Origin of the sequence: Streptomyces sp. Root1310, from assembly GCF_001426425.1 — a bacterium.
In the GTDB taxonomy this organism is placed as follows: domain Bacteria; phylum Actinomycetota; class Actinomycetes; order Streptomycetales; family Streptomycetaceae; genus Streptomyces.
In genome coordinates this window covers 56,198-112,430 of record NZ_LMEQ01000012.1, presented here as the reverse complement: position 1 = coordinate 112,430, position 56,233 = coordinate 56,198, and the positions used below count along the sequence as shown (strand labels likewise).

The 56,233-nt window shown below is 71.6% G+C and carries 53 protein-coding genes (2 of these 53 cut by a window edge); 20 read left to right on the top strand and 33 right to left on the bottom strand.

Annotated elements, in window-relative coordinates; genetic code table 11:
• The 5 genes from mqnC to ASD48_RS18630 form a co-directional block, all read right to left on the bottom strand.
• Positions 1-1,034, bottom strand: partial view of a cyclic dehypoxanthinyl futalosine synthase gene (gene mqnC, locus ASD48_RS18650; RefSeq protein WP_020130127.1) — the 5' portion only. Its footprint begins 166 nt before the window's first position; the window shows 1,034 of its 1,200 coding nt (coding positions 1-1,034); the start codon lies at positions 1,032-1,034; the stop codon falls past the left edge of the window.
• A gap of 72 nt (positions 1,035-1,106) precedes the next feature.
• Positions 1,107-1,853, bottom strand: a complete 747-nt coding sequence (locus tag ASD48_RS18645; protein ID WP_057602788.1) for a prepilin peptidase — start codon at positions 1,851-1,853, stop codon at positions 1,107-1,109.
• 38 nt (positions 1,854-1,891) lie between these two features.
• Positions 1,892-2,449: a hypothetical protein gene (locus ASD48_RS18640; protein WP_057602787.1), complete on the bottom strand. Its 558-nt coding sequence runs from the start codon at positions 2,447-2,449 to the stop codon at positions 1,892-1,894.
• Positions 2,446-4,176: a serine/threonine-protein kinase gene (locus tag ASD48_RS18635; RefSeq protein ID WP_057602786.1), complete on the bottom strand. Its 1,731-nt coding sequence runs from the start codon at positions 4,174-4,176 to the stop codon at positions 2,446-2,448. Before ASD48_RS18635 ends, ASD48_RS18640 begins: the two co-directional genes overlap by 4 nt.
• A gap of 73 nt (positions 4,177-4,249) precedes the next feature.
• Complete coding sequence (locus tag ASD48_RS18630) at positions 4,250-5,098, bottom strand: menaquinone biosynthesis protein (RefSeq protein WP_057602785.1); 849 nt, start codon at positions 5,096-5,098, stop codon at positions 4,250-4,252.
• 288 nt (positions 5,099-5,386) lie between these two features.
• Here ASD48_RS18630 and ASD48_RS18625 point away from each other — a divergent pair, with 288 nt between their 5' ends.
• The 7 genes from ASD48_RS18625 (at position 5,387) to ASD48_RS18595 (ending at position 10,957) form a co-directional block, all read left to right on the top strand.
• Positions 5,387-5,590, top strand: coding sequence for a cold-shock protein (locus ASD48_RS18625; protein ID WP_003974443.1), 204 nt, complete (start codon positions 5,387-5,389; stop codon positions 5,588-5,590).
• A gap of 213 nt (positions 5,591-5,803) precedes the next feature.
• Positions 5,804-6,565: a class I SAM-dependent methyltransferase gene (locus ASD48_RS18620; RefSeq protein WP_079073841.1), complete on the top strand. Its 762-nt coding sequence runs from the start codon at positions 5,804-5,806 to the stop codon at positions 6,563-6,565.
• Between the two features lie 158 nt (positions 6,566-6,723).
• Positions 6,724-7,527: an alpha/beta hydrolase gene (locus ASD48_RS18615; RefSeq protein ID WP_057602784.1), complete on the top strand. Its 804-nt coding sequence runs from the start codon at positions 6,724-6,726 to the stop codon at positions 7,525-7,527.
• A complete protein-coding gene (locus ASD48_RS18610) occupies positions 7,527-8,990 on the top strand; it encodes a SpoIIE family protein phosphatase (RefSeq protein ID WP_057602783.1) in 1,464 nt (487 codons plus the stop codon). The genes ASD48_RS18615 and ASD48_RS18610 overlap by 1 nt, the downstream gene beginning before the upstream one ends.
• Positions 8,987-9,340 carry an STAS domain-containing protein gene (locus tag ASD48_RS18605; protein ID WP_057602782.1) on the top strand — a complete coding sequence of 118 codons (354 nt, stop codon included), beginning with the start codon at positions 8,987-8,989 and terminating at the stop codon, positions 9,338-9,340. The genes ASD48_RS18610 and ASD48_RS18605 overlap by 4 nt, the downstream gene beginning before the upstream one ends.
• Positions 9,341-9,420: 80 nt before the next feature.
• Complete coding sequence (locus ASD48_RS18600) at positions 9,421-9,927, top strand: hypothetical protein (protein ID WP_057602781.1); 507 nt, start codon at positions 9,421-9,423, stop codon at positions 9,925-9,927.
• Between the two features lie 61 nt (positions 9,928-9,988).
• Positions 9,989-10,957, top strand: coding sequence for an aminoglycoside phosphotransferase family protein (locus tag ASD48_RS18595; RefSeq protein ID WP_057602780.1), 969 nt, complete (start codon positions 9,989-9,991; stop codon positions 10,955-10,957).
• Here ASD48_RS18595 and kstD read toward each other — a convergent pair.
• Together kstD and ASD48_RS18585 are read right to left on the bottom strand one after the other, a co-directional pair.
• Positions 10,954-12,738 (bottom strand): 3-oxosteroid 1-dehydrogenase, encoded by a 1,785-nt coding sequence (gene kstD, locus ASD48_RS18590; RefSeq protein WP_057602779.1) that lies wholly within the window; start codon positions 12,736-12,738, stop codon positions 10,954-10,956. The two genes, ASD48_RS18595 and kstD, sit on opposite strands and share 4 nt — an antisense overlap.
• A 184-nt stretch (positions 12,739-12,922) precedes the next feature.
• The gene (locus ASD48_RS18585) at positions 12,923-13,369 is read right to left on the bottom strand and encodes an ATP-binding protein (protein WP_057603514.1); all 447 of its coding nucleotides are present in this window, start codon (positions 13,367-13,369) and stop codon (positions 12,923-12,925) included.
• Positions 13,370-13,526: 157 nt separating this feature from the next.
• Between ASD48_RS18585 and ASD48_RS18580 the strand changes: the two genes are divergently transcribed.
• Positions 13,527-14,396: a helix-turn-helix transcriptional regulator gene (locus tag ASD48_RS18580; RefSeq protein ID WP_057602778.1), complete on the top strand. Its 870-nt coding sequence runs from the start codon at positions 13,527-13,529 to the stop codon at positions 14,394-14,396.
• Positions 14,393-14,635 carry a DUF397 domain-containing protein gene (locus ASD48_RS18575; protein WP_057602777.1) on the top strand — a complete coding sequence of 81 codons (243 nt, stop codon included), beginning with the start codon at positions 14,393-14,395 and terminating at the stop codon, positions 14,633-14,635. Before ASD48_RS18580 ends, ASD48_RS18575 begins: the two co-directional genes overlap by 4 nt.
• Positions 14,636-14,640: 5 nt before the next feature.
• Here ASD48_RS18575 and ASD48_RS18570 read toward each other — a convergent pair whose 3' ends face one another.
• Positions 14,641-15,726: a helix-turn-helix domain-containing protein gene (locus ASD48_RS18570; RefSeq protein ID WP_057602776.1), complete on the bottom strand. Its 1,086-nt coding sequence runs from the start codon at positions 15,724-15,726 to the stop codon at positions 14,641-14,643.
• Positions 15,727-15,824: 98 nt separating this feature from the next.
• On the opposite strand from ASD48_RS18570, the gene ASD48_RS18565 reads away from it, so the two are divergent.
• Positions 15,825-17,147, top strand: a complete 1,323-nt coding sequence (locus ASD48_RS18565; protein WP_057603513.1) for an MFS transporter — start codon at positions 15,825-15,827, stop codon at positions 17,145-17,147.
• On the opposite strand, the gene ASD48_RS18560 is transcribed toward ASD48_RS18565, so the two are convergent.
• The 3 genes from ASD48_RS18560 to ASD48_RS18550 form a co-directional block, all read right to left on the bottom strand.
• Positions 17,063-17,557, bottom strand: a complete 495-nt coding sequence (locus ASD48_RS18560; protein ID WP_057602775.1) for a hypothetical protein — start codon at positions 17,555-17,557, stop codon at positions 17,063-17,065. The genes ASD48_RS18565 and ASD48_RS18560 overlap by 85 nt on opposite strands.
• A 43-nt stretch (positions 17,558-17,600) precedes the next feature.
• Positions 17,601-19,523, bottom strand: a complete 1,923-nt coding sequence (locus ASD48_RS18555) for an AMP-dependent synthetase/ligase (protein WP_057602774.1) — start codon at positions 19,521-19,523, stop codon at positions 17,601-17,603.
• Between the two features lie 210 nt (positions 19,524-19,733).
• The gene (locus ASD48_RS18550) at positions 19,734-21,092 is read right to left on the bottom strand and encodes an acetyl-CoA C-acetyltransferase (protein WP_348983221.1); all 1,359 of its coding nucleotides are present in this window, start codon (positions 21,090-21,092) and stop codon (positions 19,734-19,736) included.
• Positions 21,093-21,193: 101 nt separating this feature from the next.
• Between ASD48_RS18550 and ASD48_RS18545 the strand changes: the two genes are divergently transcribed.
• The 3 genes from ASD48_RS18545 (at position 21,194) to ASD48_RS44775 (ending at position 25,390) form a co-directional block, all read left to right on the top strand.
• Positions 21,194-22,564, top strand: coding sequence for a 3-oxoacyl-ACP reductase (locus ASD48_RS18545; RefSeq protein WP_057602773.1), 1,371 nt, complete (start codon positions 21,194-21,196; stop codon positions 22,562-22,564).
• A gap of 11 nt (positions 22,565-22,575) precedes the next feature.
• Positions 22,576-23,433, top strand: coding sequence for a MaoC/PaaZ C-terminal domain-containing protein (locus ASD48_RS18540; protein WP_242432646.1), 858 nt, complete (start codon positions 22,576-22,578; stop codon positions 23,431-23,433).
• A gap of 202 nt (positions 23,434-23,635) precedes the next feature.
• On the top strand, positions 23,636-25,390 hold the full coding sequence (locus ASD48_RS44775; RefSeq protein WP_057602771.1) for a DUF4157 domain-containing protein: 1,755 nt from the start codon (positions 23,636-23,638) through the stop codon (positions 25,388-25,390).
• A gap of 177 nt (positions 25,391-25,567) precedes the next feature.
• Here the strand turns inward: ASD48_RS44775 and ASD48_RS18530 are convergent, their stop codons facing one another.
• The 8 genes from ASD48_RS18530 to ASD48_RS18495 all read right to left on the bottom strand — a co-directional run bounded on the left by ASD48_RS18530 (position 25,568) and on the right by ASD48_RS18495 (position 32,305).
• A complete protein-coding gene (locus ASD48_RS18530; protein WP_057602770.1) occupies positions 25,568-26,212 on the bottom strand; it encodes a TetR/AcrR family transcriptional regulator in 645 nt (214 codons plus the stop codon).
• Between the two features lie 60 nt (positions 26,213-26,272).
• The gene (locus tag ASD48_RS18525; RefSeq protein WP_054238671.1) at positions 26,273-26,581 is read right to left on the bottom strand and encodes a DUF4229 domain-containing protein; all 309 of its coding nucleotides are present in this window, start codon (positions 26,579-26,581) and stop codon (positions 26,273-26,275) included.
• A 104-nt stretch (positions 26,582-26,685) separates the two neighbouring features.
• Positions 26,686-27,210: a GNAT family N-acetyltransferase gene (locus tag ASD48_RS18520; RefSeq protein ID WP_057602769.1), complete on the bottom strand. Its 525-nt coding sequence runs from the start codon at positions 27,208-27,210 to the stop codon at positions 26,686-26,688.
• A gap of 55 nt (positions 27,211-27,265) precedes the next feature.
• The gene (mqnE, locus tag ASD48_RS18515) at positions 27,266-28,429 is read right to left on the bottom strand and encodes an aminofutalosine synthase MqnE (protein ID WP_057602768.1); all 1,164 of its coding nucleotides are present in this window, start codon (positions 28,427-28,429) and stop codon (positions 27,266-27,268) included.
• Positions 28,430-28,493: 64 nt separating this feature from the next.
• Positions 28,494-28,949: an Lrp/AsnC family transcriptional regulator gene (locus tag ASD48_RS18510; protein WP_054238669.1), complete on the bottom strand. Its 456-nt coding sequence runs from the start codon at positions 28,947-28,949 to the stop codon at positions 28,494-28,496.
• A gap of 170 nt (positions 28,950-29,119) precedes the next feature.
• Positions 29,120-29,791 carry a UbiX family flavin prenyltransferase gene (locus ASD48_RS18505; protein WP_057602767.1) on the bottom strand — a complete coding sequence of 224 codons (672 nt, stop codon included), beginning with the start codon at positions 29,789-29,791 and terminating at the stop codon, positions 29,120-29,122.
• 157 nt (positions 29,792-29,948) lie between these two features.
• Positions 29,949-30,851, bottom strand: coding sequence for a menaquinone biosynthesis prenyltransferase MqnP (mqnP, locus tag ASD48_RS18500; protein WP_057602766.1), 903 nt, complete (start codon positions 30,849-30,851; stop codon positions 29,949-29,951).
• Complete coding sequence (locus ASD48_RS18495; protein WP_054238666.1) at positions 30,848-32,305, bottom strand: menaquinone biosynthesis decarboxylase; 1,458 nt, start codon at positions 32,303-32,305, stop codon at positions 30,848-30,850. Before ASD48_RS18495 ends, mqnP begins: the two co-directional genes overlap by 4 nt.
• A gap of 256 nt (positions 32,306-32,561) precedes the next feature.
• Between ASD48_RS18495 and ASD48_RS18490 the strand changes: the two genes are divergently transcribed.
• Positions 32,562-32,975, top strand: a complete 414-nt coding sequence (locus ASD48_RS18490; RefSeq protein ID WP_057602765.1) for a PLD nuclease N-terminal domain-containing protein — start codon at positions 32,562-32,564, stop codon at positions 32,973-32,975.
• 99 nt (positions 32,976-33,074) lie between these two features.
• Here the strand turns inward: ASD48_RS18490 and ASD48_RS18485 are convergent, their stop codons facing one another.
• Together ASD48_RS18485 and ASD48_RS18480 are read right to left on the bottom strand one after the other, a co-directional pair.
• Positions 33,075-34,433: a S8 family peptidase gene (locus ASD48_RS18485; protein ID WP_157880653.1), complete on the bottom strand. Its 1,359-nt coding sequence runs from the start codon at positions 34,431-34,433 to the stop codon at positions 33,075-33,077.
• Between the two features lie 277 nt (positions 34,434-34,710).
• Complete coding sequence (locus ASD48_RS18480) at positions 34,711-35,496, bottom strand: CDP-alcohol phosphatidyltransferase family protein (RefSeq protein WP_020130090.1); 786 nt, start codon at positions 35,494-35,496, stop codon at positions 34,711-34,713.
• Between the two features lie 216 nt (positions 35,497-35,712).
• On the opposite strand from ASD48_RS18480, the gene ASD48_RS18475 reads away from it, so the two are divergent.
• The 4 genes from ASD48_RS18475 to ASD48_RS18460 all read left to right on the top strand — a co-directional run bounded on the left by ASD48_RS18475 (position 35,713) and on the right by ASD48_RS18460 (position 41,084).
• Positions 35,713-36,207, top strand: a complete 495-nt coding sequence (locus ASD48_RS18475) for a nucleoside deaminase (protein WP_057602763.1) — start codon at positions 35,713-35,715, stop codon at positions 36,205-36,207.
• Positions 36,200-37,201 (top strand): 2-oxoglutarate and iron-dependent oxygenase domain-containing protein, encoded by a 1,002-nt coding sequence (locus ASD48_RS18470; RefSeq protein ID WP_057602762.1) that lies wholly within the window; start codon positions 36,200-36,202, stop codon positions 37,199-37,201. Before ASD48_RS18475 ends, ASD48_RS18470 begins: the two co-directional genes overlap by 8 nt.
• A gap of 120 nt (positions 37,202-37,321) precedes the next feature.
• Positions 37,322-39,502 (top strand): hypothetical protein, encoded by a 2,181-nt coding sequence (locus ASD48_RS18465; RefSeq protein WP_057602761.1) that lies wholly within the window; start codon positions 37,322-37,324, stop codon positions 39,500-39,502.
• Positions 39,503-39,527: 25 nt separating this feature from the next.
• The gene (locus tag ASD48_RS18460; protein ID WP_057602760.1) at positions 39,528-41,084 is read left to right on the top strand and encodes a hypothetical protein; all 1,557 of its coding nucleotides are present in this window, start codon (positions 39,528-39,530) and stop codon (positions 41,082-41,084) included.
• A gap of 4 nt (positions 41,085-41,088) precedes the next feature.
• Here the strand turns inward: ASD48_RS18460 and ASD48_RS18455 are convergent, their stop codons facing one another.
• The 8 genes from ASD48_RS18455 to hemL form a co-directional block, all read right to left on the bottom strand.
• Positions 41,089-41,499 carry an SRPBCC domain-containing protein gene (locus tag ASD48_RS18455; RefSeq protein ID WP_057602759.1) on the bottom strand — a complete coding sequence of 137 codons (411 nt, stop codon included), beginning with the start codon at positions 41,497-41,499 and terminating at the stop codon, positions 41,089-41,091.
• 152 nt (positions 41,500-41,651) lie between these two features.
• Positions 41,652-42,746: a c-type cytochrome biogenesis protein CcsB gene (gene ccsB / locus ASD48_RS18450; protein WP_057602758.1), complete on the bottom strand. Its 1,095-nt coding sequence runs from the start codon at positions 42,744-42,746 to the stop codon at positions 41,652-41,654.
• On the bottom strand, positions 42,743-44,479 hold the full coding sequence (locus ASD48_RS18445) for a cytochrome c biogenesis protein ResB (RefSeq protein WP_057602757.1): 1,737 nt from the start codon (positions 44,477-44,479) through the stop codon (positions 42,743-42,745). The genes ccsB and ASD48_RS18445 overlap by 4 nt, the downstream gene beginning before the upstream one ends.
• Positions 44,480-44,482: 3 nt before the next feature.
• The gene (locus ASD48_RS18440) at positions 44,483-45,253 is read right to left on the bottom strand and encodes a cytochrome c biogenesis protein CcdA (RefSeq protein ID WP_057602756.1); all 771 of its coding nucleotides are present in this window, start codon (positions 45,251-45,253) and stop codon (positions 44,483-44,485) included.
• A 1-nt stretch (position 45,254) separates the two neighbouring features.
• A complete protein-coding gene (locus ASD48_RS18435) occupies positions 45,255-45,887 on the bottom strand; it encodes a TlpA disulfide reductase family protein (protein WP_057602755.1) in 633 nt (210 codons plus the stop codon).
• A gap of 66 nt (positions 45,888-45,953) precedes the next feature.
• Positions 45,954-47,303: a hypothetical protein gene (locus ASD48_RS18430; RefSeq protein WP_057602754.1), complete on the bottom strand. Its 1,350-nt coding sequence runs from the start codon at positions 47,301-47,303 to the stop codon at positions 45,954-45,956.
• Between the two features lie 198 nt (positions 47,304-47,501).
• Entirely contained in the window at positions 47,502-48,149 is a 648-nt protein-coding gene (locus ASD48_RS18425) for a histidine phosphatase family protein (protein ID WP_057603511.1), read from the bottom strand.
• Positions 48,150-48,259: 110 nt separating this feature from the next.
• Positions 48,260-49,579: a glutamate-1-semialdehyde 2,1-aminomutase gene (gene hemL, locus ASD48_RS18420; protein WP_057602753.1), complete on the bottom strand. Its 1,320-nt coding sequence runs from the start codon at positions 49,577-49,579 to the stop codon at positions 48,260-48,262.
• 596 nt (positions 49,580-50,175) lie between these two features.
• Here hemL and ASD48_RS18415 point away from each other — a divergent pair.
• Entirely contained in the window at positions 50,176-50,613 is a 438-nt protein-coding gene (locus tag ASD48_RS18415; RefSeq protein ID WP_020130078.1) for a hypothetical protein, read from the top strand.
• A gap of 126 nt (positions 50,614-50,739) precedes the next feature.
• Here the strand turns inward: ASD48_RS18415 and ASD48_RS18410 are convergent, their stop codons facing one another.
• Positions 50,740-51,606 (bottom strand): aldo/keto reductase, encoded by an 867-nt coding sequence (locus ASD48_RS18410; RefSeq protein WP_057602752.1) that lies wholly within the window; start codon positions 51,604-51,606, stop codon positions 50,740-50,742.
• A gap of 730 nt (positions 51,607-52,336) precedes the next feature.
• Here ASD48_RS18410 and ASD48_RS18405 point away from each other — a divergent pair.
• Complete coding sequence (locus tag ASD48_RS18405; RefSeq protein WP_057602751.1) at positions 52,337-53,200, top strand: SAM-dependent methyltransferase; 864 nt, start codon at positions 52,337-52,339, stop codon at positions 53,198-53,200.
• A 54-nt stretch (positions 53,201-53,254) separates the two neighbouring features.
• Here the strand turns inward: ASD48_RS18405 and ASD48_RS18400 are convergent, their stop codons facing one another.
• The 3 genes from ASD48_RS18400 to ASD48_RS18390 form a co-directional block, all read right to left on the bottom strand.
• Positions 53,255-54,124: a PaaX family transcriptional regulator C-terminal domain-containing protein gene (locus tag ASD48_RS18400; RefSeq protein ID WP_057603510.1), complete on the bottom strand. Its 870-nt coding sequence runs from the start codon at positions 54,122-54,124 to the stop codon at positions 53,255-53,257.
• A 79-nt stretch (positions 54,125-54,203) separates the two neighbouring features.
• Entirely contained in the window at positions 54,204-55,661 is a 1,458-nt protein-coding gene (locus tag ASD48_RS18395; RefSeq protein ID WP_242432645.1) for an alpha/beta fold hydrolase, read from the bottom strand.
• Positions 55,658-56,233, bottom strand: the 3' end of a protein-coding gene (locus tag ASD48_RS18390) for an MFS transporter (protein WP_057602750.1). 816 nt of this gene lie beyond the right edge of the window; only the last 576 of its 1,392 coding nucleotides appear in the window; the start codon falls outside the window, past its right edge; it ends in the stop codon at positions 55,658-55,660. The genes ASD48_RS18395 and ASD48_RS18390 overlap by 4 nt, the downstream gene beginning before the upstream one ends.

Sequence of the window (56,233 nt, the reverse complement as noted above, 5' to 3'; positions counted from 1 at the left end):
TTCCGGATCAGGTCGATGATCTCGAGGCGGTTGGAGCGGTGCTTGGCGCCGGCCGAGGAGACGACGTTCTCCTCCAGCATGATCGAGCCGAGGTCGTCCGCGCCGTAGTGCAGGGAGAGTTGGCCGACCTCCTTGCCCGTCGTCAGCCACGAGCCCTGGATGTGCCGGACGTTGTCGAAGAACAGCCGGGCGATCGCGATCATCCGCAGGTACTCGAAGAGGGTCGTTTGGGTACGGCCCTTCAGGTGGTTGTTCTCGGGCTGGTACGTGTACGGGATGAAGGCCCGGAAGCCGCCCGTCCGGTCCTGCACGTCACGGATCATCCGCAGGTGCTCGATGCGCTCGGCGTTGGTCTCACCGGTGCCCATCAGCATGGTGGACGTCGACTCGACGCCCAGCCCGTGCGCGGTCTCCATGATCTCCAGCCAGCGCTCGCCGGACTCCTTGAGCGGGGCGATGGCCTTGCGGGGACGGGCGGGGAGCAGCTCGGCGCCGGCGCCGGCGAAGGAGTCGAGGCCGGCGGCGTGGATACGGGTGATGGCCTCCTCGACCGACACCTTCGAGATCCGCGCCATGTGCTCGACCTCGGACGCTCCCAGCGAGTGGATCACCAGCTGCGGGAACGCCTCCTTGATGGCGGCGAAGTGCTTCTCGTAGTACTCCACCCCGAAGTCCGGGTGGTGCCCGCCCTGGAACATGATCTGCGTGCCGCCGAGCTCCACGGTCTCGGCGCACCGCCGCAGGATGTCGTCGAGGTCGCGCGTCCAGCCCTTGGCGGTGTCCTTGGGGGCCGCGTAGAAGGCGCAGAACTTGCACGCCGTGACGCACACGTTCGTGTAGTTGATGTTCCGCTCGATGATGTACGTGGCGATGTGCTCGGTGCCCGCGTACATCCGGCGGCGTACGGCGTCGGCGGCGGCGCCGAGCGCGTGCAGCGGGGCGTCACGGTAGAGGTCGAGGGCCTCTTCCGGGGTGATCCGCCCGCCGTCCGCGGCACGGTCGAGCACAGACTGGAGGTCGGCCTTCTCGGGCACCGGAGCGTCCCTTTCGTCAAGGGTTGTGGACAGACCGAACCAGCCTACGCCAGCGGTCCCGGCAGCCGGACGTCAGGCCGCGTACGCACCGATCAGCAGCCCGGCGAAGGTCCCGGCGAGCATGAACGGCCCGAAGGCGATCACCGTCTTGCGGCCGGCCCGTCCCACGACGGCCAGGGCGCCCCCGTACAGCGCCCCGAGCAGGAACGCGGCGAACGTGCCCAGCATGACCGTCGCCCAGCCGTACCAGCCGAGGACGGCGCCCATCGACAGCGCCAGCTTCACGTCGCCGTACGCCATGCCGCCGGGGTTGACGAGGTGCAGCACGAGAAATCCGGCGCCGAGGGCGAGCGCGCCGAGCAGGGCCGTGGTCCAGTCGCCGGCGTGCTCGGGCAGCAGGGCGGCCGGGCCCAGCAGGACTAGGGCGGCGGCCGCGAGCGGGAGGGTGAGCGGATCGGGCAGCCGGCGCACGCGCAGGTCGACGGCGGCCAGCAGCACCCCGACCGGCGCGAGCAGCAGCCAGACGACGAGTTCGGGCCGCGGACCGGTCGCGGCGGCGAGCGCGGCACAGACGGCGGCGGCGAGCGGAGGAAGGCCGACGGCACCGGGCGCGTAGGCGGCGGCGCACCGCTCGCACCAGGCCCGTCCGAGCCACCCCCGGATCGGGTGTCCGCCCGGGCAGGTCGTACGCCAGCCGCCGTCCCGCTCCTCCCACGGTACGGAGAACCGGTGGACGGCCCGTGGCAGCAGCGCACCCGCCAGGACGCCCCAGAGCGCGGCGACGGTGATCAGCACCAGGTCGCCGGGAGGTGTGGTCATCGGCAGAGATCCGAGGTCCCACGGATTCGGAGGCGGCGTCATGACGAGCGTGCCGCCCTGCTCCTGCCCTTGCCCTTCTTGCGCAGTCTCCTCATCCGGGCCCGCTCCTCGGCGCGGCGCGCCGCGGTCACCGTGCCGCGCCGGCGGTACAGGAGCAGGCCGAGCACCGCGGCCGTGACCGCGTAGGAGAGGAACGCGCTGCCCGTACCCGGGATGTACGCGCACCTCGTGTCGCCCGATCTGCAGTTGCGGCCGGGCAGCGCGCCGAGGACGTACATCAGCGCGCCGAAGGCCACCGTCCAGGAGACCGCTCCCCCGGTCGCGAGCCCGATCCGCGCCGGGCCGGAAAGACCGCGGTCCGGGTTCCGTTCAGGGGAGGAGAACCAGGTGCCACCGACCCATCCGGCCACCGAGAGCAGCCCGAGCACCGCGCCGGCCGTCCATCCGCCACCGGGGAGGTCCACCAGCGCCGGTGCCGTCACGCGTACGAACCACCTCCACACACCCATGGCGAACAGCAGGACGGCGAGGAGGGCCGCGAGGAAGAGGACACCGCCGACGACGCCCCAGCCGGCCCGGCCCCGGAACCGGTTCACTGTGCGACCTTCGACATGCGGGCCACCGGATTGCCCTCCGCCGCGCTGTCCGAGGCGTACGTCAGGTCGTCGCCGGTCGGGGTGAGCCGGATCGTGTGGGGCGTGGGATTGCAGCCGCTGTGGTTGCTCTCGGCGCCGACCGAGGTGGCGACGACCTCCTTCTCCGTCACCTGCTTCAGCGTCAGGACGTCGACGCAGCTGCCGCCGAGCACGTCCGTCTGCCGCAGCTCACCCAGCTTGTCGCCCACATCCGCCGGTCGGACCGTCACCCGGAAGGTGCCCATCGGCAGGGTGCCGCCGAGGCCGCTGCCCTCGCCCTCCCAGGTGCCGACATAGCGCCCCGGGAGCGCGGTGGGCGCCTGCGAGGCGGCCGGACCGGAACTCGAACCGCTCGCGGGCGCCGAGGAGTAGGCGTCGCTGCCGGAGGCGTCGTTGTGGTCGTCGTCGCCCGGCAGCAGGTGGAACAGGAACACCGACCCGACCGTGACCGCCGCCATCGCCCCCGCGACCGCCAGCGCGACGGTGCAGCTCAGCCGTCGTCCGCGGCCGCCCTCTCCCGGAGTCGCGGTGGCCGCCACGGTCACGGAGACCTTGCCCGGCCGGTCCGGGCCGGTGGCCGCCGGCCCGGCGTCCCTCGGCTCGGGGACGGGACGAGACTCGGGGACCGGGGGCGGCGCGTCGGCCGGAGTGGCGTCTCCCCCGCCCATCACCGGCGGCGGCCCGAACTCCCCCAACGCCACGGCCGACTTCCCCGAGGTCACCGCCGGGCTGCTGAAGCCCACCGGCCCGGACAGGGCCGGTTGCGCCCCGGCGCCCGTCCCCTCCAGGTTCAGCAGCTGTACGGCGCTGCGCCCCAGTTGCTCCACCAGCGCACCCGGCAGCCATCCGCCCGCCACCAGCCGGGCCGCGCCCTCGGGGGCGAGCCGCCGGGCCACGTCGGCGGGGGCCGGCCGGGCGGTCGGGTCCTTGGACAGACAGGCTTCGACCACCGCCCGGAGTTCACCCCGCAGTCCGCTGTCCGGCTCGCCCAGCTCGGGCTGTTCGTGGACGACCTTGTAGAGGAGGGCGGCCGAGGAGTCCCCGGGGAACGGGGGCCGTCCGGTCGCCGCGTACGCCAGCACCGCGCCGAGGGAGAAGACGTCGGCGGCGCCGGACGCGACCTTGCCGAGGATCTGTTCGGGGGCCATGTAGCCGGGCGAGCCGACCGACACGCCGGTCGAGGTGAGCGACGCCGTGCCGTCGGTGGCCCGGGCGATGCCGAAGTCGATGAGCAGCGGGCCGTCCACCGTCAGCAGGACGTTGGACGGCTTCACGTCCCGGTGCACCAGGCCCAGTTCGTGCACGGCTGCCAGCGCCTCCGCCAGGCCCGCGCCCAGCACCCGTACGGAGTGTTCGGGCAGCGGTCCGCCGCCGGAGGTGACCGCCGCGGCCAGGGAGGGGCCGGCCGCGTAGCCCGTGGCGACCCATGGCACCGTCGCCTCCGGATCGGCGTCCAGGACCGGTGCGGTCCACGCGCCGCCGACCCGCCGCGCGGCATCGACCTCGCGCCGGAAGCGGGCGCGGAACTCCTCGTCGAGCGCGAGGTGCGGGTGCACGATCTTCACGGCGACCGTGCGGCCGCCGGCGCTGCGGCCCAGATAGACGCGGCCCATCCCGCCGGCGCCGAGGCGGCCGAGCAGCCGGTAGGGACCCACGGCCGTGGGTTCGTCGGCTCCGAGCGGCTGCATTGGACGTCCCCCTCTCCCCCGAAAGGCGCCCCCGCGGGGCCCCGTAGGACTCGGCAGCAGCGTAGTGCCGTGGCTAGGGCCGGAGCAGCTCGACCTTCACGTCCGCCGGGAAGCCCGTCGTCGGGCCGACCCGGCGGGCGAACTCGGTGACGGCCTCCAGCTGGGGGGCGCCGAAGCGGAAGTCGAGCGTGGTGAAGTACTGCTCCAGCACCCGCTCGTCGAACTCCTCCCAGCGGGCCGCCTGCTCGGCGACCTTGCCGACCTCGTCGAGGGAGAGGTTGCGGGACTCGATGAAGGCCTCGTGGACCTGACGGGTGATGACCGGCTCGCGCTCCAGGTACTCCCGGCGGGCCGCCCACACCGCGAAGACGAACGGCAGTCCGGTCCACTCCTTCCAGAGCGCCCCGAGGTCGTGCACCTCCAGGCCGAACTTCGGTGCGTCCAGCAGGTTGGCCCGCAGCGCCGCGTCTCCGATGAGTACGGCCGCCTCGGCGTCCTGCATCATCAGGCTGAGGTCGGGCGGGCAGGTGTAGTAGTCCGGCCGGACGCCGAAACGGTCCGCCAGCAGCAGTTGGGCGAGCCGCACGGAGGTGCGGGAGGTCGAGCCGAGGGCGACCCTCGCGCCGTCCAGCTTCTCCAGCGGGACCTGGGAGACGATCACACAGGACATCACCGGGCCGTCGCAGCCGACGGCGATGTCGGGGAAGGCGACCAGGTCGTCGGCGTTCTTGAGGAACTCGACGAGGGTGATGGGCCCGATGTCGAGGTCGCCCGACACCAGGCGCTCGCTGAGCTTCTCCGGGGTGTCCTTCGTCAGCTCGAAGTCGAGGAGGGTGCCGGTTCTCGCGAGCCCCCAGTAGAGGGGCAGGCAGTTGAGGAACTGGATGTGGCCGACGCGCGGCCGGGTGCGAGAATTGTCCACATCGCGAGGCTAGACCCCGTCGGATACCGTGGGCACTCCACCCCCTCGGTCAACCCCTTCCGGGGATCTTCAAACATCCGGGTGACGTGATCTTGACCTCTATTGCTTTCGGCTGCCTGCATGCTAGGCTCGCCGCAAGTTGCAGTTTGGTTTCCCTTGCAGTACAGAGCCTGCGGAGCATGTAACCGCGGGCTCTCGTCGTTTTCAGACGTATGCAGTTGTGCGGCACTTGCTTTCACGCTTGCAGGGTTCTGGAGCAGGGCAACCCTTTGGGCCCAAGGAGGGCTTATGGCTACCGGAACCGTGAAGTGGTTCAACGCCGAAAAGGGCTTTGGCTTCATCGCCCAAGAAGGCGGCGGCCCCGACGTCTTCGTCCACTACTCCGCGATCAACGCGCAGGGTTTCCGCTCGCTCGAGGAGAACCAGCAGGTCTCCTTCGACGTGACGCAGGGCCCGAAGGGTCCCCAGGCGGAGAACGTCACCCCCGTCTGATCTTCAGAACCCTGAGATCGCAAGTCTGAGAGCAGTACCCAAGGAGCCCTGTGCCGGTCGGCACGGGGCTCCTGCCTTTGCCCTCCTGCCTTGGACCGAGGGTGCCGTGGACCGAGGGTGCCGTGGACCAAGGGTGCTGCGGGCGACGGGGGTGGCGTGAATCCGCCCTCGCGCCGATCTCCCTGTCAGGGGTGCCCCCTAGGCTCCCCGCCCATGACCACCACCCCTGACGCCACCCCGGACGCCATCTCCGACACACCGGATCCCACCTCCGCGATCACGCCGGAGGCCATCGCCGCCACTCCGGACCCCACCTCCGTCACCCCCGGTTCCGTCGCCGCCACCCGTGCCTTCTACGACGTCATCGCCGAGGACTACGCCGAGCGCTTCCGTGACGAGCTGGCGGCGAAGCCGCTGGAGCGGGCCGTGCTCGGCGCGTACGCCGAGCTCGTCGGCGCCGGGGGCCGGGTGGCGGACCTGGGGTGCGGTCCCGGCCGGGTGACGGGGTTCCTCGGCGCGCGTGGGCTGGACGTCTGCGGGCTCGACCTGTCGGACTCGATGCTGGCGGTCGCGCGGCGCGAGAACCCGGCGATCCGGTTCGAGCGGGGCTCGATGCTGGAGCTGGGCTTCGCCGACGGGAGTCTCGCGGGGGTCGTCTCCTTCTACTCCTCCATCCACACCCCTGTGGAGAAGCTTCCGGCGCTCTTCGCCGAGTTCCACCGGGTGCTCGTCCCCGGCGGTCATCTCCTCCTCGCCTTCCAGGTCGGCGACGAACCGCGCCACTTCGACCGGCCGTGGGGCCACCCGGTCGCCCTCGACTTCGAACGGCGCCGCCCTGAGCGGATGGCCGAGCTGCTCGGGGCGGCCAGTTTCGCGATGCTGTCGTGCACGGTGCGGGAGCCGGACGCCGACCGCGGCGAATCGACCCCGCACGCCTTCCTGATCGCCCGCAGGCCGACCACACCGGACGCCTGAGCGCCGCGCCGTAGGTGACAGGGATGAGAGGGATGAGAGGGGTGACGGGAATGGCGGGAATGGCGGGAATGGCGGGGATGACAGGAGTCACAGGGGTGACACAGGTGACACCTGGCTGAGTACCGGAGTGACGGGCGGGGTTTGGGAAACTGGTGAGTATGGACATCGATCGCAGGAACAACGTCACGATCACCGGTGACCCGCAGGGGCCGACGGTGGTCCTGGCGCACGGATTCGGCTGTGATCAGAACATGTGGCGGCTCACCGTGCCCGCCCTGGCCGAGAAGTACCGGGTGGTGATGTTCGACTACGTGGGGTCGGGCCGCTCGGACCTGTCGGCGTTCTCGGTGGCCCGCTACTCCTCCCTCGACGGTTACGCGCGCGACGTGGTGGAGGTGTGCGAGGCGCTCGATCTGCGCGACGCGACGTTCGTGGGGCACTCGGTCAGCGCGATGATCGGCGTGCTGGCCGCCGACATGGCTCCGGAGCGCATCGGGGCGCTGGTGATGGTCGCCCCGTCACCGCGGTACATCGACGACGCGGACTACCGCGGCGGGTTCAGCGCGCCGGACATCGACGAGCTGCTGACGTCGCTGGAGTCGAACTATCTGGGCTGGTCGGCGGCGATGGCGCCGGTGATCATGGGGAACCCGGAGCGGCCCGAGCTCGGTGAGGAGCTGAAGAACAGTTTCTGCGCCACCGACCCGGACATGGCGCGGGTCTTCGCCCGGACCACGTTCCTGTCGGACTCGCGAGACGACCTGAAGAGCGTGCGGGTGCCGACGCTGGTGCTGGAATGCACCCAGGACGCCATCGCGCCCCGGGAGGTCGGCGCCTTCGTCCACCGGTCGATCCCCGGCTCGACGCTGATCACTCTCGACGCCATCGGGCACTGCCCGCACCTGTCCGCGCCCGAGGCCACCAACGAAGCGATCACCGGCTTCCTGGCGGGGCTGCGGTGATGTGCCGTACCGGCCGGCAGTCCGACCCGGCCGATCCCGAGACCTCTTGCGGCACCGGCCCCGCCATCGATGCCGCCGCCGAAGCCGGTGCCGGTACCCGTGCCGGCGCCGGTGCCAGTTCCGGCACCAGTCCCCATGCCGGTGCCGGTGCCGGTGCCGACAACGGGAAGGCCTCGGACGCGGCGTTCGCCGCGCTGCTGGAGGACAGCGCCGAGGACCTGTACGAGAGCGCGCCCTGCGGATACCTGTCCATGCTGATGGACGGCACCATCGCGAAGATCAACACCACGCTGCTGGACTGGCTCGGCCTCGATCGGGAGACGGTGGTGGGCCGGATGCGGTTCACCGACCTGCTGACGGTCGGCGGCAAGCTGTACCACGAGACCCATTTCGCGCCGCTGCTGCGCATGCAGGGCCGGATCGGCGGCATCGCGCTCGAGATGAAGCAGGCGGACGGCGTCCGGATGCCGGTGCTGGTCTCCTCCGTGGTCAAGTACGGCGGTGGCGGCGAGCCGCTGCTGATCCGCACCACCGTCTTCGACGCCCGGGACCGCCGCGCCTACGAGGAGGAACTCCTGCGCGGCCGGAAGGCGGCCGAAGAGGCGCGCCGACAGGCGGAGGCGGACCGCGCCAGGCTGCAGGAGGCCCTCGCGGTGCTCCAGCAGTCGCTGCTGCCCGCCACCCTGCCGCCGGTACCCGGGATGGAGACGGCCGCCCACTACTGCACGGCCTCCCCCGACCGGCTCGGCGGCGACTTCTACGACGTCTTCCCGGTCGACGGCAAACGCTTCGCGTTCTTCCTCGGCGACGTGTGCGGCAAGGGCCCCCAGGCCGCCGCCGTCACCTCCCTGACCCGGTACACCCTGCGGGCCGCCGCTCTGCACGACTCCGACCCGGTCACGGCCCTGTCGACCCTCAACAAGGTGCTGCACGAGCGGTATTCCGCCGGTGGTGATCCGCGCTACTGCACGGCCGTCTTCGGGGTTCTCGACCCCGACCCGGCGACCGGGCGGGTCACCGTCCGCATCGCCTCGGGAGGCCATCCGCCGGTCCTCGTCCTGCGTGCCGACGGCACCGCCGACTTCCTGCCCACGCCGGGCGGTCTCCTCGTCGGCGTCCTGCCCGACGCGCGCTTCGTCGCGGCCACCACGGTCCTCGCCCCCGGCGACACCCTCCTGCTCTACACGGACGGACTCACCGAGGCCCGTACCGGCGAGGACCGGGAGACCCTGTACGGGGACGAGGCCCTGCGCGCCTTCGCCGCCGAGCACGCCGGCCGGCGCCCGCAGGCCGTCATCCAGGCCCTGACCGGTCTGCTGGACGAGTTCGGCGACGGCCTCGACGACGACACCGCCCTGCTCGCGCTCGGGGTCCCCGCCCTCGACCCCGAACTCGACCCCGAACTCGACCCCGGAACCGACATCGACCCCGACCCCGACCCGGCGACGAAGAGCACCCGATGAGCCCGCTGAAGATCACCACCCGAGACACGGCGACCGGTCCCGTCCTGGCGATTCTCGGCGACCTCGACTACGCCCACGCCGCCGAGCTGCGTGACCTGCTCCCCACGCTGACCCTCCGGCCCGGCCAGCTCCTCGTCCTGGACCTGGCCGGCATGGACTTCTGCGACTCCAGTGGCATCACCGCGCTGATCGCGGCCCACCACCACGCCCAGGCCGCCCACGCGGACATCGCACTGGCCGCCGTTCCGGCCAACACCCTGCGCATCCTGCGCATCGTCGGCCTCGACCAGATCTTCCCCCTCCACCCCGACAGCGAGAGCGCCGCCCGGAACCCGCGGCAGAGTCACTGACGACAACGGCGGCCACCGCACCCGGGGAAAACGGCCTCCACGCAGTTGAACATGTTCAAAAAACCTGGCAGGGTCGGGGCATGAGATGGCGCCCCCGAGGTGCGGCCCTCGCGTCGGCCGTGGCGGCGACGGCCGTGCTGAGCGCGTGCACCGCCGGCCTGGCCGGGCCCTACCAGTACTACAACGGCACCGGTCTGCACGACGCCACGGTGGCCGAGGCGTCGGGGACCTGGCGAAGCGTCGAGGAGACACAGCTGACGCTCCGGCCCGACGGGACGGCCGCCCTCCGCCTGCTCGACGGCCAGGACTTCGACTTCGACGACGCCTGGCGCGTGACCGGTTCGGGGACCTGGAAACTCACCGACGGCTCCGGCGGCCAGGAGATCGAGCTCTCCATGACGACCCGGACGGCGGCCGGGACCCGGGTCACCACCCCCGCGCCAACGGCGTCGCCCACCGCGCCCTCGACGTACACCTGGCGGTTCTACGTCGACCGCGACACGCACAGGAAGCTCGTGCTGTTCTTCTTCTACGGCGACCCCGACGCCGGCAACACCTACCTGATGACACGCGCCGCCGCTCGATGAGCCGTTCGACCGTGCGGGCCGGAACCAGGACCTCCCGGCACGGTCCCGGCACAATGGGCCCATGATCGAGGTACCGCAGGTCTTCGCGAACACCACCGTCCAGCGGGAGGGAAAGCGCGGGGCGGGCTGGGTCGAGGGACTCCCCGCCCTGGTGGCCGAGTTGCTCGACCGCTGGGGCTGTACGCCCGACGGTGAGATCGTGCACGGCGGCGTCGGGATCGTCGTACCCGTGCTGCGACGGCCCGACCGGACCCCCGCCGTCATCAAGGTGTCCTTCCCGCACCCCGGCAACGTCCACGAGCCCGACGCCTTCGCCGCCTGGAGCGGAACGGGTGCCGTACGGCTGTACGAGCGGGACGACGAGCGCTTCGCGATGCTGCTGGAGCGGGTGGAGACGTCGTCCCTCGCCGAGGTCGAGGACACCGAGGAGGTCGCCGTCGTCGCCGGACGGATCAGCCGCCGGCTCGCCGTTCCCGCGCCGGTCGGCCTCCCCCGGCTGAGCGACATGGCCGACGGCTGGAAGCGGCAACTGCTGCTCGACCAGGCGGAGTTCGACCGGGCTCTGCCCGCCCGAACCGTCGACGCGGCGCTGGAGACCGTACGAGAACTCGGGCGCAGCCAGCCCGATCTGCTCGTCCACGGTGACCTGCACGCCCGTAACATCCTGCGCGCCGAGCGGGAGCCGTGGCTCGCCGTCGATCCCAAGGGGTGGGCCGGGGACCCCGCGTACGACGGCGGCACCCTGCTCAAGCCGCTGATCTTCGGGCATGTGGTGCGGCACGGCCCGGGCAGCGACGGAGACCTGCGCCGGGTCGCCCACCGCATCCTGGACCACTTCGCGGAGGCCGCCGGACTGGACCGCGAACGCACCCGCCGCTGGGCGCAGCTCCACCTGGTCCAGGCCGCCTTCCACGGGCGGCACCACGGGTTCCGGGTCGCCCGTGAGGGACCGCGCCTCGATCTCCTCACCGAGTTCGTGGACCGGCTGGCGGAGACACTCACCCCGTATCGGCACCCGTCACATCCCTAGAGTCCCCCGGCGAGGTCGAGGGCCGCGATGTAGCCGAAGGTCATCGCGGGCCCGATCGTCGAACCGGCGCCGGCGTAGCTGTGCCCCATGACGGAGGCGCCGGCGTTCCCGGCGGCGTACAGGCCGGGGATCGTCGATCCGTCGGCGCGCAGCACGCGGGCCCGGGCGTCCGTGCGCAGGCCGCCCTTGGTGCCGAGGTCGCCGGGGACGATCCGGAAGGCGTAGTACGGCGGCAGCCAGAGGGGCGCGAGGCAGGAGTTGGGGAGGACCGAGGGGTCCGTGTAGTAGTGGTCGTAGGCGCTGTCGCCGCGCTTGAAATCGGTGTCCTTGCCTTTGAGGGCAAGGGAGTTGAAGCGGTCGACGGTGGAGCGGAGCGCGGCGGCCGGAACGCCGATCGAGGCGGCGAGGGCGTCGAGGGTCCAGGCCTTGCGCGCGGCGCCCGAGGTGTACCAGTCGTCGGGAAGCACGAAGGTCGGGGCGATGTCCTTGAAGAGGTACCGGTTGCGGTAGTTCTGGTCGACGACCAGCCACGCCGGGATGTCGGGGGCGGTGGGGTCGAGGTCGTACATCGTGTGCACCACGTCGCTGTAGGGACCGGCCTCGTTGACGAAGCGGGCGCCGGCCTGGTTCACCAGCAGGCCTCCGGGCAGGGTGCGTTCGGCGAGACAGAAGTAGGGCTCGCCGGGGAGCGGGATCGCGGGCCCCCACCAGGCGTCGTCCATCAGCGCCAGCGCGCCGCCCGCGCGTTGACCGGCGCGTATCCCGTCCCCGGTGTTCTCCTTCGCCCCGACCGTCCACGCGGTCCCGATCGGCTGCCGCTGGTACTGCGCCCGCATCGCCGCGTTGTGCTCGAACCCGCCCGAGCCGACGACGACCCCCCGCCGGGCCCGCAGGAGTCCCGGCACGCCGTCGCGCGTGACCACGGCCCCCGTCACCACTCCCCCCTCGACGTGCAGGTCGGTGAGCGGGGTGTTCAGCCACACCGGCACCTGGGCGGCGAGCAGGCCGGCGCGCAGGCCCGCGGCCAGCGACTGCCCCATGGTGAGCGGCTTCTGCCCGAGCAGGGCCGCCCTGGTCCCGCGCGCCAGGCACTCGGTGGCGACGGCAGCCCCCTTGACGCTGACGGCGGCCAGCGCGAGCCACTTGTAGTCCGCGCTGAACACGACCATCCCCGCCGGTACGGCCATGTACGGCGGGTTCAGGCGGGCGAGTTCGGCTCCGAGGAGGTTGCCGTCCAGCTGGTCGGGCTCGACGGAGCGGCCGCCGGGCAGCCCGCCCGGCAGCCCCGGGTAGTAGTCGCTGTACCCCTCCATCCAGCGGAAGCGCAGCGGACTGTTGGCCATGACGAAGGAGAGCATGGCGGGCCCGTGGGCGAGGAAGGCGGCCTGGCGGTCGGCGGAGACGTCCGCCCCGACCACGGCGGCCAGGTAGGCGGCCGCCTTGGCGGGTGTGTCCGGGACCCCGGCGGACAGGATGACGGAGTTGTTCGGGATCCAGATCCCCGCGCCCGAGCGGGCGGCGGACCCGCCGAACGTCGGCGCCTTCTCGGCCACGACACAGCTGAGCCCGCGCTTCGCGGCCGTCAGCGCGGCGGTCATCCCGGCGGCGCCGGAGCCGATGACGACCACGTCGTAGGTTCCGAGGACCGGAAGGTCGGCGGCGGCCGCCTCCCGGCCGGCGGCGGCCAGCGCCAGCCCCGCGCCCGCACCGGCGGAGGCGCCGAGCACGGCCCTCCGGGAGGGAAGTCCGACGTGTCTCACAGGGTCCGCGCTCGTGGTCATGGCCACTCCAGCCAGTGGGGAACGAATGGATGGATTCGGGTGCGGAGCCCGGAATGTCGCGCGGGGGTCTTGGGAAGTCAAGAGCCATGCGGTGGCCGGAACTTCCCGCTCTGGCTCAGCTCCGGCTCATCCTGGGCCCGGCCCGGCCCGGCCCGGCCCGGCTCGGCTCGGACTCGGCTCGGGCTCACCTCCGGCCGTGGAGCGGCAGCTCGGCCCAGACCGTCTTGCCGACGTCCCGCTCCGCGACCCCCCACGTGCGGGCCAGCACCCAGACGAGGATCAGACCCCGGCCGCCCTCCTCCTCCGGGTTCGTGACGATCCGCAGTCGCCGGTCCCCGCGGGCGTCGCTCACCTCGACACGCAGCGTGTCTCCCGGGAGCAGCAGGAGCCGCAGCCCGAAGTCCCGGCCCGGGACCCGTCCGTGCGTGACGGCGTTGGCGGCCAGTTCCGCGACCACCTGCTGCGCGGTGTGGTTGGCGTCGCCGCCGTGCGGATGCCCCCAGGCGCTGAGCTGGTGCCCCGTGAGGCGACGGGCCAGCCGGGCACCGCGCGGCGTCGCGCTGAGGCGCAGGCTCAGCTCACCGAGCGGGGTGTCCCGGGCGGATTCCCGGGCGGAGCCCTGGGTGGAGATCTGGGTGGAGATCTGGGTGGAGATTTCGGAGTTCACCTGACTGAGCGTGGTCGGTTGTCCCTACCCTGACCAGGAGCGGCACGGCGACTCTGGGTAGTTGTACGGCTGCGGTGGGGCAGACGTACGGGTCGTCGGCCGTGACCACGGAGGCGGGAGGGTGGTGGCGAGAGTGACGGAGGACCGCAGGCCGGAGACACCGGCGGAGGCCGACGGGACGACAGGGCTGCTCACGGCCCTGGGCAAGATGCTGAAACTGCTGCGGGAACGCAAGGGGCTCACGCAGAAGGAGTTCGGGGAGCTGGTGGGGTACGGGCCGGACGCGATCTCCGCGATGGAGCGGGGCGTGCGGACGATCCGGCCGGAGGTCCTGGAGAAGGCGGACGAACTGCTCGACGCCGGGGGCCTGTTCAAGGAGGCGATCCCCGAGGTCAGGGAGGCGATGAGCCGGGTGCGGACGCGCCATCCGGAGTGGTATCGGAGTTACGCGGCGCTGGAGGCGGAGGCGCGGGAGCTGCACTTCTACGCCAACCAGGGCGTGCCTGGTCTTCTGCAGAGTGGGGACTACGCACGGGCGGTGTTCTCCCACCGGCGGCCGCTGCTCGACGAGCAGACCATCGAGAAGCGCATCGCCGACCGACTCTCCCGACAGCAGGTCTTCGACAAGTGGCCTGCTCCCATGTGCAGTTTCGTTCTGGAGGAGGTCGTCCTGGATCGGCCCATCGGAGGCCGGGCCGTCCGTGAGGCACAACTGAAGCAGCTTCTCCGCATCGGCGTTCTGCGCAATGTGGAGATCCAGGTAATCCCGACGGGCATTGAGGACCACCCCAACATGGGTGGTGCGTTCAACTTGCTGACTCCAGAGAGGCACCCGCAGGTCGCATACACGGAGATCCAGGAATTCCCTCGCCTGATCACCGACCCGGAGGAGGTCCGGAAGATCGTGGACCGCTATGGAATGATCCGGGCCATGGCCTTCTCGCCCAAGGATTCCCGGGCGTTGATCGACAAGAAGCTGGGGGAGTTGTGAGCAGTCAAGACCTCAACTGGTTCAAGTCCAGCTACAGCGACGGCGGGGGCGGCGAGTGCCTCGAAGTCGCCTACACCTGGCGCAAGTCGACGTACAGCAGCGGCGAAGGCGGCGATTGCGTGGAAATAGCGGTCTGCCCCCGGACCGTCCGCGTCCGGGACTCCAAGAACCCCGACGGCCCCCGTCTCTCCCTCGCCACCGGCGCCTGGGCGGAGTTCCTCGCCCACGCCGTGAAGTAGCCCCCTCAGCGCAGCACCGCCGCCAGCAGATCGGAGCCGAGGGCCGTCAGGCCGGGCAGGTCGAGGGTGTAGCGGACATAGCGGCCGTGCCGCCGAGCCGTGAGCAGGCCCGCGCGGCGCAGCACGGCGAGGTGGCGGGAGACCTCCGGCGGTGTGAGTTCCCAGGCGTGGGCCAGTTCACGGTTGGTGTGCGGGCCGCGGGCCAGGGTGCGCAGCAGCCGTAGCCGTACCGGGTGGGCGAGGGCCTCCAGTCGCAGGGTGACCGTCTCCAGCGACACCGGCTCGGCCGCGCTGGGCTCGGCCACCGGGTACTGCACCACCGGCTGCCAGCCGGGCGCGTGGACCGCCACCAGGTGGGGGCGGCCGAAGACGCTGGGGATGAAGGTGACCCCGGTGCCGTGGGCGGAGGTCGCCTTGTCCTGGAGCTTGTCGACGATGACGCAGTCGCCGTCCGGTGCCAGGGTGACCGCGTCGGAGACGGCGGCGAGGGCCGCTCCGATGCCCTGGCGCCTCAGCAGGTCGTTCTTCACGCGCAGGTCGGTGGCGATGCGCACGGCGGCGCCCGCCCAGGCGGCGTCGAAGAAGGCCTCGCCGCACTGTTCGAGGGTGCGGCGCACCCGTGCCCGTACGGCGGCCGGGTCGGCGAGCAGCCTTTCCGCGAAGGCCTCCTGGAGCGCGCCGCGGGACTGGGCCAGGTCCAGGGCGCGTTCGCGCGCGGCCGTGTCGGTGAGCGGCGACCGGGTGCCGAAGTGGACCCGGTCGCTGCCGCAGGTGGTGACGAGCGCGGCCGTCACATACCGCTCGTCGTCGATGCGGTCCACGTCGTCCAGTTCCTCGGCGAGGGTCGGCCGGGGCCGGGCGGGGATCAGGAAGTCCGCCTGGGAGGAGCGCCAGAGGAACTCGGCCTCCCGCAGCCGCTCGGCCAGTTCGGGCCGCAGCCCGGTCCAGACGTCCCCGGCCCAGCCGGCCAGCTGCGGATGGTGCCCGGGTTCGGCCATCACGTGCAGCATCGCGGTCAGCTCGGCCAACGGGGAGGCGGCGAACCGCAGTCGCTCGGACGGCAGTCCGCCGATGTCGATCCTCAACGTCATCCCTCATCATCACCGACCGGCCGGCGGACGACGGCGTCGGTTGACGGTGTCCGTCAACCGACGTGCCGCGCCCGGCGGCCGAACCCACCGTTGCCGCCATGGCAATCACCAGCACCGCGAAGATCCGGCCCCTCGCCCTCGTCCGGGCCTTCGGAGGGCCCCGCTATGCCGTCGCCCTGGCCGTGGACGCGCTCGGCACCGGCCTGTTGCGGCCCTTTCTGCTGCTCTACGGGGTGACGGTGCTGAGGCTGTCCGCGCCGGTCACCGGTATCGCGATGACGGCAGGCGTCGTCCTGGGTCTGGTGTGCGTGCCCGCGGTGGGCCGGTGGCTGGACCGGGGCGCGCGCAGCACGGTCGTGGCGGCGTCGATGCTGGTGCGGGTGCTGGGGGTGGCGCTGCTCCTCGCCACCCCGGCGGGGCACCCGTGGCCGTTCGCGACGGCGGCGCTCTTCCTCGGCATCGGCAACCAGGCCTGGCCGGCCGCCCATGCCGCCCTCGTGGCCACGGTCGCCCACGGCCGGGAACGCGACACCGCTCTCGCGGCGGGCCGCGCCCTGCGCAACGCGGGCCTGGGCACGGGCGCGCTGATCGCCACCGCGTGCCTGACGGGCGGCACCACCGCGCTGCGGGCGCTGGCGGTCGTCACCGGGCTCGCCTATCTCGCCGCGGCGGCCCTGGCCTGGTCGGTCCACCTGCGCGCGGATCCGGCCGCAGACCCGGCCGAGGCGGGAGCCGCCGACGCACCTCTCGCCCCCGCCCCCGCACCCGCACCCGCACCCGCACCCGCACCCCGGATGCGCGCGCTGCTGGCCGCCAATGTCGTCTACGTGTTCTGCCTCAACGTCCCCGAGATCGCGCTCCCGCTGGTCCTGGTGACCCAGTTGCACGCGTCCCCGGTGTGGTCGGCGGCCGTCTTCGTGGCCAACACGGTGCTGGTGGTCACCCTGCAGGTCCCGGTGACGGTCCTGATGTCCCGTTTCTCGCGGCGGAGCGTGCTGGCTCTCGCGGGCGTGATCCTCACCGTGTCCTACCTGGGCTTCCTCGTGTCCACCTCGCTGGGGCACGGGTGGGGTGCGCCGGCCGTCGCCGCGGTCTCCGTGGTCTGCACCCTCGGCGAGATCGTCTACGCAGGCAGCGCGACCGCGCTCGTCACCGTCCTCGCCCCGGCCCACGCCCTGGGCCGCACGCTCGCCCGGTTCGAGCTCTCCACGGGCTTCGGGCTCGCCGTCTCCCCGGCGGTCATCACCGCTCTCGCAGCCCACGGCCCGGCCGCGCTCTGGGGCGGCCTCGCCGGTGCGACGCTCCTGTCCTCAGCCGCCGTGGCCGCCGAGAAGGATCAGGGAACGCAGCCCAAGGACTCGGGAACCGGGCCCAACGGGTCCGTCGCCAGCACCTCCGGCGCGCTCAGCGCATCCTCGTAGACCCGCCGCTCGAAGACGAACGGGCCCAGGGGCAGTTCGCCCCACTCCTCGCGCTCCGGGTAGTGGAAGCCGGACCAGGTGACCGTCGTGGGCGTCATGGCGACGCGGGCCATGAGGGGCCAGCACTGCCAGATGCCACAGGGACAGCCGAGGAGCGGGGTCCGGCCTGCCGTACGCAGGAACGGGTTCTCGGTGAAGTCGAGGACGCCCAGCCCGCCGTGCTGACCCCAGATCAGCTCGGCCGACTCCCGCTGCTGGTCCTCGAACTGCGCCTCCAGCTCCGGCCGCCAGAGCTCCCGCGTCGCCCAGGCGGTCAGCGCCCGCAGATCGACACCGTCGACGCGGGCACCCCAGACCAGGGCGGCGGGCCGCTCGTCCCAGGGGCAGTGGAAGAACTCGATGCCGTTCACCCTCGGCATACTCCTCGGCCGAGCGGCCTCCCCGCCAGCCCTTTCAGTGCTGGTACAGCCCCTCCACCTGGTCCGCGAAGTCCGCCAGGACCGCTTCGCGGCGGAGTTTCATCGAGGGGGTGAGGTGGCCTGCGTGCTCCGAGAAGTCTGTCGGGAGGATGGCGAAGCGGCGGATCGACTCGGGGCGGGAGACCAGCTTGTTGGCCTCGTCGATCGCCCGCTGGAGTACGGCGTGCAGGTCCGGGTCGTCCATCAGCAGCTCGACCGGGACCGGGTGTTTGCCGTTCATCTGGCGCCAGTGGGTGAGGCCGTCCGGGTCGAGGGTGAGGAGGACGGAGACGTAGGGGCGGCCGTCGCCGAGGACCATGGCCTGGGAGACCAGGGGGTGGGAGCGCAGCCAGTTCTCCAGGGGCGCGGGGGCCACGCTCTTGCCGCCCGCCGTGATGATCATCTCTTTCTTGCGGCCGGTGATCGTCAGATAGCCCTCGTCGTCCAGTTCGCCGATGTCGCCGGTGGGCAGCCAGCCGTCGGGGGCGGCGGGGACCACTCCCCCGGCCGCCGGGTCCCAGTAGCCCCGCAGGATGTGTTCGCCGGCGATCAGGATCTCGCCGTCCGCCGCTATACGGATCTTCGTCCCCGGCAGGGGCCAGCCGACCGTGCCCAGGCGGGGCTTGAGCGGCGGGGTGACCGTGGACGCCCCGGTCGTCTCCGTCAGGCCGTAGCCCTCGTAGATCTCGATGCCCGCGCCCAGGTAGAAGGCGGAGAGGCGTTGGCCGAGGGGCGAGCCGCCGCAGATGGCGTGGCGGACGCGGCCGCCCATGGCGTTGCGGATGCGGCGGTAGACGAGCGGGTCGTAGAAGGTGCGGGCGGCGCGGAGGGTCGCCGCGGGGCCGGATCCGGTGCCGGTCTTCTGCGCCTCGACCGCCTCGCCGTAGCGGCGGGCCACGCCGACCGCCCGGTCGAAGGAGGACAGCTTGCCGCCGGCCTCGGCCTTCGCGCGGGCGGTGTTGAAGATCTTCTCCAGCATGTAGGGGATGGCCAGCAGACAGGTGGGTCTGAAGGCCGCCAGGTCCGGGAGGAGTTCGTCGGCCTTCAGGCTCGGGGCGTGACCGAGCCTGACCCGGGCGCGGACGCAGGCGATGGCCACCATGCGGCCGAAGACGTGGGACATGGGGAGGAAGAGGAGGACGGAGAGGTCCTCGCCGCTCGACTTGAAGACGGGGTAGAGCAGTTCGATCGCGTTGTCGACCTCGGCGAAGAAGTTGCCGTGGGTGAGCGCGCAGCCCTTGGGGCGGCCCGTGGTGCCGGAGGTGTAGATGAGGGTGGCGAGGGTGTCGGGGACCAGCATCCCGCGGCGGATCTCGACCTCGGCGTCCGGTACGTGCTCACCCGCCTCGATCAGCCGGTCCACGTGCCCCTTCTCCATCACCCACAGGTGGTGCAGGTCGGGCAGCCGGTCGAGTTCGGGGCCCAGGGCGGCCGCCTGGGCGGTGCCCTCGGTGACCAGGGCGACCGCGCCGGAGTCGTGGAGGATCCAACGGGTCTGGAAGACCGAGGAGGTCGGATAGATGGGGACGGTGACCAGGCCGGCCGCCCAGGCCGCGAAGTCGAGCAGCGTCCACTCGTAGGTGGTGCGGGCCATGATGGCGAGCCGGTCGCCGGGCACGAGACCCTCGGCGATCAGCCCTTTGGCCACCGCGTGGACCTGGGCGGCGAAGCGTTCGGCCGTGATGTCCGTCCACTCGCCGTCCTGGCCCTTGCGGCTGAGCACCACCGTCTCGGGGGCGGCGGCCGCGTTGTCGTAGGGCAGGTCGGCGAGGGACCCGTAGGTCACCTGGCGGGCGAGCGCCGGTACGGACGCCTCCCGGACCACGCCGTCCAGTCGTCGCGTCTCGGGTTCCACCAGGGTGGGGGGAGCGTCGGGGTCGGCGAAGGCCGAGCCGTCGGCTGGATACGGGGTGGACACGGGCGACTCCCTGGGCGTGCAGCGACGAAACTGCTTGCTGCATGACGTACGTGCCTCAAGTGCCGAGGCGTTCAACCGGGATGCCCCCGAAGAAAGGGGTTACCGCCAGTTAGGTAGGGGATCGTACGGCTCTCACGTGTGGGGCTTGTGCGCATTCCGGGATGTTCCGGGGCTGGGGATGTGCAATCTCGGGGGTTATATGAGGAATCTTCACGTTCGTTCCAGAATCGCGGTGACCCCCTGTCCGCCCGCCGCGCAGATCGAGATCAACCCCCTTGCGGGGCCCTCCCGTTCGGCGAGCAGCTTGGCCAGGGTCGTCACGATGCGGGCGCCGGTCGCCGCGAAGGGGTGACCGGTGGCGAGGGAGGAGCCGGCCACGTTCAGACGGTCGCGGTCCACCGGCGCCAGCCCCTGCTTCTCCCAGGCCGCGAGCGTCGCCAGCACCTGGGAGGCGAAGGCCTCGTGGATCTCGAACAGGTCGAAGTCCTCGATGCCCAGACCGGTCCGCTCCAGCATGTGCGGGACGGCGTACGCGGGCGCCATCAGCAACCCGTCCTCGCCGCCCGCGACATCGCCGCGCACGAAGTCCACGGCCGCCGTCTCGTACGCCGTCAGGTAGGCGAGCGGCTCCAGGCCCCGCGCCTCGGCCCACTCCTCGGAGGCGAGGAGGACGACCGCCGCTCCGTCCGTCAGCGGCGTCGAATTGCCCGCCGTCATGGTCGGGTCGGGCCCGTCGGTGCCGAACACCGGCTTCAGCCCCGCCAGTTTCCCGGCCGTGGAGTCCGGGCGCAGGTTCTGATCGCGGGCCAGATCGCGGAACGGGACCACCAGGTCGCCGAAGAAGCCGCGTTCGTAGGCGGCCGCGAGCCGCTGGTGGCTGGTGGCCGCCAGTTCGTCCTGGGCCTCGCGCCCGACGCCCCAGGCGCGGGCGGTGACGGCCGCGTGCTCGCCCATGGACAGGCCGGTGCGCGGTTCGGCGTTGCGCGGGATGTCGGGGATCAGATGGGAGGGGCGGATCTGCGCGAGGGCCTTGAGGCGGTCGCCCGTCGACTTCGCCCGGCGGGCCTCCAGCAGGATGCGGCGCAGCCGGTCGTTGACGCCGAGCGGGGCGTCGCTCGCGGTGTCGGCGCCGCCGGCGATCGCGGACTCGGTCTGGCCGAGGGCGATCTTGTTGGCGGCGGCGATCACGGCCTGGAGACCGGTGCCGCAGGCCTGCTGGATGTCGTAGGCGGGGGTACGGGCGTCGAGCTTCGAGCCGAGGACGGTCTCGCGGGCGAGGTTGAAGTCGCGGCTGTGCTTGAGCACGGCCCCGGCGACCAACTCGCCGACGACGCCGGGCACATCGAGCGCGTAGCGGTTCACCAGACCGTTCACGGCCGCCGTCAGCATCTCCTGGTTGGAGGCGGTGGCGTAGGGGCCGTCGGAGCGGGCGAAGGGGATGCGGGTGCCGCCGACGATCGCCACGCGGCGGATCCGCGGCAGTTCCGGCCGGGGTTGCGGCGCGCCGCTCTCCGCGACCTTCAGGTGGCTCACCCGCCGGCTCGCCCGTGACGGTTCCGAGGTACTCATCTCGACCTGCTCCTCACCCGTGACCTAGACTTACCCACGGTAACCTTACTCCAGAGTAAGCACCCGGTACGAGGTGTGCGCCGAGCCCGTGGGAGATCATCATGGCCGACCGCTATCTGAGCTTCACCGCCACGGCCCCCGGCCGGTTCCTCACCGCGCGGCTCGGGCTCCCACAGCCGTCCGCGCTCAGCCGCTGGACGGCCGGACACCCGTCCCTGGACGGCCACTTGCTGCACCTCACGGCCGGCGGGCCGTCCGGCCTCGACCTCGCACCGGTCCTGGCCCGCAGCGGACTGCCCAAGGCCACCGAAGCAGCCGGGGCCACCGCCGGATCCGCCGCCGGATCCGCCCATGGCCCCGCCACCGGGTCGCCCGGCCCCGCCGCCGTCGTCCTGGACGCGACCGGTGTCCGGGACGTCGACGCGCTCGCCGAGGTCCACGCGGCCCTGCACCCGGTCGTACGGTCGGTCGCGGCGAGCGGGCGGATCGTCGTGCTGGGCGCGCCCCTGGACACCCGGGACCACCACCAGGCGGCCGCGCAGCAGGCCCTGGAGGGCTTCGTGCGGTCCCTCGGCAAGGAGATCGGACGGGGCAGGACCGTCAATCTCGTCCGGCTGACCGACGCGTCCGCCGCCGAGTCCACCCTGCGCTTCCTGCTCTCCCCCAAGTCGGCCTACGTCAGCGGCCAGGTGATCGGGGTGGGGACCGCCGAGAGGCACGGCGGCCCCGTCGACTGGACCCTCCCCCTAGCCGGGCGCACCGCACTCGTCACCGGCGCCGCCCGCGGCATCGGCGCGGCCGTCGCGGAGACCCTGGCCCGGGACGGCGCCCATGTCGTCGTCCTGGACGTGCCGCAGGCCGCGGAGGACGCCCGGCGGGTCGCCGCACGGCTGGGCGGCAGCGCCCTCACCCTCGACATCACGGCCGCCGACGCGGGCGAGCGGATCGCCGCCGAACTGCCCGACGGGCTGGACGTACTCATCCACAACGCGGGGATCACCCGGGACCGGCGGCTGGTCAACATGCCCGCCGAACGCTGGAGTTCGGTACTCGACGTCAATCTGGCGAGCGTGCTGCGCACCACCGACGCGCTGCTCGCCAAGGGCGCCCTGCGGACCGGCGGGCGGATCGTGGCCACCGCGTCCATCGCCGGACTCGCGGGCAACGCGGGGCAGACGAACTACGGCGCGAGCAAGGCGGGCGTCGCCGGTATGGTCCGGGCCCTCGCGCCGCGCGCGCACGCCGAGCACGGGGTCACGGTGAACGCGGTGGCGCCGGGCTTCATCGAGACGAAGATGACGGCCGCGGTGCCGTTGTTCCTCCGCGAGGCGGGCCGCCGGATGAACTCCCTCGCGCAGGGCGGCCTGCCCGTCGACGTCGCCGAGACGACCGCCTGGCTCGCCCACCCCGCGTCCGGCTCGGTGAACGGGCAGGTCGTGCGCGTGTGCGGCCAGAGTCTGCTGGGGGCGTAGTGAGCGGCGCCGTGACCACCCTGTCCGGGCCTCCGTCGCTCGGTCCCCTGCTCGCCCTCGGCGCGCTGCGCTCGCCGTTCAAGCGGCCCCGGCCGGGCGTCGCGTTCCCCGGCACCGGCGACCGGCTCGTCCTGCCCGGCCTGCGGGTGGACCTGGCCCGGCTGGCCGCCTACGAGCGGGTGTGCGGCTTCCCGACCGGCGAGGACTCCCTGCCGCTCACCTACCCGCACGTCCTGGGCTTCCCGCTGGCCATGCGGATCATGAGCGGCCGCGGCTTCCCGCTGCCGCTGCTCGGCCTCGTCCACACGTCGATCGAGATCACCCGCCACACCGCCCTCGCGGCCACCGGCAGCCACGAACTCACCGTGCGCGTCGAGCGGTTGGCCGCGCACCGGCGCGGGACCGAGGCGCTCGTCGTCACGGAGCTGCGGGACGGCGGCGCGGTCGTGTGGGAGTCGACGAGCACCTATCTGTCCCGGCACCGCACCGAGGCCCCGCCCGCAGCGCGGAAACCGGGGCCCGACCCGCTCCCCGCGCTGCCCGTGCTCGACGAGTGGCGGCTCGCCGCCGACGTCGGACGGCGCTACGGCGCCGCGTCGGGCGACCGCAACCCCATCCACCTCCACCCGCTCACCGCCCGCCTCTTCGGCTTCCCCCGGGCCATCGCGCACGGCATGTGGACCGTGGCCCGCTGCCTCGCCGCGCACGGCACCCCCCAGGCCGTGCGGGTGTGCGCGGAGTTCCGGGCACCGGTCCTGCTGCCGGGAACCGTGACCTTCGCGGCGGACGGCGAACGGTTCGAGCTGCGCGGGACGGAAGATCCGGCACGGGTGCATGTGAGCGGCCGGGTGGATCCACTGACGCCGTGACCGGGCCGGCCCCGGGTCACCGACGCGCCGCCGCGCGCCGACAGGGCGCCCCTTGCCCTGTCCGGCGCGGCACGCTTCCGCCGGAACGCCCGGTGATCCTGCGCGTTCGGCCCCCGATGCTGCCCTCCAGGTCCTTACCCCGGCCGCGTCCGGTCGAGCACAGTGGTGGGTTCAGATGGCTCTGTCGCTGAAGGGAGCGTCCATGCGCGCGCAGGACCAGGAGAACGACCTGGGGGGAAACCGCCGGTCCAAGGCCGGGAGAGGCTCCGCACGGTCGTCGCTCACGGGACCGGCGGCGGGACTGCTCGCCCTCCAGCGCTCGGCGGGCAACGCGGCGGTGACGCGTGCCATCGAGGAACAGCGGCACGAGCACGGCCCCGGCTGCGGCCACGCGGACCGTTCGGTCCAGCGGGCCGCGGAGACCGACGAGGCGCAGCAGTCCGCGGTGCAGCGCCGGGTGTCGCTGGCCGAGGTGACCGGATCCGGCGGCACCGGCCTGGACCCGCGTATCCAGGCCAAGGCCGAGCAGGCGTACGGAATGTCGCTCGGTCACGTGCGCGTGCACAACGACGCGACCGCGCAGCGCGCGAGCGCCGACTTCCAGGCCCACGCCATGACCGTCGGCCACCACATCGTGCTCGGCTCGTCCCACGTGGACGACGAGACGATGTTCCACGAACTCGACCACGTCCGGCAGCAGTCGCAGGGCCCGGTGGCGGGCACCGACAACGGCTCGGGTGTGAAGGTGTCCGACCCGGGTGACGCCTTCGAGCGTCAGTCGGCCACCAACGGCCGCCTGGTCGCGCAGGGTTCGGCCCCCGACCTCTCGCTGCCCGGCTCGGCGGGCCACGGGGCCCCGGTGCAGCGGGTGGCGGCCGGGACCGGCGAGCGGCAGAACGTGCAGCGGATGCCCAAGGAGGCGACCAAGTCCAAGGCCGCCGCCAGGGGTGGCAAGAAGGCGACCGTGGCGCAGGCGATCACCAGGGCACTCGTGCAGAACCACGGCTGGACGGAGTACGGCGGGCAGCAGAACAAGACCGTGCACTTCCCGGTCGCCTCCGACAACGCCCCCGCGCACGCGAAGAGCGAGGGGCTCAAGGGCGCCGCGCTGAGCGCGATGTACCACGGCACCGACAACATCCGCAAGGAGCGCTCCTTCTCGGCGGAACGCCCGGAGCAGGCCCTGCGCTGGATCTCCACCGTCACCTTCAACTACCTCAACGACCTGCGCAAGCAGCCCGAGGAAGTACAGGCGGGCGTGAGCGGCGTCCAGCAGGAGGGTCCGGACGGCGCCGCCGCCATGAGGTACCAGCTGTACATCTCGTCGAACAAGGACGGCGCCAACAAGGCACTCTCCGACCTGTACGAGGGCAAGGCCAACGCCAAGGCGTTCCTCAGCGCGATCCTGGAGGCCGGCGAGCCGAATCTCTCCAGCCGCACGGCGCGTGAGCAGCGGCACGCCCAGAAGCTGGCCTCACGTCTGCTGGGGGACAGGGAGGGCATGGAGGCGTACGGAGCGGTTCTCCAGGCTCTCGGTGGCTCGGTGAGCGTGCCCGCGAAGCAGGAGGACGCCGCCACGGACGGCCTGCACGCCGAGCGCCGCATCGTGGACAGCGCGCCGGCGGGCAGCGTCTCCGCGATCGCCGGCGTCAAGCGGCCCTGCATGGTCTGCTACATGGAGCTCTTCGTCGGCGACGACTCCAAGCGTCCCGGCCCCTACTGGCCGAGCAAGGCGTCCAACATCGGGGAGTCCGACTACACCGTCGCGAACGCCGACATGCTCGCGCTGCGCATCCATACGGCGGCGCTGAGGGGCGGCGGCACGCATGTCAGCCTCCGGGTCGACTGCGAGGGCCAGGAGCGGGTGGACACCGGGTACGGCTCCGAATCCGACTCCTCGGCCTCGGACAGCGAGGCCCCGGCGCTGATTCCGGCGGAAGCGATGGATCTGAGCTGAGGCGAGCCTGAGGGCCTCACCCGGGACCCTCAGGCCCTCCGGTGAGGCCCTCAGACCTCCGGCGTGGGGCCTCAGGCCTCCGGCGTGGGGCCTCGGACCTCAGGCTCAGACCTCCGGCGTGGGGCCTCGGACCTCAGGCCTCCGGCGTGGGGCCTCAGACGGCCTCCGGTGAGGCCCTCAGGCCTCCGGTGGGGCCCAGGGCCGTCCCTCCATGAGGTTGCCCAGGCCCGCCCAGGCGAAGTTCATCAGGGTCGCCGCCGCCTGCCGGGCCGTGGTGCCGTCCGCGGTGTTGGCCCAGGCGGCGAGGGACTCGGCGGCGCCGACCAGCGCCTCGGCGAGTCCGGCGACCTCTCGTTCGGGCAGGTCCGGGTCCCGGTGTGCCTCCCTGGCCGCGACCACGATCAGGTGCGTGACGAACGCGACGATCTCCTCGCGCATCGCCGTGACCTCGGCGGCGAAGGGCTCGCCGTGCGTGCGGGCCTGAAGATGCAGGACGGACCAGGCGTGCGGATGCTCGGCGGTGTGCGCGAAGAACGCCCGCAGACCGTCCCAGAGTTGGCGGTCGGCGGGCAGGTCGGTGCGGACGCCGGTGCGCACCGCCGCGACGAGCGCCTTGGCCTCGCGCCGGATGCAGGCGGTGAAGAGGTCTTCCTTGGAGTTCAGGTACAGATACACCAAGGGCTTGGACACGCCCGCGAGTTCGGCGATCTCGTCCATGGAAGCGGCCATGTACCCCCGGCGGCCGAAGGTCTCCACGGCCGCGTCCAGCATCTGCTGCTCACGGACCGCACGCGGCATCCGCTTGGTCTTCACGGTCCCCATGGACACAGCGTAGTTGGGCCCGCCCGGGTCCCTGCCAGGCCGCCCCCGCCGCGCGGCGGACTACGAGGTCTGCGCCTGGCCCTGCGGGCGCGTCGCCTCGTCGATCGAGGCGTCCTCCTGGGACTTGTTGGCCTCCAGGTTGGCCTTCATGCGGTCCACCCGCTGCACGACGTGCACCGAGGCACGGTCGCGCTCCTTGCGCAGCACCACGAAGCTGATCGGCGCGGAGATCACCAGCGAGAGCAGCAGGATCCACATGATGTTGGAGTCGCCGAGGCCGCGGGGGACGACACCCGAGTAGACGAGACCCCAGACGACCACGAGGCAGCCGGCGAAGACACCGAGGCGCATCAGTGTGTAGCGGAGCATGTCAATCCACTCTTCCGATTCCAAAAGGGGCCGTCATCCAGTGAAGCACGCCGGGGTGCCGATCTTGCATCGGGGTGCGAGCCGTCGGAGCGGTTCGCGGCGGGTCACGTCAGGGGCAGCAGCATGATGATGTCGTCGCGGTCGTCGCCCGGCGCGACCCTGATGGCGCCGGGCACCCGGCCGACCTCCTTGTAGCCGCAGGAGCCGTAGAAGTGCTCCAGGCCGAGTCCGCCGCGGCAGGTGAGCCGGATCGCGTCGATGCCGTCGAAGGCGCGGGCCTCGTCGGCGGCGGCCGCCAGCAGGTCACGGCCGTAGCCCTTGCCCTGGTGCCGGGGGTGCACCATCACCGTGTAGAGCATCACCCAGTGGGTCTGGAGCCGGTGGGTGTTGAAGCTGAAGAACGCCGTCGCCGCCACCTCGCCGGCCGCGTCGTGTCCGACGAGCAGCCGGGTGCGGCCCTCGGCCATCTGGACGAGGTGGCGGACCAGTTCCGGCCGGACCGTCTCGCGCTCCACCGGCGCCACGAAGCCGACGGCTCCACCCGTGTTGGAGACGTCCGTCCACAGGTCGAGGATGCCGTCACGCAGGGCGGGGGTGACGGCGGGGTCGAGAGTGAAAGTAAGGGCCACGAAAGGATGGTAGTCCTTACGCGGCCCCGACTTCCAAGTCCCTGCTCCTACCGCCTCAGACCCGCATCGGCTGCGGCGACTCGCGGAGGGCCGGGTCGGGGCCGTCGTACTCGCGGATGATCTCGTACCGGGTGTTGCGCTCCACCGGGCGGAAACCGGCGTCCCTGATGAGGTCCAGCAGGTCGTCGCGGGTCAGCTTGTTCGGGGTGCCGTAGTTGTCTGCGTCGTGCGTGATCTTGTACTCGACGACCGAGCCGTCCATGTCGTCGGCGCCGTGCTGGAGCGCGAGCTGCGCGGTCTGGACGCCGTGCATGACCCAGAAGACCTTGACGTGCGGGACGTTGTCGAAGAGCAGCCGGGAGACCGCGAAGGTCTTGAGGGCCTCCGCGCCGGTCGCCATCTGGGTGCGGGCCTGGAGCCGGTTGCGGACCTTGCCGTCCTGCATGTCCACGAAGTCGTGCTGGTAGCGCAGCGGGATGAAGACCTGGAAGCCGTTCGTCTCGTCCTGCAGTTCACGCAGGCGCAGGACGTGGTCGACGCGGTGGCGGGGCTCCTCGATGTGGCCGTACAGCATGGTGCACGGGGTCTTGAGCCCCTTCTCGTGCGCCAGCCGGTGGATGCGCGACCAGTCCTCCCAGTGGGTGCGGTGGTCGACGATGTGCTGGCGGACCTCCCAGTCGAAGATCTCGGCGCCGCCGCCGGTCAGCGACTCCAGACCGGCGTCGATCAGCTCGTCGAGGATCTCGGAGGCCGACAGCCCGCTGATCGTCTCGAAGTGGTGGATCTCCGTCGCCGTGAACGCCTTCAGGGAGACGTCCGGGAGCGCGGCCTTCAGCTCCCGCAGCGAGCGCGGGTAGTAGCGCCACGGCAGGTTCGGGTGCAGGCCGTTGACGATGTGCAGCTCGGTGAGGTTCTCGCCCTCCATCGCCTTGGCGAGCTTCACCGCCTCCTCGATGCGCATCGTGTACGCGTCCTTCTCGCCCGGCTTGCGCTGGAAGGAGCAGTAGGCGCAGGAGGCCGTGCACACGTTCGTCATGTTGAGGTGCCGGTTGACGTTGAAGTGCACGACGTCGCCGTTCTTGCGGGTGCGCACCTCGTGCGCCAGCCCGCCCAGCCACGCCAGGTCGTCCGACTCGTACAGCGCGATGCCGTCCTCACGGGTCAGCCGCTCACCGGCCCTGACCTTCTGCTCCAGCTCGCGCTTGAGTCCGACGTCCATGCCCACACCTCTCTACGACTTCCTGCGGCTTCCTGCGATGCGCCACCGACCACCAACCGTACGGCTAGACCTCTTCGGGAAGCTCCCCGACCCGGTTCTCCCACTTGGTGGAGAGCACGATGGTGGTACGGGTCCGGGAGACGCCCTTGGTCCCGCTGAGCCGCCGGATGATCCGCTCCAGCCCGTCCACGTCGTTCGCCCGCACCTTGAGCATGAACGAGTCGTCGCCGGCGATGAACCAGCAGTCCTCGATCTCGCTGAGGTCCTTCATCCGGTTCGCCACGTCCTCGTGGTCGGCGGCGTCGGAGAGGGAGATGCCGATGAGGGCGGTGACGCCGAGGCCGAGCTGGGCGGCGTTCACCGTGGCGCGGTAACCGGTGATGACACCGGCCGCCTCCAGCCGGTTGATGCGGTCGGTGACACTGGGTCCCGACAGACCGACGAGGCGTCCCAGCTCCGCGTAGGAGGCCCGGCCGTTCTCCCTCAGGGCCTGGATGAGCTGCCTGTCCACCGCGTCCATGCGATCGAAGCCTTCCGATGAGGAGAGATGAGGAGTGTGGGGGGAGTTCCTGAAGCGGGTGTTTCTGAAGCGGGTGTTCTCTGAAGCGGTTTTCCTGGAGCGGGTGTTCCTGAAGGGGTGCTCCTGGAGCGGTGACGCGTGCCGCCCGCGCCGTCCGTGCCGCCCGACGCTCAGGCGGGAGGACGGGAGCCGCCGCCGATCTCGCCCTTCCAGCGGCGGTACAGCCCGTGCCCGACGCCCGCCGCGTCGAGGACCCGCCCGGCGACGAAGTCCACCAGGTCCTGGATGTGGGTGGCGCCCGCGTAGAAGGCCGGGGAGGCCGGCACGACGCTCGCGCCCGCCTCGTCCAGGGCGACCAGATGACGCAGCGTCTGCCCGTTCAGCGGGGTCTCCCGTACGGCCACGACCAGCGGGCGCCGCTCCTTGAGCGTCACGCTCGCCACCCGCTGGAGGAGGTCCTTGGAGAGCCCGAGGGCGACCCCGGCCACACAGGCGGTGGAGGCGGGCACGATCAGCATGCCCCTCGTGGCGTACGACCCGGAGGAGGGCCCGGCCGCCAGGTCCCCGGCCGCCCAGTACCGGACCCGGTCGCCCCCGCTCTCGCCCTCCAGGTCCACGTCGAAGGTGCCCGGCTTCCCGTCGGCCCCCCGAGCCAGCCATTCCCGCAGGTCGTCGCGCCAGTGCGCGTCCCGGAAGGAGATCCCCGTCTCGTCGAGCAGGGTGAGCCGCGAGGCCCGGCTGACCACCAGGTCGACGCTCTCTCCCGCGGCGAGCAGCGCGCGCAGCACAGCGGCGGCATAGGGCGTACCGGACGCCCCGGACACCCCCACGATCCAAGGCACGCGCTGCGTTTCTCCTGCGTTCACACCTTGAGCGTACCGGTGGGCGGAGAGGTCTTCAGGACCGGTCGGCCCTGAAGCCCGCGTGCCCTCTTCGCTCCCTCCGCCCGCGCGTTCACCCGGACGGAGTACATGGACGGATCACGCGGACCGACCGGCCCTAGACCGTGAGCCCCCGCACCAGCAGGTCGATCAGCGCGCACCCGAAGAGGCTGATGCCGATGAACCCGTTCGTCGAGAAGAACGCCCTGTTCAGACGGGTCAGGTCGTGCGGCCGCACGATGGTGTGCTCGTAGACGAAGGCGCCCGCGACGATCACCAGGCCGAGCCAGAAGAAGGCGCCGGCGTCCGTGGCGAGGGCGTACCAGACGAACAGGGCGGTCGTGATCGCGTGGCAGACCCGCGCGCCCCAGACCGCCGCCGGGATGCCGAAACGGGCCGGGACCGACATGACGCCGACCTCGCGGTCCGTCTCGACGTCCTGGCAGGCGTAGATCAGGTCGAAGCCGCCGATCCAGATGCCCACCGCCAGGCCCAGGATCACCGCGTCCCACGACCACTCGCCGGTGATCGCCAGCCAGCCGCCGACCGGGCCCATCGCCTGCGCCAGACCGAGGATGGCCTGCGGGAAGTTCGTGAAGCGTTTGCCGTACGGGTACACCACCATCGGGATCACCGCGATGGGGGCCAGGGCCAGGCAGAGCGGGTTCAGCAGCGCCGCCGCGCCCAGGAAGATCACCAGGGCGATCAGGGCGCCGGTCCAGGCGTGCCGGACCGACATCGCGCCCGTCACCAGCTCGCGGTGCGCCGTGCGGGGGTTACGGGCGTCGATCTCGCGGTCGATGATCCGGTTGACCGCCATGGCGAAGGTGCGCAGGCCCACCATGCAGACGGTGACCAGCAGCAGCCTGCCCCAGTGGATGTTCTCGTCGGTCTGGAACATCGCCGTCAGCGCGGCGATGTAGGCGAAGGGCAGCGCGAAGACCGAGTGCTCGATCATCACCAGCCGCAGGAAGGCCTTGGTGCGTCCTGGCTGCGGAAGCGCTGCGGAAGCGGAACTCACAGGCCGTACTCCTTCCAGCGGCGGTCGACCTTCGCCGCCGTATCCGGGTCGGACAGCACCATCTCCGGCCAGCCGCCGTCCCGCGTGTACCCCTCCTCGGGCCACTTGCGCGTCGCGTCGATGCCCGCCTTGCCGCCCCAGAACTGCTGGTAGGAGGCGTGGTCGAGATGGTCGACCGGGCCTTCGACGACGGACAGGTCACGGGCGTAGTCGGTGTTGCCGAGGGCCCGCCACGCGACCTCGTGCAGGTCGTGGACGTCGCAGTCCGCGTCGACGACCACGATCAGCTTGGTCAGGGACATCATGTGGGCGCCCCAGACCGCGTGCATGACCTTCTGCGCGTGCTTGGGGTACTTCTTGTCGATCGAGACGATCGCGCAGTTGTGGAAGCCGCCCGCCTCGGGCAGGTGGTAGTCCACGATGTCCGGGACGATGATCTTCAGCAGCGGGAGGAAGAAGCGTTCCGTGGCGCGGCCCAGGGGGCCGTCCTCCGTCGGCGGCCGGCCGACCACGATCGACTGGAGCAGCGGGCGCTTGCGCATCGTCACGCAGTCGATCTTCAGGGCGGGGAACGGCTCCTGGGGGGTGTAGAAGCCGGTGTGGTCGCCGAACGGGCCCTCCGGCAGCATCTCGCCCGGCTCCAGCCAGCCCTCGATCACGACCTCCGCCTGCGCAGGCACCTGGAGCGGGACCGTCTTGCAGTCGACCATCTCGATCCGCTTGCCCGCGATGAAGCCGGCGAAGAGGTACTCGTCGATGTCACCGGGGAGCGGGGCGGTGGAGGCGTACGTCACGGCGGGCGGGCAGCCGAAGGCGATCGCCACGGGAAGCTTCTCGCCCTTGCGGGCCGCGACCTGGTAGTGGTTGCGGCTGTCCTTGTGGATCTGCCAGTGCATGCCGATCGTGCGCTTGTCGTGACGCTGGAGGCGGTACAGACCGAGGTTGCGGATCCCGCTCTCCGGGTCCTTGGTGTGCGTCAGGCCCAGGTTGAAGAAGGAGCCGCCGTCCTGCGGCCAGGTGAAGAGGGCGGGGAGGGCGTCGAGGTCGACGTCGTCGCCGTGCAGGACCACCTCCTGGACGGGCGCGTCCTGGGGCTTCACCTTCTTCGGCGGGACGTGCGTCATGGCGCCGAGCTTGCCGAACGCCTCGCGGACGCCGACGAACCCGTGCGGCAGCTCGGGCCGCAGCAGTCCGCCGATCTTCTCGCTGATCTCGGCGTACGACTTGAGGCCGAGGGCCTTCAGGAGCCGTCGGTCGGTGCCGAACACGTTCATCGCGAGGGGCATGCTCGACCCCTTCACGTTCTCGAAGAGCAGCGCGGGGCCACCGGACTTCTGGACCCGGTCGACGATCTCCCCGACCTCCAGATACGGATCGACCTCAGCCTTGACGCGCTTGAGGTCGCCTTCGCGTTCCAGTGCCCTGAGCAGGGAACGAAGATCGTCGTAAGCCATGTGTCCCAGTATCGCCGAGGCCCGTCCGGCGCCGACGCGCGCCCCGCACTACGCCCCCGCGCCGCCGCGCGGCCGACCCTGCGGACGCCCTTCCCGATCGGCCCTCCGATCGATCCTTCAATCGGCCCTCTCGCTCCGTTCATCCACTCGGCCCGCCCGCGAAGGCACGTTTTCCGCCACCCGCTACCCTGGCCCGGTCACCGGAGCCGTCCCGCGCTCCCGTCGCCGTCACCGTCTCCTGGGGGAACCCGCCACCATGCTCAGGTATCTGCCGTTCCTGCTGGTACTGGCGCTGTGGATCTACGCCTTCATCGACTGCCTCAACACCCCCGAGGAGGAGGTGCGGGGGCTGCCGAAGGTGGTCTGGGTCATCATCATCCTGCTCTTCGGCGAGGTGCTCGTCGGTCCGGTCGCCTGGCTGGTGGCAGGCAAGGCGCGCCGCGCACCCGTGGGCGGTGGCTCTGCGGCCGAGTCGCCCCGCGGCCGGCGCGCCGAGTGGGTCGCGCCCGACGACAACCCCGAGTTCCTCAAGTCCCTGAAGGAGAACAAGGGCGAGGACAAGAAGGACGACGAGGCCCTCCTCAAGGACTGGGAGGCCGACCTGCGGCGCCGCGAGGACGAGCTGAAGCGCCGCGAGTCCGGTGAGGACCCCCAGCCTCCGCAGACCTGAGACATGACGACGGCGCCCCGCGGTCTCGGTGAGACGCGGGCGCCGGGGCGTGGACGTGGAAGGCCGCCCCGACGGGCTGCGCCGGGGCGGGGACGGATCCTAGGCCGCCTCGTGTTCGACGGACCTGGGCGCGCACGTGGCGGCGTTCCGCCAGTAGCAGCCGACCTGGACGAGTCCGTACCGGTAGTCCGAACCGGTGCCGACGACGGGCCGGGCGTCCCGGCCGAGCGTGCGCAGGATGTCGCGGGCGTTGCCCTGGCAGTGGCCGGAGGTCAGGCACAGCGCGGCGGAGCCGGTGACGAAGGGCGCTGCCATGCTCGTACCGGAGAGGAAGCCGTGGTCCTCGCCCAGCGGTGTGGCGCGGGTGGGGAGAGTGGAGAGGATGTCGGCGCCCGGGGCCGCGATGTCCACCCACGACGCTCCGTGGTTGGAGAAGGGCGCCCGCCGGTCGAACACGGTGGTGGCGGCGACGCTGATCACTTCCGGGTAGGCCGCCGGGTAGTTCAGCGCGGTCGTACCGGCGTTGCCCGCGGAGGCCACCACGGCGACGCCCGCCTGGCCGGCCAGCCGGACGGCCTGGTGCACCAGCGGGCTGTCCACCGAGGTTCCCAGACTCAGGTTGGCGACCCTGATGTTCTTCGCCCTCGCGTTCTTGGCGACCCAGTTCAGGCCCGCGATGACGTCGGAGAAGCGCCCTGAGCCGCTGTCGCCCAGGACCTTGACGTTCCACAGCCGGGTGCCGGGGGCGGTGCCCTCCGCGCCGATGCCGTTGTTGAGCGCCTGGATGATGCCCGCGACGTGCGTCCCGTGGCCGTGGAGGTCGTTCGCGCCGGGCGACGCACTGAAGTTGGCGTTCCCGGCCACCCGCAGGTCCGGGTGACCGGCGTCCACACCGGTGTCCAGCACCGCCACCCCGACCCGGGCGGCCGCCGGCACCCGGTATCCGTGCTCGGAGCCCGCCACGGCGCCGATCCGGAACAGGCCCCACTGCCCGGCGAGCAGCGGGTCGCCCTGGTACGCGACACCGCCCCCGTCCGGCTTGCCCGTCCGCTGCCGCGGTGCCTGGAGCAAAGAACCGGCGACCGGCTCGGGCAGGGACACCAGGTGGTCGGGTTCGACCGAGGCGACCTGCGGGTCGGCGCGAATGGCCTGGATCCGGTCCGCGGTCGCCTCCAGGGCGTAGCCCTTGAGGACCGCCCCGCCCACGGTGGCGTCGAAGACATGGCGCAGCCGGCTCCGGCCGTCCGACGCCTGCCCCTGCACCTGGTCCTGCGCCTGCTCCTCGGCGACCTTGCCCGGATCGGCGACCGTGTCCTTCAGCTGCACGATCCACCGCTGCGCCGGAGCGGGCTCGGCGGCCTGCGCGGAGCCCGGCACGACCGCGGCGGCCGTGAGGGCCGACAGCGCGGCACAGGCGACCACACCGTTACGGAGCGGAATCTTTCCGAGTCCTCGCACCAAATCCTCCACACCCTGCACCCTGCCCGCCGAAGATCGACAAGGTAGGACAATAGGAGTGGGCCGGTGCCCGCCGGAGGCGACTCACGCGGGACCGTCCGGACCGATGATCGAATCACCTGATCGGCCGCGCGAGCCCGACGCGCGGGTGAGCCGCTCCGGGGATCCCCCGCGGGGCACCTGCTCTACGCCGACGGCGACAGCCCCGCGACCGTGGACGACGGCCCGCACCCACGCGATGAGGGCGCGGGCGCCCTCCACTGCTGCCCCGCCCGGGTCACCGCAGCCGGGACGACGACAGGATCGACAGCAGATGGGCCGGGACCATCACCCAGGTGATCGCGGCGATGGCCGCCAGCGCCCAGCGCGTGGGCCCGACACCGCCGGTCGCCGCGTCCAGGGCTGCCACGGCCAGCAGGACCAGGGAGGCCTCGATGCCGTTGGTGACCCGGTGGATCTTGAAGGCGGCGGCGAGACGGCGCAGTGAGGCGACGCCCTGGGAACGGGGCGCGGTGGCCTCGTCGTCGGCGACGGCGAGGCCGCGCCGGGCCCGGGCCACGTCCACCAGGTCGGTCGAGGCCTTCAGCAGCACCACACCGAGGGCGGTCGCCAGACCCAGCGACACCCAGCCGTTGAAGCCCGCCCAGCCGCCGAGGCCGGACTCGGCGGCCCGGAAGCCGAAGCCGATCATGAGGGCCGCGTCGGCCAGATAGGCGCCGAGCCGGTCGACGTAGATGCCGGTCGCGCTGTTCTGTCCCTTCCAGCGGGCGACCTCGCCGTCCACGCAGTCGAAGAGCAGGAACAACTGCATCAGAAGCGCGGCGAGCACGGCCCCCGCGAGACCGGGGACGAGCAGCGCGGCACCGGACAGCACCCCGCACACCACCATCGTCCAGGTCAGCTGGTCCGGGGTGACCCGGGTGCGCACCAGCTGGCGGGTGAACCGCAGCGAGACGCGCCGCATGTAGAGGCGCCCCGCCCAGTGCTCGCCGTTGCGGCTGGCGAGCTTGGCCTGCGGCTGGCAGACCTCCCGCAGCTCCTCCAGAACAGGAGCAGCAACCATGAACTTTCCTTCCGCCCGGGGCTCAACTGCCGCGCCTGCGGCGGTGATCGGCACAGGTTACTTGACCCGCTCCCGGACGTTTCCCGGGGGATTCCGGGCCGGTCGGGAGCGGTGCCCGCCCCGCCCGGCCACACGATCGCGTGAGCGCCCGCGTCAGCGCGGATCCCTCCGGGAACGGATCGGGGTGAAGACACACAGCTCGTCGAGGAGGACCGCATGGCCCAGGAGGACCCCGTGGACCGGGTGGACCGGGAGGACCCCGTGGATCAGGCGACGGCGCGGTCGTGGCTCGGTACCGCCGTCGAGGAGGCGCGGGCCGGTCTCGCCGAGGGCGGTATCCCGATCGGCGCCGCGCTCTACGGTCCGGACGGAACCCTGCTGGGCCGCGGCCACAACCGGCGCGTCCAGGACGACGACCCCTCCACGCACGCGGAGACGGCCGCGTTCCGCGCCGCGGGACGGCAGCGCTCGTACCGCGGCACGACGATGGTGACCACCCTGTCCCCCTGCTGGTACTGCTCCGGACTGGTCCGCCAGTTCGGCATCTCCCGGGTGATCGTCGGCGAGGCGAGCACCTTCCACGGCGGCCACGACTGGCTGGCGGAGCACGGCGTCGAGATCGTGCTCCTCGACGACTCCGAGTGCATCGCCCTGATGCGCGACTTCATCGCGCAGAACCCGGCTCTCTGGAACGAGGACATCGGTGAGTAACCCCCCTGCCGCCCGCACGGCCGCCGCTTCCGGCATCTCCCGTATCCCGACCGTCGACCTGGGGCCCTGGCTCTCCGGCGACGCCGAGACCCGCGCCGCGATCGCCCGTACCGTCGACGACGCCCTGCGGACCGCCGGGTTCCTGCTGGTCACCGGGCACGGGGTCGACCCCGCCCTGCGCGACCGCATCCGGGAGGCCGCCCGGGCGTTCTTCGTACTGCCCTCCGACGTCAAACAGGCCTACGGCGCGAAGGTCGGGGGCCGCGGCTGGCTGGGACCGGGCGCGGAGGCCAACGGGTACTCGGAGGGGACGCAGACCCCGCCGGACCTGAAGGAGTCCCTGACCTTCGCCACGCACGAGCCCTTCGACGACCCGGTGGTCAACGCGGAGTGGTACGCGCCGAACGTGTGGCCCGCGGAGGTGCCGGAGCTCCGGGGACTGTGCGAGGAGTACCTGATCCGGATGGCTGAACTGGAGAAGCGGCTGCTCTCCCTGCTCGGGGAGGCCCTCGGCCTCGGACAGGACTTCTTCTCCCGGCACATGGACCACCCGACCTACGGGTTCAACATCAACTGGTATCCGGGCACGGAGGTCGTCGGGGAGCCGCAGCCGGGCCAGTTCCGGATCGGCCCGCACACCGACTTCGGCACCGTCACCATCCTCGACCGGCAGGCCGGCAAGGGCGGGCTCCAGGTCTGGACGGAAGAGGGCGGCTGGGAGGACGCGCCCTTCGACCCGGACGCGTTCACCATCAACATCGGTGACCTGATGGCCCGCTGGACCGGCGACCGGTGGCGCTCGGGCAGGCACCGCGTGCTGCCGCCCCCGGCCGACGCGCCCGCCGAGGAGCTGATGTCCCTCGTCTACTTCGGCGAGTGCACCCCGGGGACGCTCGTGGAGTCCGTCCCGGCGCCCGTCGGCCGCGTGACGTACGAGGCGGTCGACTCGCATGTGTATCTGCGGGAGAAACTCGACTCGATCACGGTGGAATGACGGCCTCATTCCGCTCACGTCCGGAAGTTTCGTGACCCAACGGACACCAGGCGATCTGGCACTTACCAACTCCCTCTCCTTACCCTTGCGTCGGGAACCGAGCCCTGGGGGAGGTGCGCGGTGCACAGACGGTTGTACGGGCGTGGCGCGCTGTTCGACGTCGAGCCGGCCGGTCTCGTACCGCGACTCGTGGGGATCCGTCCGTACGAGCTCCACGCGGAGAAGCCCGAACACCCCGCGGGACCGCCCCTGCTGGTGCTGGCGGGCGGCCGGGGTCTGGGCAAGAGCGCGGTGCTCGCCGAGTTGTGGGACGCCTACACGGAGCACACCCGCAGGGGTGAGGCCCGCAGACGTACCCCGGTCGCGTTGATCGACTGCGAGGACGAGCAGTTCGCGCGGCCGCCGCACGAGGAGAGCCCGGAGTCCTGGTCGCCGGTGTGGCAGGCCCTGCTGGTCGTCGCCGAGCAGCTGACGGAGCCGGTGCGGGCGGCCGGGCAGCTCACCTTCCCGCGGCTGACGGCCGGGCTGGTGGCGGTCCGGGCAAGCGATTGGAGCGGCCGGACCGACTCCGACCGCATCCGGCGCGAGCTGGTGCGGATCCTGCTGCTGAACGAGCGCGCTTCCCGGTTCAGTCTGGCCGGGCGGTGGGCGGCCAAGGTCGCGTCGAAGGTGATCGCGGCGGCGAGCGGCGGGGGCCCGTTCGTCGCGGCGACCGTCGAGGCCACCCTGGAGGCGCTCTCCGAGGGCGTCACGCACCGCAAGGAACAGAAGCCGGCCACCTGGTACCGCTCCTATCCGAACGCGGGCGGCAACGCCAAGCGGGGACTGCTGCTGCTCGCCGGGAACTTCCGGGCCGGCGGCACCTCGCGCGAGCACGCCGAGCGCTGGCTGGTGCGGGCGCTGCTCGCCGACCTGGCCGAGGCCTACTCGGGGCTCGGCTCGCATCTGACCCGGCTGGGCCGGCCGCTCGTGCTGCTGGACAACGCGCGTAGTGGCCCGGGCCCCGGGCTGCTGGACGCCGTCCTGCGGGACCGGGCGGACGGGGTCGCCGACCATGTGGTGTGGGTGGCGACGGTACGCGGCGCGAGCCATCCGGCGCTCGGCGACGCCGTACGCCGTGAACTGCCCGAGGTGGCCCGGTCCACGGACTGGGAGCCGGGCAGTTCGCCCTCCTCGCGGGCGCTGCTCGTACCGCTGCCGCCGCTGTCCCCCGACGACACCCTGCACATGGTCGGCGCGGTCTGCGACGACACCGAGCTGCCGCCTCGATTCCCGCACGCCACACACCGGTTGACGGGCGGGAACCCGCTCGGGATCGTGCTGCTCGCGACCGCCGCCCGGCAACACCCCGGGCGGGCGGCCTCGTTGGGGCGGCTGCTCACCGCGAAGGTCAGGCTGGAGGAGGGGCAGGCCGACGACGGCAGTCCCGCCTACGCCGAGTTACTGAGCCGCCTGGTCCCCGCCGACCGGCTCGACGAGCTGACGGTCCTCGCGGCCGCCCACGACCACGACTCCGCCGTGGCCCTCGCCGAGGACGGACTCCCCGACGACTTCGGCTCGTCGGGCGTCCGGTCGCTGCGCGCGCGACTCGCCGCGGAGGGGCTGCCCGCCGCGCCGGGCCACTTCGTCGGCGACCCCTTCACCCGCACCCTGCTGCTGCTCCGGCTGCACCAGCGGCCCGCCGACCACGCCAAGTGGCGCGAGGTGCACGAGACCCTGATCCGGCACTACACCCACGCCGACGGCCAGGACCCGGACGACCAGGACCCCGCCCACGCCCGCTACCGGCTCTACCACGAGCTGGCGCTCGGCGACACGGCCGGCGCGGTGGCCTACCTGCGCGACACGTTCGCCGGCCTGCGCGCCCGCACCTGGCTGGAGACCCTCCGGTTCCTGGCGTCCGCGCCCTACTTCCACGCGCACGACGCGGCAGGCCGCGACTCCGACGGCCAGGACGACCGCCGTTCGGCGATCGCGCTGGGCCGCACGGACGCCGGCCAGGAGCCGCCCGAGGGCGTGAACGCCGCCCTCCACCTGCGGATACGGCGACTGCTGCACGCCGTCTGGCAGGTGACCGACCCGCTGGTGCTGCCGGACCCGAAGGTGTGCGGGCGGCTGGAGTTCGAGCTGCTCCAGCTGTCCGACCAACGGCCCGCCGGAGGTGCGCTGCTGTTCGCGACCTCCCAGACCTGGCCCCGGGACGCCCTCGCGGGCCGCCCGCTGCGCATCCCGGCCGAGGAGGACGACGGCGACACGGACGGCGACGGGCACGGACCGGACGACGGGGACGGGGTGGCGTGATGGCCGACGGGGACGGGGTGGCGTGATGGCCGACGGAGTCAGAAGCCCGCTGGTGCGGTGGCTGCGGGAGATCTGGGAGATCCGCCTCTACCGCTATCTGGCACTGCTGGTCACGGCCGCCGTGCTGACCGGGCTGGTCTTCGCCGTGCGGGCGGTCACCGACGAGGACCGGTCCTGCGCGCCCGGGGTGGCCCGTCCGGCCGGCAGCGACGAGTGCGTGGGGGTGGCCACGGGCGCGTACGACTTCGGGCACGCCCAGCTGCGGGACGCGGTGCGGGCGATCGACCGGGAGAACGACCGGCTCGAGGCGGGCGGCCATGTCACGGTCGCGCTGATGCTGCCGTACACCGCCTCCACCCCGTCGACGCTCAGCGACATCCAGCACGAGGTGCAGGGCGCCTACCTGGCGCAGTGGCAGGCCAACCACACCTCCAACGGCCAGGCTCCGGCGATCCGCCTGGTGCTCGCCAACCCGGGTGCCACCAGCGACCACTGGGAGACGATGGTCGACCGGCTGGAGCGGATGGCGAAGGGCGCCGACCGGCTGCGCGCGGTCGTCGGGGTCGGGCAGAGCACCGACAACAACAAGAAGGCCGTGGCGGAACTGACCCGGCGGGGCATCCCGGTGGTCGGCGCCTCCATCACCGCCGACAACCTCGCCAACGGGCAGAACGGCAAGGACCCCTTCCCCGGCCTCGCCCGGGTCTCCCCCACCAACACGGACGAGGCACGCGCCCTGGCCTCGTTCGCCAAGGTCGACGCGGGCCGGGCCCTGCTGGTGTACGACAAGCCGGGCGACCCGTACACGCGGACGCTCCAGACGTCGTTCGCCGCGCTGCTGAAGGGTTCGCCCTACGAGCCGCAACCGTTCACGCCGCCCGCCGACCGCACCCAGGAAGGGACGACGGCGAACACCTTCCGGCAGATCACCCACCTGGTGTGCGACACCTCCGCGGAGACCGACACGATCCTGTTCGCGGGCCGGCACACGCAGTTGCGGCAGTTCGTCAACGCGCTCGGCACGCGCGGCTGCCAGAACCGGAGGTTCACGGTGCTGACGGGCGACGAGGGCTCGTACCTGTCCGGAGACAAGAAGCTGGACCGCACGGCCCTCACCCACAACCTCTCCGTCCGCTACACCTCGCTCGCCCACCCGGACGCCTGGGTGAACGCCCCCGTGACCCTGCAGGGCGGTTCGGCGGCGGACGCGAAGGTCCTCACCGGCCTCCTCGCGCGCAGCGCCCGGGAGCCGGTCGGCCCGATCGGCGACATCGCCCTGGAGGACGGCCAGCTGATCATCGGTTTCGACGCCATGACGCTGGCCGTGCACGGCATCCGCGAGGCCACGCCCGACGGCGCGACCGTCCCGCCCCTCGCGGACGTCGGCCTCCAATGGCCGCAGGTCAAGGGCTCGCTGCGGGTGAGCGGGGCGAGCGGCTGGATCTGCCTGGACGTCCACGGCAACCCGTACGACAAGGCCGTTCCGATCGTGGAACTGCACGCGGACGGCGGCTCCCGCTTCGTCCGGATCGCCTGGCCGGAGGGCAAGCCGCCGGGGAAGGAGTGCCTGCCGCCGTCCTAGCGGCTCAGGAGCCTGCCAGGATTTCGATCAGACGTTCGAATCTGGCGCGCCAGCCGGGTTCGGTGCCGCTGTGTCCCGGTCGCCCCTGGAACTCGTGGGTGAAGCGCAGGAGGGAGCCGTCGCCCTCGTCCCGCTCCAGATGGAACCGGATCCGGCCGCCGCCCTCCACGGTGTACTCGGCGACCCGCTCCACGTCCCACGCGGTGACCTGGCCCTCTCCCAGCCCCCGCAGGGCGACCGCGCCGCCGAGCCGGTGTTCGAGGACATCCGCGGGCGTCCACCAGAGCGCGAGCCCCTCCGGGGTGGTCAACGCGGGCCAGACCGTCTCCATGGCCTCCGGGAGCCGCACCAGGAAGTGCAGGATGTGCGTGTTCCCGTGGGTCTGGCTGGTGCCCTGTTCGACGGAACCGGTCATGACACCAGCCTGACCCGTGGGAACGCGTTCCGCACTTACGGACACTTACGGGCGTTGCCCACGGGCAGCCCCGTACGACTCCCGGTCCGTACGACGAAGGCCGGTTCCCGTGACGTGGTCACGGGAACCGGCCTTGCTCGGTGCGGGTGGGTTCAGACTCCGGCGTACGAGTGCTTGCCGGAGACGAAGATGTTGACGCCGTAGTAGTTGAACAGCCAGCAGCTGAACGCGATCAGGGCCAGGTAGGCGGCCTTGCGGCCCTTCCAGCCGGCCGTGGCCCGGGCGTGCAGGTAGCAGGCGTAGGCGACCCAGGTGATGAACGACCAGGTCTCCTTGGGGTCCCAGCCCCAGTAGCGGCCCCAGGCGTCGCCCGCCCAGATCGCGCCCGCGATGATCGTGAACGTCCACAGCGGGAAGACGGCCGCGTTGACGCGGTAGGCGAACTTGTCGAGCGAGGCCGAGGCGGGCAGCCGGTCCAGGACCGAGTTGGCGAACCTGCCGGGCTTGCCACCGGTCGCCAGCTTGTTCTCGTAGGAGTCCTTGAACAGGTACAGGATCGTGGCGACCGCGCCGACGTAGAACACCGCGCCGCAGAAGATCGCGGTGGAGACGTGGATGTACAGCCAGTACGAGTGCAGCGCCGGGACCAGCTGGTCGCTCGCCGTGTAGAGGACGGTGACCGCGAGACCCAGGTCCAGCAGGACCGAGGTGATCAGGAACAGGCCGAGCCAGCGCACGTTCTTCTTCATCGCCAGCAGCCCGAGGTACACGCCGACGGCCACCGTGGAGAAGGTGAGGTTGAACTCGTACATGTTGCCCCACGGCGCCCGCTCCACCGAGGCCGCGCGGGCGATCACGCCGCCCAGCTCGACCAGGAACGCGAGCACCGTGAGGGAGATGGCGATCCGGCCGTACATGTCGCCCTGCTCGTCACCGCCGTGCGCGCCGGGCCCGTCGGGCACGTCGCGCGCGCCGGCCGCGGAGCGCACGACGACCTGCGGCCGCTCCAGGACGGCCGTGCCGCCCTTCTTCCGGGCGGTGACGGCCGGGCCCTTGGCCGCGGTCGTGGCGGTGAGCGCGGCGGCGGTACGGCCGACCTTGCTGCGACTGCCGAGGAGCCACTCGGCGATGTACGCGAAGAAGGCCAGGGTGTAGACGGCCATCGCGGAGTAGATCAGCGTGTTGCTGATGCTCGCGAGGTTCTCGTTGGTGGCGGCGGCAAGCTCCGTGGTGGCGGCGAGAGTCACTTCTCAGCCCCTTCGGCAGGTACGACTTCGGGTTCGGGGGATGCGGAGGATGCGGACGGCCCGGGGGTGTCGGGGTCCGGGGTCGAGGGAGCCTGGTCGTACAGGAGCCCGGCGAGGTCGCCGAGTTCCTCGGGCACCTTGGCCGACTCGCTGCGGCCGAGCCCGGCCATCTCGACGACCGTCACCCCGTCGTCCCCCTTCACCGCGCGCACCCACACCCGGCGGCGCTGGAGGAACAGGGAACCGGCGAGACCGAAGATCGCGGCGATGGCCCCGCCCAGCGCCCAGCCGCTCGCGGGCTGCTGGGTCACCTGGAAGTTGGCCCACTCCTTGGTGCCGTCGTAGGTCACCGAGCCGGCGCCGTTCGGGAGGGTCATGGTCTCGCCGGGCTTGAGGTTGTCCCGCAGCTGGAGCTTCTTGGAGTCCTTGAAGTCCTTCATGTGGGCCGTGTCGAGCTGGTACACGCTCTGCGGGATGCCCGAGTTGACGCCGAGGTCGCCGTGGTACGGCGTCAGGTTCAGCATCGGGTTGCGCAGCGCCGGGAACGTGGAGGCCGCCTCGCTGCCCGGCGTGTACGTCGGCAGGAGGGTGGCCCTGATGCCGAGCTGTTCGCTGACGCCCTGGGCGTTCTTGTAACCGTCGTAGACCTTGATCACGCCGGAGGAGGTGACGTTGGAGTCCAACGGCAGCAGCGGTACGGCGTCGTGGTAGACGACGTTGCCCTTGCCGTCGCGGACGGTCACGACGGGGGCGTAGCCGTGGGCGGTGAGGTAGACCTTGGAGTCACCGATCTCCAGCGGGTGGTTGACCTTGACGAGGGTCTTCCTGTCCTTGCCGTAGGCGCCCACGCTGTAGGTGATGGCGCCCTGGTAGGTCCGCGGGGTGCCCTTGTTGGGGCCGCTCTCCTCGTAGGTGCCGGTGAACTTGTCCAGCACGAAACTGAACGGCGTCAGGTCCCCGGTGTCGAAGAGGGTGCCGGACTTGAAGTCGTCGTAGGAGATGAGGGTGTTGGAGAAGCCGTCGCCCTCGACGACCAGTTTGTTGCCCTCGGTCTTGAAGAGCTGGCCCCAGGCGAAGGCGGTCAGCATCACGATCAGCGCGATGTGGAAGGCGAGGTTGCCGACCTCGCGGAGGTAGCCCTTCTCGGCGGCGACGGCGTCACCGGCTGGATGGGCGCGGAAGCGGCGCCGCTTGAGAAGGGCGAGCGCGGCCTCGCGGACCTGCTCCGGCTCGGCGTCCGTACGCCACGTCGTGTACGCGGGCAGCCTGGTGAGACGCTTCGGCGCGCCCGGCGGGCGGCTGCGCAGCTGGCCCACGAACTGCCAGGTGCGCGGCACGATACAGCCGATGAGAGAGACGAACAGCAGGATGTAGATCGCGGAGAACCACACCGAGCTGTAGACGTGGAAGAGGCCCAGCTTCTCGTAGACCGGCGCGAGAACGGTGTGCCGCTGCTCGAAGTCGGCGACCTTCGTCGCGTCGTTCCCGGTCTGCGGGATCAGCGAGCCGGGGATCGCGCCGAGTGCCAGCAGCAGGAGCAGGAGCAGCGCGACCCGCATGGAGGTGAGCTGACGCCAGTACCAGCGGGCCCAGCCGACCACGCCCAGACCGGGCGCGGAGGAGAGCGACTCCACGGGGGCGGTGGACAGCTGGGAGCCGGCGGCGCCGAGATCCTGCTCGTCGGAGGCGGCCGGGGTCTCGCCCGGGGCGGAGCCGACGGTGCTCTTGCTCATGAATCAGATCCCTACGGTGAAGCCGGCGGACCAGGACTGGATGTCCTGCACAAGGCGGTCCCACGCACCGGTCAGCAGCAGCAGACCGGTCACGATCATCATCGTGCCGCCGATCCGCATCACCCAGACGTAGTGACGCTTGACCCAGCCGAAGGCGCCGAGCGCCTTGCGGAAGGCGACCGCCGCGAGAACGAAGGGCACGCCGAGGCCGAGGCAGTAGGCGACGGTCAGTATGGCACCGCGGCCCGCGCTTCCCTGCTGGGAGGAGAGGGCGATCACGGAGGCGAGGGTGGGCCCGATGCAGGGGGTCCAGCCGATGCCGAACAGGGCGCCGAGCAGCGGGGCGCCGGCCAGTCCGGCGACAGGCCGCTTGTGGAAGCGGAACTCCCGCTGGGTCAGCCAGGGCATCAGGCCCATGAAGAAGACGCCCATGAGGATCATGAGCGCACCCAGCACCTTGGACAGGACGCCCTGGCTTGCCTGGAGGTTCTCGCCGAAGTAGCCGAACAGGGCGCCGCTGGAGACGAACACGGCGGTGAAGCCGAGGACGAAGAGCGAGGCACCGGCGACCATCCGCCCGCGGCGGGCCTCGGCCAGGTCGGTGCCGGCGACCCCGGTCACGTACGAGAGGTAACCGGGGACGAGCGGCAGGACGCAGGGCGAGAAGAAGGAGACGAGACCGCCGAGCAGCGCGATGGGCAGGGCGACGAGCAGGGCGCCGTTGAGCACCGTGTCGTTGTAGCCCGTCGCGGCGAGCGTGGTGACTGCGCTCACGTCACTTCTCCGCGAGGACCGGGGAGATCATCTTGCGCAGCTTCTCCTCGCTGAGCGCGGCCAGCGACCGGGCGGCGATCCTGCCGTCCCGGTCGATGACGAGCGTGGAGGGGATGGCCTGCGGGTTGAGGGTGCCCTTCTTGAAGCGGAGCATCAGCTTGCCCGTCGGGTCAAACAGGCTGGGGTAGCCGATGCCGTACTGCTTGTCGAAGGCCACGGCGTTGGCGGCCTTGGTGTCCCGGGTGTTGATGCCGACGAACTGCACACCGTCGGCCTGGAGGTCCTGGTAGACCTTCTGGAAGCCGGGGGCCTCGGCGCGGCACGGGGAGCACCAGGAGCCCCACACGTTGAGCACGACGACCTTGCCCTTGTAGGCGGCGACGTCGAGCTGCTTGCCGTCGATCGTCTTGCCGGACAGATCGGGGGCGGCGACGCGATCCCCCTTCTTCGCGGTGGAGATGCCGTCCTTGCCCATCACGAAGTTGGTGTCACCGCCTCCTCCGGCGGTTCCTCCGGAGGTGCAGGCGGACAGCAGCAGTGCGGCGACGGCCCCGCCGGCGGCCGCGGTCAGGGCGGCACGGCGCGAACGGTTCCGGCTGGTCGAGCACAGGGGGGTGCGGCTGGCGGCACTCATGTGAAAAGTTTCGCATGCCCGTTCTGGGGATCTTGCGCACCCCCCTTGCGGGGAGAAAACCCCATTTCAGGCAGCGTTGGCGGCGGTACCCGCCGAGGTCGAGGCGGCGGTGGACGCGGGGCCCGACGCGGAGCTTGACGCCGAGGTGGACGCGGAGGGGGTGCTCGCGCCCAGGAAAGTCTTCCAGCCCCCGGCCGGCTGCTGCCCGACATCAAGGGTGCGCAGCTTCTCGAGGACCTCCGGCTTCTGGACGTCGATCCAGTCCACGAACTGCCGGAAGGAGACCAGCCGTACGTCCGCGCCCTTTTCCTTCTCGCGCGCGATGTGCTTGAACGCCTCCTCGACGGCGTCCATGTAGATACCGCCGTTCCACTGCTCGAAGTGGTTGCCGACGAAGAACGGTGCCCGGTTCGTCTCGAATGCCCGCTTGAATCCCTGGATGTACGCCTGCGAGGACTGCTGCCGCCAGCCCGGGTAGTTGTGGCTGGGCGCCTTGGTCGAGTTGACCGACTGGTTGGCGAGCATGTTGTAGTCCATCGAGAGGACCTCGAAACCGCGGCCGGGGAACGGTATCTGCTGCAACGGCAGATCCCAGAGCCCGTCCTTCTTCTTCGGCCACACCTGACGACCGCCCGGCGAGGAGGCGTCGTAGCGCCAGCCGAGGGCGCGGGCGGTGGGCAGCAGGTTGTCCTGGCCGAGCAGACAGGGCGTCCGGCCGCCGACGAGTTCCTTGTCGTAGTCGAAGGGCAGCGCGGGCTGGTCGCTCCAGCCGGTGTTGGTCCGCCACTCCTTCACGAACGACTTCGCCTGGTCTATCTCGCTTCGCCACTGCTTGGGCGTCCAGTTGCCGACGGTCCCGTTCCCGGAGCAGAAGTGCCCGTTGAAGTGGGTGCCTATCTCGTGCCCCTCGAGCCAGGCACGGCGGACGCCGTCGAGCGTCATCCTGACGTGCTCGTCGGTGAGATAGCCGATGTCGGAGGCGCCTCGCGGGTTGTTCGGCGGGTCGTAGAGCCGCTTCTTCGACTCGGGCAGCAGATAGAGCCCGGAGAGGAAGAAGGTCATGCTCGCGCCGTGTTCCTTGGCGAGGTCCAGGAAGCGCGTGAAGAGTCCGTTGCCGACCTCGCCGGCTCCGTCCCAGGAGAAGACGACGAACTGCGGCGGCTCCTCACCGGGCTGGAGCGGCACGGGCTTGGCCGGCTGGTGGGGCTGCTTGCCGGTGAAGGAGGTGGAGCCGTCGCCGATGGGGCGGGCGGTGACCTTCGGGCTGGGGCTGCCGGAGGGCTTGCCGGAGCCGCTGGAACCACCCGGGGTGCTCGGCCCGTCCGAGTCCGTGAGGCTGCCGCACCCCACGAGTCCGGCAGCGGCGGCGGCCCCGGCGCCGAGTCCGAGTGCTCCCCTTCGGGTGATGGCGCGCATGGCAACCCCGTTCGTCACATTTTCCGATGGTCACCCATTCAGAGGACGTGACGAACGAGGAGGTTCCGCCGATAGTTCCGGATTCCGTAACAGAGCGGCTTGTTTCAGCCACGGCACCCGCCCGCTTGTTCCGGTGGCCGGACCCGGTGGGCGGGCCGGTGGCCGGACCCGGTGGGCGGGTCCGGCCGAGTTGTGGGGCTACGCCCCGAAGGCCTTGCCCTTTCCCTGCACCGGCTTGGCGCCGGCCCGGAGATGGGCGGGCACCAGGTCGATGGCGGGTTCGCTGTAGCCGACGGACACGATCTTGTCGCCCTGGTACGTGAAGGTCGTCAGCGAGGCGAGCGTGCACTGCCGCTTGCGCGGGTCGTGCCACAGCCGCCGCCGCTCGACGTAGGACCGCACGATCCAGATCGGCAGCTGATGGCTGACGAGCACCGCCTCACGCCCGCGGGCCGCGTCCTTCGCCGCGTCCAGCGCACCCATCATCCGGACGACCTGATCGACGTAGGGCTCGCCCCAGGACGGCTTGAACGGGTTGACGAGGTGCTTCCAGTTCTCGGGCCGGCGCAGCGCCCCGTCCCCGACGCCGAAGGTCTTGCCCTGGAAGACGTTCTCCGCCTCCAGGAGCCGCGCGTCGGTGGCCAGGTCCAGGCCGTGCGCCTTGGCGATCGGCGTCGCCGTCTCCTGCGCCCGCTCCAGCGGGGAGGCGACGACATGGGTGACGTCGCGGGAGGCGAGGTGCTCGGCGACCCGCTCGGCCATCTGCCGGCCCAGCTCGGAGAGGTGGTAGCCGTCGAGACGGCCGTAGAGCACCCCGTCCGGGTTCTCCACCTCACCGTGCCGCATGAGGTGGACGACGGTGAGGTCCTTGTTGCCCGAGGTCTTCTCGAAGGCGTTCTCGAGGGCGTCCTCGAAGGCCTTATCGGGCGCGTTCTCGGGGGCGTTTTCCGGGGTCGTCATGCCGCTGTGGCCTCCGCAGCCGCTCGGGCCGCCGCCGGAAGGGCGTCGGCGATTCTCTGGACGGCCTGGTCGTCGTGGGCCGTCGACACGAACCAGGACTCGAAGGACGACGGCGGCAGGTACACGCCGTTCGCCAGCAGCGAGTGGAAGAAGGCGGTGTACCGGAAGGACTCCTGCGCCCTGGCGTCGTCGTAGTCACGGACCGGCCGGTCCGTGAAGAAGACGGAGAACATGTTGGAGGCGCTCTGGAGCGTGTGCGCGACCCCCTCCTTGGCCAGCGCCTCCGACACCAGGGTCTGGATCCGGGTGGAGACGTCGTCGATCCTGGCGTAGGCGGCGTCGTCGAGGAGCCGCAGCTGGGCGAGCCCGGCGGCGGTCGCCACGGGATTACCGGAGAGGGTGCCCGCCTGGTAGACGGGCCCGGCGGGGGCGAGGTGCGCCATGACGTCCGCCCGCCCGCCGAAGGCCGCGGCGGGGAAGCCGCCGCCCATGACCTTCCCGAAGGTCATGAGGTCGGGCCGTACGCCGTCGATCCCGAACCAACCGGCCCGGCTGGTCCGGAACCCGGTCATGACCTCGTCGGAGATGAAGAGCGCGCCGTTGTTCTGGCAGGCGTCCTTGAGCCCCTGGTTGAAGCCGGGAAGCGGCGGCACGACCCCCATGTTGCCCGGCGAGGCCTCGGTGATCACACAGGCGATCTCGCCGGGGTGCCGGTGGAAGGCCTCCTGCACGGCCTCGAGGTCGTTGTACGGCAGGACGATGGTGTCGCCGGCCTGCGCGCCGGTGACGCCGGGGGTGTCGGGAAGCGCGAAGGTCGCGACCCCGGAGCCGGCCGCCGCGAGGAGCGAGTCGACGTGCCCGTGGTAGCAGCCGGCGAACTTGATCACCTTGGTGCGCCGGGTGAACCCGCGGGCCAGCCGGATCGCCGACATGGTGGCCTCGGTGCCGCTGGAGACGAGCCGCACCTCCTCCAGGGGCCCGATGCGGGCGACCATCTCCTCGGCGAGCGCGACCTCGCCCTCACCGGGCGTACCGAAGGAGGTACCGCGCGAGACCGCCTCCTGCACGGCGGCGATCACCTCGGGGTGCGCGTGCCCGAGGATCATGGGCCCCCAGGAACAGACGAGGTCGACGTACTCCCGGCCGTCGGCGTCCGTCAGGTACGGGCCGGTGCCGGACACCATGAACCGGGGCGTGCCGCCCACGGCGCGGAACGCGCGCACCGGCGAGTTCACACCCCCCGGCGTGACGGCGGACGCACGGTCGAACAGCGCCTGCGATACAGGCGCATCGTATGAATAGGGCAGTTCGCTCATGACCTGCGACTTCTCCGACCTTCTCCGACTTGCTGGAATCCGGTTGTCAGTGACCTCCCAGGGTAGGCCAGCGGCCGTCGGGGGCCGGCGGGGCCGTCATCCGCTTCACCATCTGCGAAACTGAGTCGGAACGGGCCTGATAGACGTAGCTCACACCGACCGTGTGTCCAGTGGCTGCGAAGATCCTGCGGACAGGTGTTTCAACGCACGTTTCGGCGGGCGGCCGTGGGGGAGGTCACTGACACGATGATCGGGTTGCGCGGCGGGGGCCACGCGTCCTAGAAAAGCAGTCGGGTGGAGATATGCATCGCGGTGGTGGACTGGGCGAGGGGACTGACGACCTGGGTCCTCGACGTGCCCGGCGAGGAAGGCACCGGCGCGACGCGGAGGAAGCCAACGAAGCACGTCAGACGCAGGCACAAGGTGTACCGAGTGAGCCCGAGCGGACCGACCGGATCGATCAGATCGACATCGACCGAATCGACCGAATCGACCAGATCGAGCGGCTGGACCGGGTCGAGCGGTTCGAGCAGGTCGAGCGGCGAGTCGACCAGCGGATCGATCCCCTCCGGGCGGGGAGCAGGAATGGTGGTCGGGTGGGGGTGACGTACAAGTACTTCGGCGCGCCCGACGGCGCGACCGCGGCCCGCGTCCCGATCTCGATGCGCCCCGAGGAACTCGGCGGCGACGAGCTCGGCATGAACGGCATGTTCACCAAGATCAAGCCGGAGACGATGGCCGCGATGGTGCTGACCGGCATCGAAGGCGTCCCCCTCAGCAAGGTGCCCCCGCTGGAACTGGTCGTCCTCCATCCCGACTACGCCGTGGTGAAGCTCCCCATGACGGTCGTGGATCCGCTGCGGGACATAGGTGAGGAAGCGGTCGGCGCGGCGGCCTTCATCTGGTCGACGGTCCCAGACCGGGGCGGTCCCCGGGACGCGTTCAACGTGTACCAGCTGCTGCACGAGTGGCAGGACTTCAGCCACCGCCTGCACGAGGCGGGGCATCAGCCGTACTGCTTGGTGTGGCCGTGAGCTGAGGTCGTGACGGTGGCGGGCGAGGTCCTCGGACCTCGCCCTTTTCAGTGGGCGCGGCGCGTGCGTCGACGGCGTCATGCGTCATGCGTCATGCGTCATGCGTCATGCGTCATGCGTCATGCGTCATGCGTCGAGGGTGACATTGCCGAGGCGGCTCACCATGACCGGGTCGCGGTGGTCGAAGAACAGGGACTCCCCGGTGTCCAGGGCGGCGACGGCGGCCATCTGGTCGTCGGTGAGCCGGAAGTCGAAGACGTCGATGTTCTCCGCCATGCGCTCGGCGCGGACCGACTTCGGGATCACGACGACCTCGCGCTGGATGAGCCAGCGCAGCACGACCTGCGCCACGGACTTGCCGTGCGCGGTGGCGATCTCGCTGAGTACCGGGTGGGTGAAGAGGTGGTTGCGGCCCTCGGCGAAGGGGCCCCACGACTCGATCTGGACCCCGCGCTCGCGCATGATCGCCTGGTCGGCGGCCCGCTGGTGGAAGGGGTGGGTCTCGATCTGGTTGACCGCGGGCGTGACCTCGTTGTGGTCGATCAGGTCCACCAGCCGGTCGGCGTGGAAGTTCGAGACGCCGATGGCCCGGGCGAGACCCTCGGTGTGCAGGCGCTCCATGGCCCGCCAGGAGCCGTAGACGTCGCCGTAGGGCTGGTGGATCAGGTACAGGTCGAGGTGGTCGAGGCCGAGCTTGCGCAACGAGGTGTCGAAGGCGCGCCCGGCCCGGTCCTCGCCCGCGTCGGAGATCCACAGCTTGGTGGTGACGAACAGTTCCTCGCGCGGTACGCCACTGCTCCTGATCGCGCGGCCGACGGCCTCCTCGTTGCCGTAGGCGGCCGCGGTGTCGAGCGCGCGGTAGCCGGCGGCGAGGGCGTCACCGACGGCCTGCTCGGTCTGCTCGGGCGGAATCTGGTAGACGCCGAAGCCGAGGACGGGCATCTCGACGCCGTTGTTCAGGGTGACGGTGGGGACGGCGGGAACGGTCTGCATGATCTTTTTCCTCACGTGTGGGGGGAGGCGGGGAGAGCCGGGCAGGCCGTGGGCTCCGCGCCGCGGCCGCGGCCGCGCTCCGGACGGGTGTCCCGGGAGGCGAGGTGCAGGCCGACGGGTTTCGCGATCTGCCCGCGGTCCGGCCATCCGGACGCCCGCGGTGGCGAAGGCGGCGGTGTCGTCGCGGCCGGACGGATCCGGCCCGATGCGACGCGGTCGGATGCGGTGTGACCCGATCCGGGGACCCGTGGTCGCCCCGGCTCGATGTACCGCATCGCTCATCGCTCGTCGCCTCTCGTCGTCGGTCGCCCGCTCCGGGCCGGCCGTCGTGGCCACGGCCGCATACAGCCGTACCCGTCGGACGGCGGCGCCTCACGGTCGGTGCTCCATGCGGGCACGCCCTCCTGGCGCGACGGTGCCGGCGCCTCGGCGGGCCGACCGCTCACCTGCAGGATGGCTGCCGCCGAATGCCGACGGCAGGAAGGCCGGCAACCTCACCCGCACAGGGCCGCGGCCGTCAGAGAGGTGGCGCCGACCGGCGGTCGGCGGCCCGCCCTCGTGGCGGGAACTCCCGTTGTGCGTCCGGTCGTTCGGGTTCACGGAGCGTGTCGACCGCCACGGGGACGGGGCTGGTCTTCGAGCGACCCCGCATGGTGAATGATGATCCGACAAGTCACTCACGGCGGTTCATCCGGTGGTGGGACGCGAGTCCAGGACGGAGCCAGGCAGCATGACCTCTCCCCTCAGCGGCAGCAGCGACGCCGGTAGCGGCGGCACCGGCAGCCCCTTCTTGAAGATAGACACGAGCAAGCCCCATCCCGCCCGGATGTACGACTACTTCCTCGGCGGGAAGGACAACTACGAGGTCGACCGGGACGCCGCCGAGCAGTTCATCAAGGTGGCACCGGAGGTGCGGGACGGGGTCCGCGCCAACCGGCACTTCATGCACCGCGCCGTCCGGCACGTCGTCGCGGAGGGCGGTGTCCGGCAGATCCTCGACATCGGTACCGGCCTGCCCACCGAGCCCAACGTGCACCAGATCGCGCACTCCATAGCCCCCGGGACCCGGGTCGCGTACGTCGACAACGATCCGATCGTCAGCACCCACTCGATGGCGCTGATGGCCGACGCCGACGCCGACTCCGGCACCGAAGCCCACACCTCGGTCGTCCTGGCCGACCTGCGGGACCCCCGCGCCGTCCTCGATCACCCCGACGTCCGCCGGATCATCGACTTCGACGAGCCCGTGGCGCTGCTGCTGGTGGCCGTCGTCCACTTCCTCGCCGACGCGGACGACCCGGACGCCGTCGTCGCGACGCTCCGCGACGCGCTGCCCACCGGTTCCTACCTCGTCCTGTCGCACGCCACGGGCGACGTCCACGAGGACCGGCGCGAGAACGCGGCCTCCGTCTACAACAAGGCCAGCGCCTCCCTGAACCTGCGCCCCCACGCCCGCGTCCTGGACCTCTTCGGCGACTTCACGCTCCTCGACCCGGGCCTGGTCCCGGTCCCGGACTGGCGCCCCGAAGAGCCCCCGAAGCACGACGCCCCACCGATCGGCATCTACGGCGGAGTGGCCCGCAAGACCAACTGACCTACGGGCGGGGGCCGATGGAACAGGAGAACGGCGGAACGGCGGAACGGCCGATCAGCGCAGAGGGGTCGTCTGCAGGAGGTGGTGGGCCTCCTGGTGGGCCGGGGTTTCGGTTTGTCGGGCGACCTGGCGGAAGGTGTCCTGGGCGGGGCGGGCCGGCCAGTCCGGGGGGAGGTGGCGGGACGGGAGCCGGGGGTCCGTGCGGATCGTCCAGAGCCATTCGCTGACCAGGCGCAGGCGGGTGCCGATCGGGTCCTCGCCCGGTCCCGCGTTCAGGTGCGCCGTCCAGCGCTTGTCGAAGGAGACATAGCGAGCGGCGACGCTCTCCAGGTCCCAGGTGTCGCGGATCATGAGGCCGATGTCGGTGGCCTCGTCGGCGGAGGCGTGGAAGATCTTGACGTGGGCGGTGAGGCCGAGTTCGGCGACGACGGAGGCGACGTCGACCTTCCCCGGCGCGATCCACAGCCCGCTGTACAGCGCGCCGAACCCGGACCAGGCGAGCCGTGAGCGCAGGTCGTGGCGCTCGCGCTGGCGGGACTCGGGGAGCGAGAAGCCGAGCAGCGTCCAGTCGCCGTCCCAGTCGTCGTTGACCGCGCCCTCGCGCCAGATGCGGGTGCGGCCGTCCCGCAGTACGCGGGTCGCCTGCTCGGTGAGGCCGAAGTACATCTTGCGGCCCTCCCGCTGCCGCCGCAGCAGGCCCCGGCTGACCATGCGGGTCAGCGTGGACCGGACGGCCTGTTCACCGACGCCGACCCGGCCGAGCACGTCGATGATGCTGCCCGAGTAGACGCACAGGTCGCCCTCTTCCAGCACGTGGTTGCCGAAGAAGGCGAGCATGAGGGACTGCGGGCGCAGCTGCGGGGCACCGCCTTCCGAGGGGTCCGGCACGTCGTGTGGCACGTCGTGCGGGATGTCCTGCGGCATGGTGTCCGGGATGTCGTCGTCCTCCACGGGGGAAAGGGTACGACCGCCCGCCGGGGGGTGCGGCGGACGGTCGTGGGGGCTATCGGCGGTCGGCCGGGTGGGCGAGGTCGTACGGGCGCAGGTAGGGCGTGGGGCGGTAGGGGACGTAGCGGGTGGGGGTCGTCGGATCGGCCGCCACGGCACGGGAGTTGAGGGAGGCCGGGTCGGTTCCCCGCCAGTGCCCGGTGGAGAGGCGGTCCTCCAGGGTGTGCAGGGCGGCGAGCTGCTCGGCGGGGCTGAAGGTGCAGTGGCCCGCGTTGTCGACGTACGCCTGCCGCAGCAGGGCCGAGGACCCGGCGGCGGTCACGGCCCGGCGCAGGGCGCTCTCGGTCTGGACCGGGACGAGAGCGTCACCGACGGTGTGGACCGAGAGCTGCGGCTTGGTGAGCTCCCCGGTGAAGGAGCTGGTGCCGCTCATCCATGCCGCCGCGGCCGGGTCGGCGGCGATGCGCGGGGCCCGGTTCAGGGCGGCCAGGTCGGCCGTCAGGGACAGCCCGGCCTTCCGGTACAGCTCGGTGACCTCCTTGCGGACGGAGGACCGGCCGAGCAGCTTCGCGTAGTCGACGCCGGTGTTCCAGGACATGTTGCCGCCGGCCCGGACCTCGGCCTCCTGCCGCCGGTTGAAGGCGGCGATCTTCAGCAGCCCCTTGACGGCGTCGTACTGGTTGGCCTGCTGCGCGTCCCAGTCGGTCGCGGCGGGCCGGGGCTGTGTCGGCTGGTTCCAGACCGGGATGTTGTGCAGCGCGGCGGCGAGGGCGATCCGGGCCCGGCCCGCGGCCGTCGTCTGCGCCGAGTCGACCGCTGCCGTCAGGGTGTTCGCCGCCTCGGTGGCGGCCGTCTGGTCCGCGAGGTCCACCAGCGGGACGTCGGAGCCTGGCGCGAGGAGGGTCTTGACGGCGAAGGCCGGGTCGAGGGTGTTGTTCCAGTTGGCGACACCGCCCTGGACCAGGCCGCACAGCGCGACGGAGCCGTCGATGCGGTCCGGATGGCGTTCGGCGATGGCCGTGGTGACGAGCCCGCCGTACGACCGTCCCCAGGCGATCGTCCGCCCGGCCGCACCGAAGCGGTCGGTGAAGGCGGCGAGCGCGGCGAGCTGGTCGGGCACCGCGTCCGTCACCGCCCAGCCCGTCGTGGCGTACGAGGAGCCGACGAGCGCGTAGCCCTTCTCGATGAGGAGGGTCTTCGTGGCGTCGTCCGGGGCGTCCTGCGCGGGGTTGGCGGGACCGGACGTGTAACCGTGGCTGAAGAGCAGCACGGTTCCGTTCCAGGCGGCGGGCACGTCCATCATGTACGTCGCGCCGGAGGGGAGTCGGCCCTCGACATGGCTCGTGTCCGGCGCGGCCGCCGCCGTCGAGGCCGGAAGGGCGGCGACGGCGAGCAGGACGGCAGCCGCCCAGGCGGTGCGCGTACGGGACCGGGTGGGGACCGGCGTGCGGGAGGGGGCGGGGATACGGGTGGGGGTGCCGGAGGGGATGGTGGTGCGGGAGGGGGGCGTCATGCGGAGATCTCCTGCGTGTGGGGGGCGTCGGAGCCTTCGGCGGGGTCAGCGGCGTCGGAGAGGGAGGTCCGACTGGTCTCGCGCACGAAGAGGACCGTCACCGCGGTGATCGCGGCACCGCCGCAGAGCAGCAGGGAGACGGGGGTGCTGTCGCCGCTCCCCGCCACCAGGCTGCCGGCGATCATCGGGGAGAAACCGGCGCCGATGAGGGTGGCGCCCTGGTAGCCGAGGGAGGCGCCGGTGTAGCGGACCCGGGTACCGAACATCTCGGTGAGCAGGGCGCCCAGCGGGCCGTACATCGTGGACTGGGCGATGCCGTGCCCGAGGACGACGGCGAGGATCAGCAGCCCGGGCGACCCGGAGTCGACCAGCGCGAGGACGGGGAACGCCAGCGCCGCCGAGGCGAGCGCTCCGACGAGGACCACCGGACGGCGGCCGACCCGGTCGGAGAGCGCGGAGGCGCAGGGCAGCACGACGAGGGCGACGGCGGCGGACACCGTGAGCGCGGTGAGCACCTGCGGGCGGGCGTAGCCGATGCCGGTGGCGTACGCGATCAGGTAGCTGGTGAGCAG

What these genes read in the sequence shown, in the direction of transcription:
- ASD48_RS18645 (WP_057602788.1), bottom strand. Translation starts at nt 1,853, where the DNA reads ATGACCACACCTCCCGGCGACCTGGTGCTGATCACCGTCGCCGCGCTC.
- ASD48_RS18635 (WP_057602786.1), bottom strand. Translation starts at nt 4,176, where the DNA reads ATGCAGCCGCTCGGAGCCGACGAACCCACGGCCGTGGGTCCCTACCGG.
- ASD48_RS18625 (WP_003974443.1), top strand. Translation starts at nt 5,387, where the DNA reads ATGGCTACCGGAACCGTGAAGTGGTTCAACGCCGAAAAGGGCTTTGGC.
- ASD48_RS18620 (WP_079073841.1), top strand. Translation starts at nt 5,804, where the DNA reads ATGACCACCACCCCTGACGCCACCCCGGACGCCATCTCCGACACACCG.
- ASD48_RS18615 (WP_057602784.1), top strand. Translation starts at nt 6,724, where the DNA reads ATGGACATCGATCGCAGGAACAACGTCACGATCACCGGTGACCCGCAG.
- ASD48_RS18610 (WP_057602783.1), top strand. Translation starts at nt 7,527, where the DNA reads ATGTGCCGTACCGGCCGGCAGTCCGACCCGGCCGATCCCGAGACCTCT.
- ASD48_RS18605 (WP_057602782.1), top strand. Translation starts at nt 8,987, where the DNA reads ATGAGCCCGCTGAAGATCACCACCCGAGACACGGCGACCGGTCCCGTC.
- ASD48_RS18600 (WP_057602781.1), top strand. Translation starts at nt 9,421, where the DNA reads ATGAGATGGCGCCCCCGAGGTGCGGCCCTCGCGTCGGCCGTGGCGGCG.
- ASD48_RS18595 (WP_057602780.1), top strand. Translation starts at nt 9,989, where the DNA reads ATGATCGAGGTACCGCAGGTCTTCGCGAACACCACCGTCCAGCGGGAG.
- kstD (WP_057602779.1), bottom strand. Translation starts at nt 12,738, where the DNA reads ATGACCACGAGCGCGGACCCTGTGAGACACGTCGGACTTCCCTCCCGG.
- ASD48_RS18570 (WP_057602776.1), bottom strand. Translation starts at nt 15,726, where the DNA reads ATGACGTTGAGGATCGACATCGGCGGACTGCCGTCCGAGCGACTGCGG.
- ASD48_RS18565 (WP_057603513.1), top strand. Translation starts at nt 15,825, where the DNA reads ATGGCAATCACCAGCACCGCGAAGATCCGGCCCCTCGCCCTCGTCCGG.
- ASD48_RS18550 (WP_348983221.1), bottom strand. Translation starts at nt 21,092, where the DNA reads ATGAGTACCTCGGAACCGTCACGGGCGAGCCGGCGGGTGAGCCACCTG.
- ASD48_RS18545 (WP_057602773.1), top strand. Translation starts at nt 21,194, where the DNA reads ATGGCCGACCGCTATCTGAGCTTCACCGCCACGGCCCCCGGCCGGTTC.
- ASD48_RS44775 (WP_057602771.1), top strand. Translation starts at nt 23,636, where the DNA reads ATGCGCGCGCAGGACCAGGAGAACGACCTGGGGGGAAACCGCCGGTCC.
- ASD48_RS18530 (WP_057602770.1), bottom strand. Translation starts at nt 26,212, where the DNA reads ATGGGGACCGTGAAGACCAAGCGGATGCCGCGTGCGGTCCGTGAGCAG.
- ASD48_RS18525 (WP_054238671.1), bottom strand. Translation starts at nt 26,581, where the DNA reads ATGCTCCGCTACACACTGATGCGCCTCGGTGTCTTCGCCGGCTGCCTC.
- mqnE (WP_057602768.1), bottom strand. Translation starts at nt 28,429, where the DNA reads ATGGACGTCGGACTCAAGCGCGAGCTGGAGCAGAAGGTCAGGGCCGGT.
- ASD48_RS18510 (WP_054238669.1), bottom strand. Translation starts at nt 28,949, where the DNA reads ATGGACGCGGTGGACAGGCAGCTCATCCAGGCCCTGAGGGAGAACGGC.
- ASD48_RS18495 (WP_054238666.1), bottom strand. Translation starts at nt 32,305, where the DNA reads ATGGCTTACGACGATCTTCGTTCCCTGCTCAGGGCACTGGAACGCGAA.
- ASD48_RS18490 (WP_057602765.1), top strand. Translation starts at nt 32,562, where the DNA reads ATGCTCAGGTATCTGCCGTTCCTGCTGGTACTGGCGCTGTGGATCTAC.
- ASD48_RS18480 (WP_020130090.1), bottom strand. Translation starts at nt 35,496, where the DNA reads ATGGTTGCTGCTCCTGTTCTGGAGGAGCTGCGGGAGGTCTGCCAGCCG.
- ASD48_RS18475 (WP_057602763.1), top strand. Translation starts at nt 35,713, where the DNA reads ATGGCCCAGGAGGACCCCGTGGACCGGGTGGACCGGGAGGACCCCGTG.
- ASD48_RS18460 (WP_057602760.1), top strand. Translation starts at nt 39,528, where the DNA reads ATGGCCGACGGAGTCAGAAGCCCGCTGGTGCGGTGGCTGCGGGAGATC.
- ASD48_RS18455 (WP_057602759.1), bottom strand. Translation starts at nt 41,499, where the DNA reads ATGACCGGTTCCGTCGAACAGGGCACCAGCCAGACCCACGGGAACACG.
- ASD48_RS18445 (WP_057602757.1), bottom strand. Translation starts at nt 44,479, where the DNA reads ATGAGCAAGAGCACCGTCGGCTCCGCCCCGGGCGAGACCCCGGCCGCC.
- ASD48_RS18435 (WP_057602755.1), bottom strand. Translation starts at nt 45,887, where the DNA reads ATGAGTGCCGCCAGCCGCACCCCCCTGTGCTCGACCAGCCGGAACCGT.
- ASD48_RS18430 (WP_057602754.1), bottom strand. Translation starts at nt 47,303, where the DNA reads ATGCGCGCCATCACCCGAAGGGGAGCACTCGGACTCGGCGCCGGGGCC.
- ASD48_RS18425 (WP_057603511.1), bottom strand. Translation starts at nt 48,149, where the DNA reads ATGCGGCACGGTGAGGTGGAGAACCCGGACGGGGTGCTCTACGGCCGT.
- hemL (WP_057602753.1), bottom strand. Translation starts at nt 49,579, where the DNA reads ATGAGCGAACTGCCCTATTCATACGATGCGCCTGTATCGCAGGCGCTG.
- ASD48_RS18410 (WP_057602752.1), bottom strand. Translation starts at nt 51,606, where the DNA reads ATGCAGACCGTTCCCGCCGTCCCCACCGTCACCCTGAACAACGGCGTC.
- ASD48_RS18405 (WP_057602751.1), top strand. Translation starts at nt 52,337, where the DNA reads ATGACCTCTCCCCTCAGCGGCAGCAGCGACGCCGGTAGCGGCGGCACC.
- ASD48_RS18400 (WP_057603510.1), bottom strand. Translation starts at nt 54,124, where the DNA reads ATGCCGCAGGACATCCCGCACGACGTGCCACACGACGTGCCGGACCCC.
- ASD48_RS18395 (WP_242432645.1), bottom strand. Translation starts at nt 55,661, where the DNA reads ATGACGCCCCCCTCCCGCACCACCATCCCCTCCGGCACCCCCACCCGT.